This window comes from Geodermatophilus ruber (assembly GCF_900114385.1).
Taxonomy (GTDB): domain Bacteria; phylum Actinomycetota; class Actinomycetes; order Mycobacteriales; family Geodermatophilaceae; genus Geodermatophilus; species Geodermatophilus ruber.
In genome coordinates this window covers 1-57297 of sequence record NZ_FOSW01000019.1, presented here as the reverse complement: position 1 = coordinate 57297, position 57297 = coordinate 1, and the positions used below count along the sequence as shown (strand labels likewise).

Below are 57297 nucleotides of genomic sequence, written 5' to 3'. Positions count from 1 at the left end.
CGTCGTTGCCCACGACCGTGGCGATGAAGGCCAGCACCCGGGCAGCACCGTCGTCCGGGACGAGCAGCAGGACCGCGAACCCCGCCAGCAGCGGGACGTAGAGGGTGACCAGCACCCCCGCGGAGGCGTCGCGCAGGTATCCGGCCGGGCCGGTCCCGAGCCGCCACAGCAGCACGGCGAGGACGGTGAGCAGGAAGCCCACGACGAGCCCCGAGCCGCCCCGGGTCCAGGCCAGGGCGATCATCGCCACCGTGCCGACGAGGACCGGGACCACCGGTGGGCGGGCGCCGCCGGCCTGCAGGGCGCGGACGAGCTCGACCACCGCGACCAGCACGGCCGCGGTCACCACCAGCAGGAACGCCGGGCGGTAGATCAGCAGCGAGGCCAGGATGACCGCGCCCAGCCCCGCGCCCACCCCGATGGCGGCGACCATGTTGCGCCCGGCCCGGCCGGTGGGCTGCCGCGCTCCGGGCACCAGCGTGGGACCGATCTCCTCGGTGGTCGGCGTGGGCGCCTCGGTCACGGCCGCGCGGGGCTCGGGCCCCGGGGCGGGCGGCTCGGCGGCCCGGGCCTCGGCCGGCGACCGCCCGGGGGGCGGGGCCGGGCGGGGACCCAGGATCGGGATCGGGCCGGTGTCGGGGTCGCCGGACCCGCCGGGGTGCACCCGGCGTCCGGCGTCAGGATCGACTGTCATCGGAAGGGTTCGAGCGGCTCAGACCTCGAGGAGCTCGGTCTCCTTGTGCTTGACGGCCTCGTCGATGGCGTGCGTGTGCTTGGCGGTGAGGTCGTCGAGCTCCTTCTCCGCCCGGCGCACGTCGTCCTCCCCCGCCTCGCCGTCCTTGGCGATGCGGTCCAGCTCCTCCTTGGAGCGGCGCCGGACGTTGCGGATGGCGACCTTGGCGTCCTCGCCCTTGGAACGGGCCATCTTGACCAGGTCGCGGCGCCGCTCCTCGGTCAGCTGGGGGAAGACCACGCGGATGATCTGGCCGTCGTTGGTCGGGTTGACGCCCAGGTCGCTGTCCCGGATCGCCTTCTCGATCGCCGAGAGCTGGCTGACGTCGTAGGGCTTGATGACGGCCATGCGCGCCTCGGGCACGGTGATCGAGGTCATCTGCGGCACCGGCGTGGGGGTGCCGTAGTAGTCCACCAGGATCTTGTTGAACATCGCCGGCGCGGCCCGCCCGGTGCGCACCGCGCCGAGGTCCTCCCGCGCGACCGACAGGGCCTTGTCCATCCGCTCCTCGGCGTCGAGCAGGGTGTCGTCGATCACGGGTCTCTCCTCCTGGGGCTGCGGGTCTCACCGCCGCCGGTACGTGCGGGTGTGCGGGCCGATCGGGGCCGGCGGTCAGCTCGGGTCGCTGATCAGCGTCCCGATCTTCTCACCTGCCACGGCTCGGGCGATGTTGCCGTCGCGCAGCAGGTTGAAGACGACGATCGGCATGCGGTTGTCCATGCACAGGCTGATCGCGGTGGCGTCGGCCACCTTCAGCTGCTTGGCCAGCACCGTCGCGTAGTCGAGGTCGTCGTACATGACGGCGGCGGGGTTGGTGCGCGGGTCGTCGTCGTAGACCCCGTCCACCCCGTTCTTGCCCATCAGCAGCACCTGGCACTCGATCTCCAGGGCGCGCTGAGCGGCCACCGTGTCGGTGGAGAAGTACGGCATGCCGGCCCCGGCGCCGAAGATCACCAGCCGCCCCTTCTCCAGGTGGCGGATGGCCTTGCGCGGGATGTAGGGCTCGGCGACCTGGCCCATGGTGATGGCGGTCTGCACGCGGGTCTCGAGCCCGGCCTTCTCGCAGAAGTCCTGCAGGGCCAGGCAGTTCATGACCGTGCCCAGCATGCCCATGTAGTCGGCCTTGGTCCGGTCCATGCCGGCCTGGGAGAGCTCCGCGCCGCGGAAGAAGTTGCCACCGCCCATGACGACGGCGACCTGCGTGCCCTTGGCCACGACCTCGGCGAGCTGCTCGGCGATCCCCTTCACGATGACGGGGTCGACGCCGACCGTGCCGCCGCCGAAGGTCTCCCCGGAGAGTTTGAGCAGGACCCGCGTGTAGCCGCCCCGGTCAGCGGGCTGGAAGGCGGTGGGCGCGGAGAGGGGCGCGGAGAGGGGCACGGATGCCTCCGGCGTGGTGGTGTCGGTCAACGGGTTTTTCCCTCGCTGGAGTCGTTCCTGTGATCCTGCCGCATGCAACTGGGGGCCGCTGCGCGGACAGGGGTGGAGCGGGACGGCCCGCACAGACCACCGGCCCCGTCCCGGGGTGCGGGACGGGGCCGGCGAGGGCGCTCGTGCGGCTCAGGCCTGGCCGACCTCGAAGCGGGCGAACCGCTCCACGGTCATGCCGGCCTCGTCGAGGATCTGCTTCACCGTGCGCTTGGGCTCGGTGATCGAGGGCTGCTCGAGCAGGACGAAGTCCTTGAAGTAGGCGTTGACCCGACCCTCGACGATCTTGGTGATCGCCTGCTCGGGCTTGCCCTCCTCCTTGGCCGTCTGCTCGGCGACCCGGCGCTCGGTCTCGACCGCCTCGGCCGGGACCTCCTCGCGGGTGAGGTAGCGCGGGCGGGCGGCGGCGATGTGCATCGCGATGGCGCGCGCGAGCTCCTCGGTGCCGCCGCTGTACTGCACCGCGACACCGATGGCCGGGGGCAGGTCGGTGGCGCGCTTGTGCAGGTAGGTGGCGACCTGGCCGTCGAAGACGACGAAGCGGGACAGCACCAGCTTCTCGCCGATGCGGGCCGACTCGGCCTCGATCAGCGAGGCGACGGTCTGCCCGTCGAGCTCGAGGGCCAGCGCGGCGTCGACATCGGCCGGGCGGTTCTCGAGGACGAGGTCCAAGAGGCGCTCGGCCAGCTTCACGAAGTCGGCGTTCTTGGCGACGAAGTCGGTCTCGCAGTCGAGCTCGAGCAGGCCGCCGTCCTTGCTGACCACCACGCCGTTGGTGGTGGAGCGCTCGAGGCGCTTGCCGACGTCCTTGGCGCCCTTGACGCGGAGGAACTCGACGGCCTTGTCGTAGTCGCCGTCGGCCTCGGTGAGGGCCTTCTTGCAGTCCATCATGCCGGCGCCGGTGGCGTCGCGGAGACGCTTGACGTCGGCTGCGGTGAAGTCCGCCATGTCTCTTCCTCTTGGTCTGTCGGTGGTGCGAAAAAGGTGGTGCCGGCGTGCCGCGACGCCGTCCCCGCCCGCAACCGGGGCGGGGACGGCGTCGGCGGATCAGGCCTGAGGGGCGGTCTCGCCCTCGGCCGGAGCGGCAGGAGCCTCCGTGGCCGGGGCCTCCGCGGCGGGAGCATCCGCGGCCGGGGCCTCCGCAGCGGGGGCCTCGGCCGGAGCCGCGGCGGCCTGCGCGGCCGCGTCGCCACCGGTCAGGAGCTCGCGCTCCCAGTCGGCCAGTGGCTCGTCGCCACCGATGACCTGCTCGCCCTCGCCGCGGCCGGCGTTGGCCTGCGCGGCGGAGCGGGCCATGAGGCCGTCGGCGACGGCGTCGGCGACCACGCGGGTCAGGACGGCGATGCTGCGGATGGCGTCGTCGTTGCCCGGGATCTTGTAGTCGACCTCGTCGGGGTCGCAGTTGGTGTCGAGGATCGCCACCACGGGGATGTTGAGCTTGCGCGCCTCGCCGACGGCGATGTGCTCCTTCTTGGTGTCCACGATCCAGATGGCGCTGGGCACCTTCTGCATGTCGCGAATACCGCCGAGGCTGCGCTCCAGCTTGGCCTTCTCGCGGGTGAGGCCCAGCTGCTCCTTCTTGGACAGGCCGGCCATGACGCCGGTCTGCTCCATGTCCTCGAGCTCCTTGAGCCGCTGCAGCCGCTTGTGGACCGTCTGGAAGTTGGTGAGCATGCCGCCCAGCCAGCGCTGGTTGACGTAGGGCATCCCGACCCGCTGCGCCTGCTCCGCGATGACCTCCTGCGCCTGGCGCTTGGTGCCGACGAAGAGGATCGAGCCGCCGTGCGCGACCGTCTGCTTGACGAACTCGTAGGCGTTGTCGATGTACCCCAGCGTCTGCTGCAGGTCGATGATGTAGATGCCGTTGCGCTCGGTGAAGATGAAGCGCTTCATCTTCGGGTTCCAGCGACGGGTCTGGTGCCCGAAGTGGACGCCGCTGTCGAGCAGCTGCTTCATGCTGACGACTGCCATGGCCGCAGCCTTCCTGTTCTGCGCGGTCACGGGGACCGCACTCCTCGGTTGTCGCAGGCACCGGGTGGTGCACCGCCCTGGCGTCCGCGGGCGCCACACCACCCCGCGGCGGACCGCGGGGACCGAGGTGGCGACTGCCCCGCCGGCGTGCGGCGGGAGGAGGACGCGCGAAGTCGACCGTCGCGAGACGGGTCGCACCGGACAGCATACGCGCTCGCCCGGGGCGGCTGCCCGCCCGGCCGGCGGCGTCCACAGGTCCGCTCCGCCGGGCCTGCCCGGGCACTCCCGGTCGCAGGCTGGGCCGGTGCGCACGCGGACCGTCCTCGCCCTGCTCCTGACCACCGTGGGGCTGCTCGGCCCGACGTCCGCGGTCGCCGAACCGGCCGCCCCACCGCCGGCGGGGTCGCTGTGGGTGCGGCCCGTGGACGGCGCGGTGACCCGGACCTTCGAGCCCCCGCCCGGCCCCTACGCCGCCGGGCACCGCGGCGCGGACCTCGCCGGCGGCGCCGGCTCCCCGGTGCTCGCTGCCGGCGACGGGGTGGTCGCCTTCGCCGGGATGGTGGCCGGCCGCCCCGTGGTGAGCGTCGACCACGCCGGCGGGCTGCGGACGACGTACGAACCCGTCACGCCCTCCGTGGGGGCCGGCCAGGCGGTCAGGCGCGGCTTCCCCGTCGGCGTGCTGGCTGCCGGGCATGCGGGCTGCCCCGTGGAGGCCTGCCTGCACTGGGGGCTGCGCCGCGGGGAGGTCTACCTGGACCCGCTGGCGCTGCTGCGCCCGCCACAGGTGCGCCTGCTCCCCCTCGGCCCGGCGGCGCCAGGGTGACCGCGGCGGGGCCTTCTCAAGCGATGTCGGCGAGCTTGGTCCGCAGGTGCAGGACGGCCTTGGTGTGCAGTTGGCAGATGCGGCTCTCGGTCACGCCCAGCACCCGGCCGATGTCGGCCAGGGTGAGGCCCTCGAAGTAGTAGAGGCTGACGACCACCTTCTCCCGCTCGGGCAGCTGCTCCACCGCGCGGGCCAGCAGCTGCCGCGCCTCGCCGTGCTCGGCCATGGCCTGCGGGTCGAGGGCGCTGGAGTCCTGCAGCGTGTCGACCAGGCGGGGGGCGCCGCCCTCGTCGTCGGAGAGCAGCTCGTCGAGGGCCACGACGTTGACCAGGGAGAGCTGGCCGAGGAACTTGCGGACGTCCTCGACGTCCATCCCCATCTCGGTGGCCACCTCCTCCTCGGTGGGGCTGCGCTGCAGCGTGCTCTCGAGGGCGGCGACGGTGCGCTCGAACTGGCGGGCCTTCATCCGCACCGACCGCGGGATCCAGTCGGTGCTGCGCAGCTCGTCGATGATCGCGCCGCGGATGCGCGCCATCGCGTAGCTCTCGAACTTGACCTCCCGCGAGGGCTGGTAGCGGGTGATCGCGTCGATGAGCCCGAAGGTCCCGTACGACACCAGGTCCGCCTGCTCCACGTGCGCCGGCAGCCCGCTGCCGACGCGGCCGGCGACGTACTTGACCAGGGGTGCGTAGTGGAGGATCAGGCGGTCGCGGAGCGCCGGGTCGCGGTCGGCGACGTACTGCTCCCACAGGTCGGCCGGTGTCGCGTCGACGTTGTCCTCGGACGTGTGGAGCTGGTGGATGGTCGCCTCAGGCACGGTGTGAGCTCCCGCCTGGTCGTGGTCCGGGCGTCGCCGGACCGTGAGTGGATCGCGGTTGTCGTTTCGGCAGGCGCGCGGCAGTGTCAAGCCCGGGGGTGTGCTTGTGCGTGAACCGCCCGCAGCCGCTCGACCGTCACGTGCGTGTAGATCTGGGTCGTCGCGAGGCTGGCGTGGCCGAGCAGCTCCTGGACCGAACGCAGGTCGGCGCCCCCTTCGAGCACGTGGGTGGCGGCGGAGTGCCGCAGGCCGTGCGGCCCGATGTCGGGGGCGCCCGGCGGGATCGCGGCGTGCACCGTCCGGCGCGCCTCCCGGGCGTCCAGCCGCCGCCCGCGCACCCCGAGCAGCAGGGCCGGTCCCGACTCGCCGGTGGCCAGCGCCGGCCGCCCCCGGGTGAGCCAGGCATCCAGGGCCCGCTCGGCGGGTGCGCCGTAGGGCACGCTGCGCTCCTTGCGGCCCTTGCCGAGGACGCGCAGCAGACGGCGCCCGCGGTCGACGTCGTCGACGTCGAGCCCGACGAGCTCGCTCACCCGGATGCCGCTGGCGTAGAGCAGCTCGAGGACGACGGCGTCGCGCAGCCCGACCGGTTCCTCCGCCCCGGCCGCCGACTCGACCGCCGCCCGCGCCTGGTCGGGGGCCAGGACGTCGGGGAGCGTGCGGTGGGCCTTGGGACTGACCAGCCGCAGGCCGACGTCCTCGGGGATGAGGCCGGCCCGGCGGAGCCAGCCGGTCAACGACCGGGCCGCTGCCGCCCGCCGGGCGGTCGTGGCGCGGCTCGCGCCCCGGGTGCGCCCCTGGGCCAGCCAGCTGCGCAGCGTGGCGAGATCCAGGTCGTCGACCCGGGTGCCGCCGCGCCGGGCCAGGTGGTCCAGGAGCCAGACGGCGTCACCGACGTAGCCGCGGACGGTGTGCGCGGACAGGTCCCGCTGCGCGCGCAGGTGGTCCTCGTACCCGGCCAGCGCCTCGGCCAGCGGCGACGGCAGCGCGGCGCGCGCATCGGCTGTCCGGGCGGTCACGCAGGAACGGTCCGACGGCGCCCGCCGACGGTCAAGCCGCCGCGCCGACCGGAACCGTCCCGCGCCGGAACGGATCGGCTCAGCGCCCGGCCCGCGGGGGTTCCTCCGGCGGCGGGGTCAGCCGCCAGCCGGTGCCGGTCCACTGGACGAGGTCGGCCAGCTCCAGCGCGGGGAGCACCCGGAGCACGTCGAGAACCTCGCACCCGGCGATCGACGCCAGCCGCTCGGGGCTCACCCCGACCCGCACCGGGCAGGCGTCGAGGACCCGGCCGGCGAGGTCGGAGAGCCCGTCCCGGGGCCCCGATGGGCGCTCCGGTACGTCGGCGAGGTCGGCGCCCAGGCGACCGACCTCCTCGAGGACGTGCGCGGCACCGTCGACCAGCACCGCCCCCAGCTCGGCCTCCCGCAGCAGCTCGTGGCAGCCCACCGACAGGGCGGACGTCACCGGACCCGGGACGACCATCACCGGCCGGCTCAGCCGCTTGGCGCGGCGGGCGGTGGCCAGCGCGCCGGAGCGGGCCGCCGCCTCGACCACGACGGTGCCCCGGGTGAGGCCGGCGATCAGCCGGTTCCGCACCAGGAAGCGATGCCTGTGCGGGGCCGCCCCCGGGGGCCACTCGCTGACGAGCAGCCCCTCCTCCGCGATGCGGTGGAGCAGCGCCCCGTGCCCCGCCGGGTAGGGCCGATCCACGCCGCAGGCGAGCACCGCGATCGTCGGGCCCCCGGCGGCGAGAGCACCCCGGTGGGCGGCCGCGTCGATGCCGAATGCTCCACCCGAGATCACCGTCCAGCCTCGCTCCCCCAGCTGGTGTCCCAGCTCGGCGGCGACGTGTTCCCCGTAGGCGGTGGACGCCCGGGAACCGACCACCGCGACCGAGCGGTCGGCCAGTTCGTCGAGCCGGGCCGGGCCGCGCACCCACAATGCGAGCGGCGGCACGGGCGCCCTCGTCCGCTCGGACTGGCGTCGGTGATCGTCGGGCTCGTCGGCCACCGCCACGGTGAGCGCGTGCAGCGGCAGCGCGGGCCACTCGTCGTCCTCGGGGATCACCAGCCGGGCGTCGCACCGCTCGGCGCGCCGCAGGTCCGCCAGGGTCTCGTCCTGCGCGGCGCGGGCGCCGGCGAGCGACCGGATGCGTTCGGGCGCCCTGCCCGAGCGCAGCTGCCGGACGGCGTCCACCGGTCCTACGTCGTCGACGAAGCGCCAGAAGTCGACCGTCCCGGGCTCGGTCACCCGGCTGAGCCAGGCGCGCGCCCGGCGCACCCCCGGATGCACGGTCCCGTCGGTCACGACCGCACCGGCCGCCTCTTCGAGATCCTCGTCCAGCGTCATGCCGCGGCCCGCTGCAGACGCATGCCGAGCGCCTCGGCCACCTCGTCGTCGCCGGGAACGGTGCGCCCCGCGAGGTCGGCCAGGGTCCAGGCCACGCGCAGCACCCGGTCGAACCCCCGCACCGACAGCACCCCCCGCTCCAGGGCCCGCTCGGCCAGCTGCAGCGAGGCCCGGGGCACCGGCCAGCGCTCGCGGAGGAGACGGCCGGGCACCTGGCTGTTCACCGACAGCCCGGTTCCGGCCAGCCGCTGCGCCGCGATGGCCCGGGCGGCCAGGACCCGACCGGCGACGACGGCGGTGGGCTCCGGCGCGCCCATGCCGTCCAGCCACGCCGCCCGGGTGACTGCAGGGAGGTTCACCCGCAGGTCGATGCGGTCCAGCAGCGGCCCCGACAGCCTCGACTGGTAGCGCCGGCGCTCCAGCGGGCTGCACGTGCAGGCCGTGTCGCCGGCCGCGCTCGCGCACGGGCACGGGTTGGCGGCGAGCACCAGCTGCGCCCGGCACGGAAAGGTCGCCGAGCCCGCGGCCCGCTGGATGGTCACCTGGCCGCGCTCCAGCGGCTGGCGGAGCGTGTCGAGCACCGCGCGGGGGAATTCCGGCGCCTCGTCGATGAAGAGCACGCCGCGGTGGGCCCGGCACAGAGCCCCCGGCCGGATCTGGCCGGAGCCGCCACCGATGAGCGCCGCCAGCGTGGCCGAGTGGTGCGGTGACTCGAACGTAGGCCGGGTGACCAGCGGCGCCTCGGGCGGCAGGGTGCCGGCCACGGAATGGATGGCGGTCACCTCCAGCGCCGCCTGCTCGTCCAGCGGCGGCAGCAGCCCGGGCAGCCGCTCGGCCAGCATCGTCTTTCCCGCCCCTGGTGGGCCGGTGAGGAACAGGTGGTGGCCGCCGGCCGCGGCCACCTCGACGGCCCGCCGTCCGGACGCCTGCCCGACGACGTCACCGAGGTCGGGCACCGGAGGGGCCGGAGGCAACGGCCCGCGGACGTGCCGCGCGAGGGGCGCCTTGCCCGTGAGGTGGCCGACCACCTCCCCCAGCGTGCCGGCGGCCAGGACCTCCACACCCTCGACGAGCGCCGCCTCGTCGGCGTTGGCCGCAGGGACGACGACCTGCGCGAAGCCCGCCCGCGCCACGGCCAGGACCGCCGGCAGGACACCGCGGATGCCGCGGAGCGAGCCGTCGAGGCCCAACTCACCCAGGAGCACGAGCCGGTCGACCGACCGGCGGGGCACCGTCCCGACCGCTGCGAGGATCGCGGCAGCCAGCGCGAGGTCGAAGCCACTCCCCTGCTTGGGCATCGACGCAGGCGACAGCCCGATGGTGATCCGGCGCTGCGGGAACGTGGCTCCGGCGTTCACCACGGCGGCGCGCACCCGGTCGACCGACTGGCGCACCACCGCGTCGGGCAGGCCGACCAGCACCACCTGGGGCAGACCGGCGGCCAGGTCGACCTCGACCTCCACCATGGCCCCCTGCACGCCGGCCAGGCCCACCGACCAGGTGCGAGCGAGCGTCACAGGAACGCCGCCCGCAGGTGCGTGACCAGCGCCGGGCGGGACGGCCGAACGAGCACTCCGACCACGTCGAACCGCAGCTCGGGGGCGTGCTCGTCGTGGGCGGCGAGCCACCGCTGCGCCAGCGTGCGCAGGCGACGCTGCTTGGTGTGGGTGACCGCCTCGACCGGGTGGCCGAACCCGACGCCGCGACGGGTCTTGACCTCGCAGAAGACCAGGGCGTCGCCGTCCCGGGCCACGATGTCGAGCTCGCCCTCCCGGCAGCGCCAGTTGCGGTCGAGCACCCGTAGGCCGACGTCGGTCAGATAGGCGACGGCGATGCGCTCGCCGTGGTCGCCGAGTTCCGTGGTCGTGGACACCGGACGACCGTCCCGCCCCACGGCGACGGGAACCAGGGCATCCGCCGATCTGTGGACCGGCGGATGCCCTGTGGACGGCCACCCTTCTTGCGCCCGAACGTCCGGGATGGCGCGCGACATCGGTCCGGCATGTACTGCGACACCCGTGACGGGATGTCCTCAGCGAGCGTCCGTCACGGGGATGCCCGCCTGCGACGAGGGCCGGGCCTCGACGCGCGACTCATTTCATGTAGCTCGGCGCGCGGCCACCGATGCAGGCGGTGAGCTCCGAGCCGTCGCCGAAGCTCTCGCGCTCGGACCCCACCGACCCGGCCTGCCCACCGATGGTGACACCTCCGCTGCCGATCCCGTAACCGGCGCCACCCAGCCTGACTCCGGCGACGAACCGGTCCCCTCCGCCGTACGCCGCCGACGCAGCGTCGGCGGCGTTGACCCCCGCCACGGCGACGTCGCGCAGGGACCGCACGGTGCCGGAGGAGTCGGAGGTGTCCATGAGGCACTCGAGCCCCGCCATGCCGTAGTCGATGGTCTCCTGGGCGTAGCGGAGGTAGTCCTCCCAGGGGCCGGCGTCGACGCCGAGGTGGCCAAGGCCCTCGTTGACGTACTGCAGCGCGGTGATGGCGAGCCGGAGCTTGCCCAGCACCTTGTAGTTGACGTAGCCGGTGACCACGGCGGCCACCGCGCCCACGGCTCGGACCGCGACCTCCTCCAGGACGCCGAGGACCGTCTCCATGAAGCCCTCGGACCGCTCCTGGTAGTGGTAGATCGCCGTCTGCGGGCTGTCCATCGAGATCGTGATGTCGCCGGTTTCCCAGGTCTGCTTGCCGTTGATCTCCCAGCCGACCCTGGTGTGGCCGTCGCGCTCCGGCGCGGACAGCATCACCGCGGTGTTCGGGCGGTAGCGCGGCATGCCGGCGTCGTCGTGACCGCAGTTCGGCGCCGGGTTCACGTAGATGGGGGTGTCGCCGTTGACGGTCAGCGTGTGGCAGACGCGGTCGAAGACAGCGACGACCTGCGGCACCGTCGACGTCGTGCCGCCGGGGACGACCCGCAGGCCGTTGCCCTCCACGTCGGTCCCGCCACCCTTGAGCTCCCAGCGCGCGAAGCTCAGGTAGCCGCCGGACCTCGGCGCCCACAGCAGGGGCTGCGTCGAGTCGTACAGCGCGCTGCTGTACGCGCACTCCCGGTGTGCGGGGTCGCGGAAGTACGCGTCGGCCGCCGGACCGCGGACGGTTTCCACAGTGCCGTCGGAGTCCTCGATCGCGACGACGAGATCGACGGCGTAGCAGCGGTGCGCCACCGGCTGGACGTCCCTGTTCGCCCACGTGAGCGCGGCCTCGTGCCCGCTCGCGGCGAAGGTGCCGCGAGCGTCGGACGGGTGTGCGACCGTCCAGCCGACGAGCCAGTCCGCCGGCGCGGTGGACGAGACGGCCAGCGTCGGCGTCACGGCCGGGTCCACCCCGTTGTCGTTGAACGGCGCCCAGCCACTCGGGCACAGCCCTTGAGGGGTGATGAGCCCGACGCGCAACTCCCCCAGGCCGGGCTCGTGGGCCACCGCCTGCGGCAGCCGGTAGCAGCCCGCGGGCACGAGCACGCCCTCGACGGCGGGCTCGAGGTCGTCGGCGACCACCTCCACGACTTGGCCGAACCGCGCCGAGGCGGGCACGCGACCGTACGGCCACAGCACGGCGCTGAAGCCCTCCAGCGGGACGGTGCCCTGGACGGTGCTGCCGCGTTCGAACCATTCCGGACCGAGCAGCCCGCAGGCGGTGTCCCGCGCGTAATCGCTCCTGATGTCGACCCGGGGCACGGACGGGGTCCGTCCGAGGACGTCGGTGGGGCGGAACGCCCGCACCGTCAGCTCGACCCGGCGACAGTCCGCGAGCAGGACCTCGATGGGGAGGCCGAGCTCCCCGACGGTGTAGGACAGCCGGCGCGCCGGATCCTCTGCGAGGCGTACGGCGCGGTGCGTGGGAAAGCCCCCGACCGAGCGGAAGCCGAGCGCGTAGGGCCCATCGGGCGCGGCGAAGCGCAGCACCGAGCCAGGGCGGAAGCCGGGCTTGCCGAGGATGTCCGTGCAGTCCGGCTCGGTCAGGTTCCGGACCGACAGCCGATCGTCGGCCAGTCCGGCCCGGGCAGTGTCCGTCAGTCCCGTGACCGTGACCTCCGGGTGCGAGCACCGGGAGCTGGCGGCCCGCAGGACCAGCCGGTCGCTCAGGAAGTACCGCGAGCTGGGGGCCAGGCCGATCGCTTCCACCTCCGCGCGATCGGCGCCCGGGCCCCGCACGGCCACGGTGACGAACTCGTAGAGCGGGCGCTGCACCACCAGCCGGTGGCCGCCGCCGGCCGGCAGCGGTGTGCGCTGCGGGGCGGCGGCGCACGACGCGTTCGCGCTCGACGTCACGTCCACCTCGAAGGGGCCGTCGACGACGACCTCCACGGTGCCGCAGAGAACGTCCACCACCGGCCGGGGCAGTCCGGTCGCCTGGACGACCAGGCTGCGCGTGCGCTCGGCCGCGGCGCCGTCGGTCCAGCCGAGCAGCCCCTGGCGCACGCCGTCGACGACGCCGAGCCCGACCTGCAGCTCGACCGTCGAGCCGAGCACCACACCCGGCGGTGTGCCGTGGTCGGGGCCGCCGCACCGCGTGCCGGTGACGAACAGGAACCACCGGCGGTCGGCCGGGTCCTCAGGGATCGGGACGCACCCGGTGACGTCGAGCGGCACAGCGGCCACGGCGTCGGTGAAGGCACCGCCGCTGCGGGTGACGGCGACCGCGAGCCGGCCGGACTCGGCCGCGAGGCGGTCGGGCCCGCCTTCGCCGGGCACGAGCGTGCAGCGGGCGACCTGGCCCCCACCGAGCGTGTCCGAGCCCGGCAGGTCCGCCCACTGCCCGGCGCAGACCTCGCGGGATCGTCCCGACGCATCGGTGAGGGTGACGGCGAGTCTGCCCAGCTGGTTGCGGGCCGCCTGCGCGACACCGATCTCGACGAGGACGGCGCCCCCGCTGACGGCCGAGCCGCCGACGGGGCGCAGCGCGACCTGGAGCGGCCGTTCGCCGGGCAGCAGGCGCAGCACGACCTCCTCGGCGGCGTCGGCGAACCACGGGGTCCCGTCGGCCTGCAGGGTCAGCCGCAGGTCGCCCGGTGGGGCGGAGGCGATGTCGAGCTCGCACCGGCCGGTGGAGACATGGGTGCGGCACAGCTCACGACCGTCCGCGCCGCGGACGACGATCGGCAGGTCCAGCGGATTTCCGGCGTTGTCCGCGGCGGGCTCCGCCGTGAAGGCGAAGGTGGTGCGCAGACCTGTGGAGGCCTGGGTCGTGACTGCGCGCAGCACCGGCTGGGCGCGAGCGACGTCGACGTAGAGGGTGTCGGTCGCGCCGCGGTAGCGCGTCGTGTCGTCCGGGACGAAGGCGCAGGCGATCAGCGCACCGCCGGGGCGCAGCCAGCGCAGGACGCCCTGGGCCCCGTCCGGGCCGGTCCGCAGGACGGCCGGCGTGGCGACACCCGTCCCGGTGCACGTGGCGGTGCCCGGGACCGCCGCGCGGACGGAGAAGGCGGAGTTCCCGGCGCTGGTCTGCGGGCCCGTCGAGGCCACGACGGGACTGCTCTCGGCCGGCAGCACCGTGAGAAGGACCGGCGCCGATGTGCGCGGCGCCGCACCCGGGCCGTCGTCGTAGACGGCGGTGAGCGTGTGCACCCCGGGCTCGAGGTCGGTGAGCAGCGTCGCGACAGCGCGTCCGTCGGCACCGAGGGGGACGGTGGCCGCGAGAGCGCCGTCGACGGAGAAGCCGACGGTCGCGCCGGGCGGGTAGCCGAACGGCTGCGTCGGCACCGACGCCACGAGCCGGACGCCTTCCCCGTACGCCGAGGTCGCCGGTGCGGACAGGGAAACGGGCAGGCGGCCGGCCTCGAGCACGAGCGACGCCGTGCTGCCGGCCACGTCGGCCTGACCCGACCAGGTGACCTCGAGCTCGCTGCGGCCCGGCGCCAGGGCGAGGGCGAGGTAGGCGACGCCGCCCGGCCCCAGCGTCGCGGTACCGCTGGCGTACGCGGTCCCCGGCGTGCTCTCCGAACGGATCAGGCGCCACGATGCGGTGCCGCCGATCGGCAGCGGCGCACGGACCGCGACCCGGACCCGCACCGGGCCCTCGACGGGCGAGGGCTCGGCGGCCAGCTCGACCGTCGACGCGGCCGGCTCGACGACCAGCGTCCCCGTGGCGGTGCTGCGCGCGTTGCCCGCGTCACCGGTGTAGGTCGCCGTGAGGACGTAGTCCCCCACCGGCAGCGACCACGCCTGCGACACCCGGACGACGGCGACGCCGTCCACGAGCGGTGCCGAGCCGAGCGGACGCGGCACCGCGAGCGCCGGGCCCGACGCGGCGAGCTCCACCAGCCCGCCCGGCACATCGCCGGCCACGGTGACCCTGACGTCGACGTCCTGGCCGTACGGCGTCCGCGCGTCGGTGACCTGCACCGAGGCCGGCGTGAGGACACGCACCTGAGCCGCGCCGGCCGACGGCAGATGCAGCCGGTCGCCGAGGTAGCGGACCTGCAGCTGCCGGAGGCCGGGCGCGCCCGCGGGGAACTCGAGGGAGGCCACACCACCGGCCAGCGCAGAGGTGGCCACGACCACCCCGTCGTCGACGACCTGCACCGCACCCGCGACCGCGTCGCCCGTCGCGGACACGACCTGCGCCTGCAGCGACAGCCGCTGTCCGGGCACCACCCCGGTGGTCGGCCCGAAGGACGTGACGCTCAGGGTGGTCGCCGCCGGCGTGACCTCCACGGCCTGATCGGCGACGGTCGCGGCGGCCAGCACGGGACTGACCAACCGCGCCGTGACGGTGTGCCGGCCCACGTCCAGGTCGGTCAGGCTGGCGGTCGCGGTGCCGTCCGAGCCGATGAGCACCGTCCGGTGATCGACGCCGTCCACCACGACGACGGCCTCGGCGGTCCACGAGCCGGCCGGGGTGTCGCCGAGCGCCAGGCCGACCTGCAGGGGCGCGCCGTGCTCGATGCGTGCGGGCACGGACACGGCGAGGGTGACCGGCGCCTTGTCGACGACGTGCCGGATCGTCATCGACGCACGGGAGACGCGGCCGGCCTCGGCCGGCTCGAAGCCCACGGCGTACCGGTGTTCTCCGACGTGCAGCGGTCCACTGACCGGGACCGTCCACCCGCCGTCGGGAGCCACGACGACAGTGGCGTCCGCACCTGGTCCGGTGACGCGCACGGTGCCGCCCAGCGGCACGCCGGCGGACGAGCGCACCGTGCCGCTGACCGCGACCGGCGCGCCGTACGCCGTCCCGCCCTGGCCGGTCGTCGCGGCCTCGAGCACGGGCTCCGTGGACCCGACGACGTAGTCGTAGTAGGACGAGGCGGCGCGCACGGACGCGTTCCCGGAGTACTCGAGAACGAGCCGCTGCGCGCCGGCGTCGACGTCGGCGCCGAGCGGGTGGACGACCGTGCCGTCGGGCCCGACCGGCAGGGTCCGCCCGGCGCTGGAGGTGAGCGTGCCCACGGGCGAGGCGCCGCTGCCGCCGACCACGACGCGCACGCGCAGCTGGTCGCCCTCGCGGGTGAGCTCCAGCCTGCTCGGGTCGAAGGCCGTCGTCGAGGCGCTGCCGGAGCCGCCGGCCGGGTGGACGGCGTCACCGGCCCAGCTCACCTCGACGGTGCGCGGGCCCGGCGTGTCCGCCCGGAGCTGCAGCACGACGGATGCCTTCCCGGCGAAATCGGCGGTCGCCGTGCTGGAGCCGTCACGCGCAGTGACGGGGCCGGTGAGCGCGGCGCCCGAGTCCGCCAGCGACACGGTCACGTCGTAGGGCACCCCGGTGTCGACCGTCTCCGGCACGCTGACGAGGAGGCGGTCGGGCGCGCGGCCGACGACCAGCGTGCCGGTGTCCTGGCTGGACATCAGATCGCCCGAGGGCTCATAGAACGCGTTCAGCGTGTACGTGCCCTCGGGCAGGTCGGGCTGCCACGTCGCGTTCCCGTCGGTCAGCTGCTGGTCCGTCGAGGCAACGACACCCTGGGAGCCGAGCACCTGGAGGGCGACCTTGCCGTCGGCGGCGTACCCGTCGGTCGTCGTCCGCACCGCCACCCCGACCGCCACCGGCGCGCCGGCCGATGAGGACCAGGAGTCCGCGTCCACCCCGCCGACCGTCAGTGTCGTGGCCGTCCCCGGGTCGAACTCCACCGCGCCCGGGTCGATGCGGGCCCCCATGACCCGGACAGCACCGCGGGCGTCCTGGACCGGGAATTCCAGCCAGGGGCGCTCGTCCCGGTTGAAGTCGATCGCGTCGCTGGTCGGCAGCAGGGCGTAGGTCGGGACGGTGCCGCCGTGGTCGCCCAGTGCGGTGAGCCCGAGGTCCTCGCGCTCGACCACCACGTTGGGATTGCCCGCACTGCCCTCGACGGTCCGCAGGGCGAAGGCGGCATTGCTGACGCCCTCGTAGGCGCTGCCGGTCGCCGGGGCGACGATCGAGTACTGCACGGCCCCCATGCCGTCGATGGACTCGAAGGCGGTGGTACCGCGGCCGTCGACGGCCGTGCTGAGCAGAACGTCGAGGGACAGCGCCTGCACGTGTGCCGCGCCGCTGCCGGAGGCGTCGGCCGAGAAGGTCGTGCCGACGGCGACGAGCTTTGACTCGCTCAGGACGGCGCCACCCGGGCCGTCGGCCCGGTTGCCGATGAACGTGCTGTCGACGACGACTCCGGGACGAGAGGCCAGCACAGCGCCGCCGCCGGCCCCGGTGGGGGCACGGCCGCCGCGCAGGACCAGGCCGATGAGCTGCCAGGGGTCCTCGCCCTGCCCGCCGAGCTCGAGCAGCCGACCGCCCGCGCCCTGCAGGACGACCTCGTGGCCGCGGGCGTCGAGCACGAGCGGCACGGAGGCGACGACCGGCTTGGCCAGCTCGATCGTCAGGTCGCGATCGAAGCGCACGGCTCCGCCCCGGGCGGCCTCGGCCACGGCCACGGCCCGGCGCAGCGTGCACGCGCCGGTGGGGCAGCTGCCATCGACGGGCAGGTCGTCCGCGGCGCTGTCGACGACGGCGACCGGCTCGGCGGCGGACGCCCGAGGCGTGCCGCCGATGGGCAGCACGACGCTCGCGGCGACGGCGAGCACGACGACACCGGCCACCGCGGGCCGCGGCCGCCAGGGGCGCCGCGAACCCGGGTGGGACGGCCCGGCCGCGTCGTCAGCGGGAATCGTTCCGAGCAGGAGGAGGCCGGCGACGAGCGCGACGGCGACACCGAGCACGTCCGCGAGCGCCACGGCCCCGGCGGTGCCACCGGCGGCGTCGACCACGGCGGATGCCGTCTCGGACAGGAGCCATCCGCCGGCGACGGCGGCGACGACCGCGGCGACGAGGCGGGCGGCCGCGGTCCGGGGCTCGGCGGTCACGGCCGCCGACGAGCGGCGCAGGGCGGACCTCGGTCCCCCCTTCCCCAGCGCTTCGAGCAGCGCCCGGGACCAGCGCAGGGCCAGCATGACCGCAGGCGCGAACGGGAGGGCGAGCAGCGCGGTGGTGCGCCGGCGCGGCAGCCTGACCAGCGGACCGCGCCGCGGCAGCGCCGTGGCCAGGAGCGCCACGACGACCAGCACCGGCGCCAGCAGCACGAGCGCGAGCACTCCGGCGCCCGCGGCGGCAACCGTCAGCAGGAGGACCGGTGCGCGGCGGACGGTGCGCACCAGCGCACGCAGCAATCCGGACGGCGCCGCGTGGACGACGCCCGCGCCGAGCACCAGACCCGACAGCCCGCCCAGCACGAGCGCGGTGGAGGCCAGTGCCGGCAGTCCCAGCCCGAGCCAGGCGCTGCCGCTCTGCCGGAGCGACGGACTCAGGCCGAGCAGTCCGACGAAGGCCGCCGAGCCGAGCATGGCGCCGACGGCCACCAGCAGGGCGAGCAGGACCGGCAGCACCAGCAGCCGGACGTGCAGGGCCCGGAGCGCGCCACACCACGACCGCCGGACGTCACTCACCCAGGTGCCCCCGCTCAACCCCGACGCATCGCCGCGGCGAGATTAGGGCACGGGAAGCAGAAAACCCAGGTCAAGGGGCATATTCCCCCTCGAGTGGCCTGTGTTGCAGGCGGTACTCGCCAGCCGGGGGCGCATGAGTGTCAGTGGATCAGCATCCGACCTGGCCGGGTCGACCTCGATCTCGACCATCGCACCGTGGACGCCGGCCAGCCCGACCGACCAGGTGCGGGCCAGCGTCACGGGAACGGTGGCCGCGGCGATCCGTTCACCATGGACGCCGAGGGCGGATGTCGTTCGCACCAGGCGACCGACCGCCGGGCGCGGCGGCCCGACCAGCGTCGTGGGCGATCTGTGGGCAACCGGCCGCCTGTGGACGGTGCCGGCACCGGCGGGTCGGGCCCGGGGGATCCTGCGGCCGTGGCGCGCAGGTCAGGAGAGCCGGGGACCGTCCGGGAGCTCGAGGTCGGGCTTGTCGAGCTCCTCGACGTTGACGTCCTTGAAGGTCAGCACCCGCACGTTGCGGACGAACCGGGCCGGCCGGTACATGTCCCAGACCCACGCGTCGGAGAGCTTCAGCTCGAAGTACACCTCGCCGCCGGCCTCCCGGACCTGGAGGTCGACGGAGTTGGCCAGGTAGAAGCGCCGCTCGGTCTCGACCACGTAGGTGAACTGGCGGACGATGTCCCGGTACTCGCGATAGAGCTGCAGCTCCATCTCGGTCTCGTACTTCTCCAGGTCCTCGGTGCTCATCTCGGCTCTCCGGACACAGGGCGCATGGCCCCATCATCGACCATGCCCGCGGAGCCGGTCAGCTGGAGTGTCCGTTCGGCGTGTGCGTCCCGGGCGCGGGCGACGTTGACGAACCGCAGACGGTGCTCGGGACAGGGCCCGTGACGGTCGAGGGCGGCGCTGTGCGCGTCGGTGATGTAGCCCTTGTGCAGCGCGAAGTCGTACTGCGGCCAGCGCTGATGCAGCTCCAGCATGATCCGGTCCCGGGTGACCTTCGCCAGCACCGAGGCCGCGGCGACGCACGCGGCGACCCGGTCCCCCTTCCACACCGCCAGGGTCGGGCGCGCCAGCCCGGGCACCGGGAAGCCGTCGGTGAGGACGTAGTCCGCGCCGGGGTCGAGCACGGACACCGCGCGTCGCAGGGCCTCGATGTTCGTGACGTGCATGCCACGGGCGTCGAGGTCCTCGACCGGGATGACGACGACCGACCAGGAGACCGCCCGGGCCACGATCTCCTCGTAGACCTGCTCGCGGCTCGCCGCGGTCAGCAGTTTGGAGTCGGCCAGGCCCGGCACCCTCCCCCGGCGCCCCTCCGGCAGCACGCACGCGGCCGCCACCAGCGGGCCGGCGCAGGCGCCCCGCCCGGCCTCGTCGGCGCCGGCGATCGCTGCGAACCCGCGGCGCCGGAGCCGGCGCTCCATGTCCCACAGGGCGTCGAGGCGGTCACCGGGCGGCTGGCTCCGGGCGCCCGGCCCGGCGGGAGCGGGACGGGGACGGGGACGGGTGGGACGAGCGGCCATCGCGCTCCGACAGTACGACGGTCCGCGTCCATGCCACGGGCCGGTCCCCGGGGTCAGAGGGGACCGGCCCGTGGACCGGAGCGAGCCTTTAGCGGCCGCTCGACGTCCGGGCGGACCACCGAGGAGGCGGATGGTCCGACCGGGCGTGCCGCGCGCCGGTGCCGGCGGCGTGCCGCCGCACCGGGCCCGGAGTTCCGGGAAGGCTCAGACCTCGGCGGGCGCCGACGCAAGGCTGTGCGCCCCGCAGGTGCAGCCGGGGTTGCGCGAGGACAGCACCAGCGAGACCGCGTGCGCCCGGTCGCGGGCACCCAGCTTGCGCAGGATCGCCTTCACGTGGGACTTGACGGTGTCCTCGCTGATGAACAGGTTGCGGCCGATCTGCCGGTTGGACTGGCCCTGGATCAGCTCGTCCAGCACGTCCGACTCGCGCCGCGTGAGGGGCACCTCGGGGGTGAACGGCTTGCTCGCCGGGACGGCCGACGGCTCGACCCGGCGGATCTGCGGGTCGACGACGGTGCGGCCCGCCCGGGCGGCCAGGATCGCCCAGCCGAGGAGCGTCGGAGAGGTGTTGATCATGAGGTAGCCACGGATGCCCGCGGCGAGGGCCTCGTTGACGACCGCCGGGTCCTCGGAGGTGGCCAGCGCGACGATGGTCACGCGGGGGTAGCGGCGGCGCAGGTCCCGGCACGCGTTGAGGGTGGCGGCGCGTCCGGAGCCCAGCTCGACCACGACGGCGTCGGGGCGGGCGGTCTCGACCAGGGTGAGCGCCCGGCGCAGCTCGCCGGGGGTTCCGACCGACTGCATGCCGGCGGTCTCGTTGATCATGCTCACCAGGCCCCGACGCAGGACCGGGGCGTCGGCGAGGAGGAGCACGCGGGTGACGCCGCGGGCGGTGCTCGCCATGGGTGCAGACACAGCTGACTCCGTTTCACACGATCGGGAACTCTCACCCCATCCATCGGACGGGTGAGACGGTTACTTGAACACTTTCCGAAGATTTCTTCGGATTCCCGAATCGGCGCGGAATGGCGAGCCGAGTCACGCACGAAACACGCCGCCGGTCATGTGACCATTTCTGTCGACATGGCGACGCCATTGTCGCGGGGCGCAGAAACGCCTCGACCCGCACGCCCCGGGGTCGAGGGGTGCGGGTCGAGGTGGGGAGGGGCGGGAGGTCAGGGCGCCCGGCGTCGCCGTCGCCAGACGGTGAGCGGTACCGCCCCGACCAACCCGAGCGCATACGGGGCGGCCACGGCCGCCGCGCCGGAGAGCGGCGCTCCCCCACTGTCCGTGCCGGGCACGGCCGCGGCCTCCGTGCCCTGGATGTCCGGGGAGTCGAGGGTGCCGAACCGGTCCAGCGGCCAGACGATCAGCGCGGCCTTGCCGATGACGTCGTCGACGGCGATGGTGCCGGAGTACTCGTCCCCGATGTGGGCCTTGGAGTCCGCCGAGGCCGACCGGTGGTCACCCATGACCCACAGCCGGCCCTCGGGCACCGTCACCGGACCGAAGGCCCGGCTCTCCAGCGGCGTGTTCTCGAAGATGTAGGGCTCGTCGAGGGGCCGTCCGTCCACGCTCACCCGCCCCTCGGCGTCGCAGCACTGGACCGTCTGCCCCTCGGTCGCGATGACCCGCTTGATGTAGTCGTCCTCGCTGGGCGGGGCGACGCCCACGGCCCGGCCCAGCCACAGGAGGGCACCGGTGAACCAGTTGCTCGGCTCGGCGACGTCGACCTCGGGCGACCAGGTGTCCGGTCCGCGGAAGACGACGATGTCACCGGGCTCGGGCTCGCCGAACCAGTAGGGCACCTTGTTGACCAGCACGCGGTCGCCGGTGCAGCCCGGGCAGCCGTGCAGCGTCTGCTCCATCGACCCGGAGGGGATGAAGAACGCCTGCACGAGGAAGGTCTTCACCAGCAGGGCCAGGACGAAGGCGACCAGGAGCAGCACGGGCAGCTCCTTGAGCAGCGAGCCCTTCTTCTGCTCCTGCGCCCGCTGGCGCCGGCGCTCGCGGCGGGAAGGCTGTGGGAGGGGTCCGGTGTCCTCGCTCGCCGTCCCGGCGGTACGGGGGTCGTCCCCCTCCGGAACGACGTCGGCGGGCCCCCCGGGCCGGTTGCTGTTCATCAGATCCAGCCTACGGCCGCGGGAGACCCGCCGCGGTGAGACCGGCCACACCGGTCTCGAACGCGTCAGCGCGAAACGGTCTCGCGCTTCTCCTTGATCTTGGCGGCCTTGCCACGCAGCTCGCGGAGGTAGTACAGCTTCGCGCGGCGAACGTCACCGCGGGTCATGACCTCGATCTTCTCGACGACCGGGGTGTGCACCGGGAAGGTGCGCTCGACACCGACGCCGAAGCTGACCTTGCGGACGGTGAAGGTCTCGCGGATGCCACCGCCCTGACGGCGGATGACGACGCCCTGGAAGACCTGGATGCGGGAGCGGTTGCCCTCGATGACGCGCACGTGCACCTTGACGGTGTCGCCGGGGCGGAACTCGGGGATGTCGTCGCGCAGCGAATCGGCGTCGAGTACGTCCAGGGTGTTCATCGCGGCAGTCCTGTCCTAGCGGTTACGTCGTTCACGGTGCGGACAGCGAGCGGCCCCGGCTGTCCTATCCGGGGAGCTGCACTCCGGGAGGAGCTCCCGTCGACGGTCCGACGGTCCGCAGCAGCTCTCTACTGTGCCACATCTTCACCCGACGAAGCGCGGCGGCCCTGACCACGGCCCCTCGAGCAGCTGCGGGAGCAGAGCGGACAGCTCGCCCGGGGCGAACGGTACGGCGCTGGCGGCGATCTCCGCCACGCTCCACCACCGGTGCGGCTCCTCGCCCAGCAGCTCCAGCTCGGTGCGCCCCCGGGCATCGACCTCGTGGACGACGTCGCGCAGCACGAAGAACGTCTCGCGCGAGTCGATCTCCAGGCCGGCGAAGGTGCCGACGTGCCGCCGGAACCACACCGGCCCCTCCAGCGCGGCCGGCGCCACGACCAGCCCGATCTCCTCGGCCAGCTCCCGGACGGCGGCGTCCCGGACGCTCTCGCCGTCCTCCACTCCCCCGCCGGGGGTGTACCAGAACCGCACGTCCCCGGGCGGCAGCGCCGGGTCGGTGAGCCGGGCGCCGAGCAGCAGCGCGCGGCCGTCGGGGTCGAGCACCACCACCCGGGCGGTCGGCCTCACCCACGGGCGGGGGTCAGCCACCGGAGAGCTGGTCCCGCTCGGCGTCGGTGAGCGCGCCCTCCGCCAGCGCGGCCAGGAGGTCGGGGCGGCGGGCCGCCGTCCGCCGCAGCGACTCCGCCCGTCGCCACCGGGCGATCGCCGCGTGGTCACCGGAGAGCAGCACCGGCGGCACGTCGTGCCCGCGCCAGGACGCCGGTCGGGTGTAGGACGGCCCCTCGAGCAGCCCGTCGGCGTGCGAGTCGAACTCCACGGACTCGCGGTTGCCCACCACGCCCGGCAGCAGCCGGGTCACCGCCTCCACCATGACCAGGACGGCCGACTCCCCGCCGGCCAGCACGTAGTCACCGATGGAGACCTCCGACACCGGCCCCGCGTCGGCGGCCCAGTCGGCGACGCGCTGGTCGATGCCCTCGTAGCGGCCGCAGGCGAAGACCAGGCCCGGCTCGGTGGCCCACTCGGCAGCCATGGCCTGGGTGAACGGGCGCCCGGCGGGGGTCGGCACCACCAGGCGGGTCCCCGGGGGTCGCACCGCCTCCAGGGCGCGTCCCCACGGCTCGGGCCGCATGACCATTCCGGGGCCCCCGCCGTACGGGGCGTCGTCGACGGTGCGGTGCACGTCGTCGGTCCACTGCCGCAGGTCGTGCACCCCGATGCTGACCAGGCCGCGTTCGGCGGCCTTGCCCAGCAGCGACTGGCGCAGCGGCGCCAGATACTCGGGGAAGATCGTGATGACGTCGATGCGCATGCCGCTCACAGGTCCAGCAGGCCCTCGGGCGGGTCCACGACGACGAAACCCCCGGCGAGGTCCACCGTGGGGACGATCGCCGCGACGAACGGGACGAGCAGCTCCCCACCCTCCCCACGGCGGACGACGAGCAGCTCCGCGCCCTCGTGCCGGACGGCGACGATCTCGCCCAGCGGGGCGCCGTCGGGCAGGCGTGCGGCGAGGCCGACCAGCTGGTGGTCGTAGAACACGTCGGGGTCCTCGAGCGCGGGCAGGTCGGCGACCGGCACGTGCAGCTCGGTGTTGCGCAGTTCCTCGGCGTCCTCGCGACTGCCGGAGCCCTCGAACTGCAGCAGGAGCACCTCGCGGTGCCACCGCCGGCCGACGACGGTCAGCGGACCGCGGGCGGCAGGCTCGGTGAGCAGCACCGCACCCGGGGCGAAGCGGAGGTCCGGGTCGTCGGTGCGGACCTCGATGGTCACCTCACCACGAACACCGTGGGGTCGGCCGATGCGGCCGACCACCACGGTGTCGGTGGCGTTGCGCGGGTCTGTGCTCAACGAGGCGTGCTCAGCGGTGCGAGGGGTTCACGGGCCGGGCGCTCAGCGCCCGTCGGTGTCGACGACGTCGACCCGCAGGCCGCGACCCCCGACGCCGGTCATGACGGTGCGCAGCGCCTTGGCGGTGCGCCCGCCCCGGCCGATGACCTTGCCGAGGTCGTCGGGGTGCACCCGGACCTCGAGGGTCTTGCCGCGCCGACTGTTGAGCAGGTCGACCGTCACGTCCTCGGGGTGGTCGACGATGCCCTTGACCAGGTGCTCGAGCGCCTCTTCGAGCACGTCTTACTCGGCGGGCGTCTCGGCGGCGGCGTCCGCGGCAGCGGCGTCGTCGGCCTTCGGGGCGGCCTTCTTCTTCGGAGTGGTGGCGCCGGCGGCCGGCTCCTCGCCCGCGTTGCGGACGGCCTCCTCGTAGAGGGCCTTCTTGTCGGGCTTGGGAGCGGCGACCTTCATGGGCGGCGGCGCCGGCTCGCCCTTGAACTTCTGCCAGTCACCGGTCACCCGGAAGATGGCGGCGACGGCCTCGGTCGGCTGCGCGCCGACACCCAGCCAGTATTGCGCACGCTCGCTGTTCACCTCGATGAAGGACGGGTCCTCCTTCGGGTGGTACTTGCCGATCGTCTCGATCGAGCGGCCGTCCCGCTTGGTGCGGGCGTCGGCGACGACGATGCGGTAGTACGGCGCGCGCATCTTGCCCAGGCGCATGAGCTTGATCTTGGTGGCCACGGTGGGTGGTGTACTCCTCGAACGCAGTGTCGGTAGCTCGCCGGACGGACGCGTGGGGCACGCCGGGGCGGAGCGAGGGACACGGCCGGCAACGGTGAGAGGGCCGCCCACCGCCGTGTTCGACCGACCATTGTGCCAGAAAGAGGACCCCGTCCTCCTCCCGCCCTCGCAAGCTCGGGCGCGAGCCTCTGAACGGGGCCGACAGGATTACTTCCCGACGACCGCTCTGACTCGAGCCGTGGCGTCGGCGACCGGGACGTCCTCGCGCTCGCCGGTGGCCCGGTCGCGCAGCTCGATCACGCCGTCGGCCAGCCCGCGGCCGACGGTCACGATCGTCGGCATGCCGAGCAGCTCGGCGTCCTTGAACTTCACCCCCGGCGAGACCTTGGGCCGGTCGTCGTAGAGCACCGTCAGCCCGGCGTCGACCAGCTCGCGGGACAGCGCCTCGGCCGTCTCGAACACCGCGGCGTCCTTGCCGGTGGCGACCACGTGCACGTCGGCCGGGGCCACCTCCCGCGGCCAGCGCAGGCCGAGCTCGTCGTGCGTGGACTCCGCGATCGCGGCGACGGCGCGGGAGACACCGATGCCGTAGGAGCCCATGGTGACGGTGACCAGCTTGCCGTTCTCGTCGAGGACCTTGAGGTCGAGCGCCTCGGCGTACTTGCGGCCCAGCTGGAAGATGTGCCCGATCTCCACGCCGCGGGCCAGCTCCAGCGGGCCGGAGCCGTCGGGCGCCGGGTCGCCGGGCCGCACCTCGGCGGCCTCGACGACCCCGTCCCAGGTGAAGTCCCGGCCGGCGACGAGGTCGAACACGTGCCGGCCCGGCTCGTTGGCGCCGGTGATCCAGCGGGTGCCGCGGACCACGCGCGGGTCGACCAGGTAGCGGATGCCCGACGGGCTGTCGGCGCCGAGCACCTGCGGGCCGATGTAGCCCTTGACCAGGGCCGGGTGCTGGTCGAAGCCGGTGAACGGCTCCACCTCGGCCGGCGCGAGCTGCGCCTCCAGCCGCTTGAGGTCGGCCTCCCGGTCACCCGGGAGGCCGATGACCAGCGGCTCCCGCGTGCCGTCGGGGTGCACGAGCTGGACGACGACGTTCTTCAGCGTGTCGGCGGCGGTGTAGCCGGCGTCCGGGAACAGCTGCTGCGCCACCCCGACCAGCGTCTCGATGGTCGGGGTGTCGGGCGTGTCCTCGACGTGCGCCTCGGGCTGGCCCTCGAGCGGGATCTCGTCGGGGACGACGGTGGTGACCGCCTCGACGTTGGCCGCGTAGCCCCCGGGCGAACGGACGAAGGTGTCCTCACCGATCGCGGTGGGGTGCAGGAACTCCTCGCTCTTGGAGCCGCCCATCGCTCCCGACATCGCCGAGACGATCGCGTACTCCAGGCCCAGCCGGTCGAAGATCCGGATGTAGGCGTCGCGGTGCGCCGCGTAGGACTTGTCCAGACCGGCGTCGTCGACGTCGAACGAGTAGCTGTCCTTCATCGTGAACTCGCGGCCGCGCAGCAGGCCGGCGCGGGGCCGCGCCTCGTCCCGGAACTTGGTCTGGATCTGGTACAGCGAGACCGGCAGGTCCTTGTAGGACGAGTACATGTCCTTCACCAGGAGCGTGAACATCTCCTCGTGGGTGGGGCCGAGCAGGTGGTCGACGCCGCGGCGGTCCTGCAGCCGGAACAGGTTGTCGCCGTACTCGGTCCAGCGGCCGGTGGCCTCGTAGGGCTCGCGCGGCAGCAGCGCCGGGAAGTGCACCTCCTGCGCGCCCATCGCGTCCATCTCCTCGCGGACGACGCGCTCGACGTTGCGGAAGACCCGGTAGCCCAGCGGCAACCAGGTGAACCCGCCGGGCGCGGCCCGCCGGATGTAGCCGGCCCGCACGAGCAGGCGGTGGCTGGGGACCTCGGCGTCGGCCGGGTCGTCGCGCAGGGTGCGCAGGAACAGGGTGGACATCCGCAACAGCACGGGGTGCATTGTCGTCCTCCGGACGACGACCGCCGCCACGTGCCCTCCCGGACCCGCGCCGAGCGTGTCCGTGGCGCCGTTCGGGGGGCCGGCGGCCCCGCTCGCGGCACCGCCGGGCTCGGCCCGGGGGGCGAGCCCGGCGGTGGGCCGGGGGGGTGCAGGACAGGAGTCAGTCGTCGTCGCCGACGCGGCCCGCGGAGTCGTCCCCGGGCGGGTCGTCGGAACCGTGCCCACCGCCGACGCGGCCCGCGGAGTCGTCACCGGGCGGGTCGTCGGAACCGTGCCCACCGCCGACGCGGCCCGCGGAGTCGTCACCGGGCGGGTCGTCGGAGCCGTGCCCACCGCCGACGCGGCCGGCGGAGTCGTCGACCGGGGCCGAGCCGGCCGTGGACGCCGGGCCGGAGCTGTGCGACGAGGAGGAGCTGGAGTCCTCCCGCTTGTTGTCGTCCGAGCGCACGCCCTCGTCGACGAACGACGGGACGTCGCCGGCGCAGGCGACGTGCACCTCGACCTTCTGGGTGGGGCTCTCGAACTCGACCTCACCACGCTGGTCCTGGTCGTCGAGCCACCAGCCGGCGGCGGGGGCCGCGGCCACCTGCAGGACACCGCCCGCGCAGGAGGCGTACACCGTGCCGCCGACGGTGGCGTACTCCTCCGGGACCACCACGGCGGCGGGCGGCGGCGCGGGCGTGGCCGTCGGCGCCGCAGCCGATCCGTCCTCGGTCGGGGCGGACGCGGACGTGCTGGCCGCGGCCGGCACGGTGCCGGGTGCGGCGTCGGCGTCGACGAAGGACACGGCGAGGAAGCCGAGCCCGACGGCCGCGGCCGCCGAGGCGGTCCAGAGTGCTCCGAATGCAACGGTTCGCTTCATGGGGCAGACCCTGCTGGCGACGCGGTTAAGACCACACCAAGACGGTGACAAGGGCGGACGCGGATCTCATCCCCCAGGGGTGGGGAGCCCTCGGGATCGGCCCCGACGGCGCTAGCGTCCCGCCGTGGCCCAGCTCCTGGTCGTGGAGGACGACGAGCGCATCCGCACCGCCCTGATCCGGGCGCTGCGCGAGCGCGGTCATGCGGTGAGCTCGGCCGGCACCGCGCTGGCCGGGCTCCGGCAGGCGGTGGAGGAACGCCCCGACCTCGTCGTCCTCGACCTCGGCCTGCCCGACCTCGACGGCAGCGAACTGCTCCGGATGCTGCGGGCGGTGTCGGCCGTGCCGGTCATCGTCGCCACCGCCCGGGACGACGACGGCAGCGTGGTGCAGGCCCTGGACGCCGGTGCGGACGACTACGTGGTCAAACCCTTCTCGGCCGGGCAGCTGGAGGCGCGCATCCGCGCGGTGCTCCGGCGCGCCGCCGGGGTCGACGGGGGCCCCGCACCGGTGACGGTCGGCGAGCTGACCGTCGACCCGCGCAGCCGCCGGGTCACCCTCGCCGGCGCGCCGGTCGAGCTCTCCCCCAAGGAGTTCGACCTGCTGGCCTACCTGGCCGCCCGGGCCGGCGCCGTGGTGTCCAAGCGGGAGCTGCTCGTCGAGGTGTGGCAGCTGCCCTACGGCGGGTCGGACAAGACCGTCGACGTCCACCTGTCGTGGCTGCGCCGCAAGCTCGGCGAGTCCGCCGCCGCACCGGGGCTGCTGCAGACCGTCCGCGGGGTCGGCGTGCGCCTGGCCGAGCCCGAGCCCGAGCCGTGAGGCGCCAGATCACCCTGCTGGTGGCCGCGACCACGTCGATCGTGCTGCTGGCCTTCCTCCTGCCCGCGGCGGCGCTGGTGGCCCGCGTGGCCGAGTCCCGGGCACTGGACGCGGCGCAGGCGCAGCTGCAGGTGTTCATCCCCTCCGTCGGCCTCGACGAGCGTGACGAGGTGGCCGCCGACCTGGTCGGGATCCAGGATGGCCGCACCGTGGCGGTGCGCTGGAGCGACGGGCAGTGGCTCGGTGCTGCGGGCGTGCTGGGCGACGACCCGGCACCCTCCGGCGCGCAGGAGCGCGCGACCGAGGAGGGCAGGTACCTCCTGCAGCCGGTCCGGCGCGGCGAGGAGGGGACCGCGGTCATCGAGGTGTTCGTCCCGCAGTCCGAGCTGCGCGCCGGGGTGACCCGGACCTGGCTGGTGCTCGCCGGGCTCGGCGCCGCCCTGCTGGTCCTCGCGATGCTCATCGCCGACCGGCTGGCCCGCTCCCTCACCCGCCCGGTCACCGACCTGGCCACGACGGCGCACCGGCTCGGCAGCGGCGACCTCTCCGCCCGCGCCACCCCCGCCGGCCCGCCGGAGGTGCGGGAGGTCGGGGCGGCGGTCAACCGGCTGGCGGGGCGCATCGGCGAGCTGCTGGTCGCGGAGCGGGAGGCCGCCGCGGACCTCGCGCACCGCCTGCGCACCCCGCTGACCGCCCTCCGGTTGGACGTCGAGGCGCTGCCACCCACCGAGCGGGAGCGGCTGCTCGGCGACGTCGACGCGCTCAGCCGGGGCGTCGACGAGGTGATCTCCGAGGCGCGGCGCACCGTCCGGGAGGGCCTGGGGGCCGGCTGCGACGCCGTCGCCGTGGTGGATGCGCGGGTCCGCTTCTGGGCGGTGCTGGCCGAGGAGGAGCAGCGGGCGGTCACCGTCGACCTGGCCGCGGGGCCGCTGCCGGTGCGCGTCGCCGCCACGGACCTCGGCGCGGCGGTGGACGCCCTGCTGGGCAACGTCTTCGCCCACACGCCCGAGGGCACCGGCTTGCGGGTTGCCGTCCGGCCCCGCCCCGACGGCGGCGCCGCGGTCACCGTGGCCGACGACGGACCGGGCCTGGACGCCGACGCCGTGGACCGGGGGCACAGCGGCGGCGGTTCGACCGGCCTGGGGCTCGACATCGCCCGCCGCACCGCGGAGGGCTCCGGGGGCGCGCTGCGGCTGTCCTCACCCGGTCAGGGCACCGAGGTCACCCTCGAGCTCGGCGCCCCGGCGAGCTAGCTGACCGCCACCCCGCGGAGCACCGTGCAGCGCGGGCGGGCGAGGGTGTCCAGGTCCTTGCGCGGGTCGGCGTCGTAGACCACGAGGTCGGCCGGCGCGCCCTCCTCGATGCCCGGCAGCCCGAGCCAGCTGCGCGCCGCCCACGAGCCCGCGGCCACGGCCGCCTCGGTCGGGAGGCCGGCCCCGGCCAGCGCGCGCACCTCCTCGGCGATGCGGCCGTGGGCGATCCCGCCGCCGGCGTCGGTGCCGGCGAACACCGGCACTCCGGCCTCGAACGCCGCCCGCACGACCGCCCCCGACGACGCGTACAGCCGCCGCATCGTGCTCGCGTAGGCGGGGAACCTCGCCTCCCCCGCCGTGGCGAAGCCGGGGAAGTTCGCCACGTTGACCAGGGTCGGGACGACCGCCGTGCCCCGGGCGACCATCTCCCCGATGAGTTCCTCGGTCAGGCCGGTGCCGTGCTCGATGCAGTCGATGCCGGCCCGGATCAGGTCGGGCAGCGCATCGGTGCCGAAGGTGTGCGCGGTGACCCGGGCGCCCTCCTCGTGCGCGGCGGCGATGGCGGCGGCGAGCACGTCGGCCGGCCACTCCGGGGCCAGGTCGCCGATCCCGCGGTCGATCCAGTCGCCGACCAGCTTCACCCAGCCGTCGCCGCGACGGGCCTGCACCCGCACCTCCTCGACCAGCTCCGCCGGCTCCCGCTCGACCGCCAGGCCCGGGATGTAGCGGCGGGTGCGGGCGATGTGCCGGCCGGCCCGCACGACGCGCGGCAGGTCCGGCTCGTCGTCGAGCGCGCGGGTGTCGACCGGCGACCCGCAGTCGCGCACGGCGAGCACCCCCGCGGCCCGCTCGGCCAGGAGCTGCTCGCGCAACCCCGGCAGGTCCTCGACGTGGACGCCGCCGAAGCCGATGCCGACGTGGCAGTGCGCGTCGACCAGGCCGGGGACCAGCCAGCCGCCGCGGCTGACCGTCTCGGCGCCGGGGACCGGGTCGAAGGTGATCCGCCCGCCGCGCACCCACAGGTCGCGGTGCTCCCCCTCGGGGAGCACGACGCCGGCGAGGTGCAGCGCCGGCGCGGTCATCGGGCGGGCCGGTCGTCCCCGGGCTGGTCGAACCGCAGCTTGGTGAGATCGGGCAGTTGCTGGCCGGGTGGCAGGGTGGGCATGCCGCCGGGCAGACCGCCGCCGAAGGGGTTGCCTCCCCCGGGCAGGCCGCCGGGGGGCAGGGCCGGGGCGCCCATGGGCCGGCGCGCGGCACCGGCCTTGCCCTTCTTCCCCTTCTTGCCCTTCTTCGACTGGGCCTGCATCTGCCGCCCGCGGGCCTTCTTCGACATCGGGCCCATGCCGGGCAGCCCCATGCTGCCGGCCATCTGGCCCATCATCTTCTGCGCCTGGGCGAAGCGTTCCAGCAGCTGGTTGACCTCGGTGACGGTCACCCCGGAGCCGTTGGCGATGCGCACCCGCCGCGACGCATTGATGATCTTGGAGTTGACCCGCTCCTCCGGCGTCATCGAGCGGATGATCGCCGCGGTGCGGTCCAGGTCGCGGTCGTCGACCTGCTTGAGCTGCTCCTTCATCTGGCCGGCACCGGGCAGCATGCCGAGCAGGTTGGCGATCGGGCCCATCTTGCGGATGGCCATCATCTGCTCGAGGAAGTCCTCGAGGGTGAAGCCCTCGCGCGAGGCGAGCTTGCCGGCCATCTTCTCGGCCTGGTCGGCGTCGAAGGCCTGCTCGGCCTGCTCGATGAGGGTCAGGACGTCGCCCATGCCGAGGATGCGCGAGGCCATGCGCTCGGGGTGGAAGACGTCGAAGTCGGTCAGCTTCTCGCCGGTGGAGGCGAACATGATCGGCTGGCCGGTGACGTACCGCACGGACAGCGCCGCACCGCCGCGGGCGTCACCGTCGAGCTTGGTGAGGACGACGCCGGAGAAGCCCACGCCGTCGCGGAAGGCCTCCGCGGTGGTGACGGCGTCCTGACCGATCATCGCGTCGACGACGAACAGCGTCTCGTCGGGCTGCACGGCGTCGCGGATGCCCGCCGCCTGCGCCATGAGCTCGGCGTCGATGCCCAGCCGGCCGGCGGTGTCGACGACGACCACGTCGTGCATCGAGCGCCGGGCGTGCTCGATCGAGTCCGCCGCCACCCGGATCGGGTCGCCGATGCCGTTGCCCGGCTCCGGCGCGAAGACGTCGACCCCGGCCTGGCCGGCGACGATGGACAGCTGGTTGACCGCGTTGGGGCGCTGCAGGTCGGCGGCGACCAGCAGCGGGGTGTGGCCCTGGGACTTCAGCCAGCGGCCGAGCTTGCCGGCCAGCGTGGTCTTACCGGAGCCCTGCAGGCCGGCCAGCATGATCACCGTCGGCGACTGCTTGGCGTAGCGCAGCCGCCGGGTCTCGCCGCCGAGGATGTCGACGAGCTCCTCGTTGACGATCTTGATGATCTGCTGGGCGGGGTTCAGCGCCTGGGAGACCTCCGCGCCGCGGGCCCGCTCCTTGACCGCGTTGATGAACGCCCGGACCACCGGCAGCGCGACGTCGGCCTCGAGCAGGGCGATGCGGATCTCGCGCGCGGTGGCGTCGATGTCGGCATCGGTGAGCCGACCCTTGCCGCGCAGGCCGGTGAAGACCTTGTCCAGGCGGTCGGAGAGGGTCTCGAACACAACACGTCCTCGGCAGTCTCGCGGGCGCGGCCCGCCGGTCCGTCCGACCGACGACACGGCACCGACACCCGGACCATCCCGGGGCCGTCGCGCCTCCTCCGTCCAGCGTAACGAGGTGGCGGCCGCAGGGGCCGATCCGCGACTCAGGCCGCGCGGCTGGCCGGCACCGCGACCACGGCGACCGGCGCACCGGAGACCACCGCCGTGCCGCAGTCCGCGCACGCCCACTCGGGGCACTCCCCGCCGTCCTCGGTGTGCCCGTCGAGGCACGGGGGCTGCACGAACCCGCGATCGTCCCCGCACGCCGGGCAGGGCCACACCCGGCCCTCGGCCGCTGCGATCTCGAAGGACCGGTCGCTCATGCGTACTCCTCCCACCGTCGGCGTGGGACTCTTCCGTCCCACTCCCGACCGACCGTGGCACGGGGTACCGACAGAACCGGGGACCTCAGCGCGGTGTGTTCCCCGGCGTGGGGTCCGGCACCGCCCCGCGGGTGGCGGCCACCAGGGCGGCCTCGACCCGCGCCCGCTGCTCGGCGTCGATCGGCGTCCCCGAGGGGTCGGAGACGTAGAAGTGGTCGGCGGCGTCGGCGCCGAGGGTCTCGATCCGCGCCGAGGTGACGTCCAGGCCCTCGGCGGCCAGGGCCGCGGTCAGCCGGTACAGCAGCCCGGCGCGGTCGCCGGCCCGGACCTCGACGATGCCGGTCTCCTCGCCGCTGGCCTCGCCGTCGTGCCACGAGATCCGGGGCGGGGCCGCGCGGGAGTCGTCCTGGCGGTAGTCGGCCTCCCGCTGCCGCAGCCGGGCTGCCAGCGGCAGGGTGCCCTCCAGCGCGGCCCGGACGGCGTCGGCCAGGATCGTCGGCACCGGCGCGCGGCCGAACCGAGGGCGGACGGCGAAGACCGCGACCGCCGAACCGCCCGCGACGTTGATCTTCGCCGCGCGGACGTCGAGCTGGTTGAGCGCGAGCACCCCCGCCAGGGCGCTGAACAGGCCGGGACGGTCGGGGGCGCCGATGGTGATCTGCTGGCCGTCGGCGACGTCCTCGATGCCGACCGTCACCCCGCCCGGGGCGCCGGGCAGGTCCATCGGGGCCGTGCTGACCTGCGGCGCGGCCGGGTGCAGCACCGGCCCGGGCTCGTGCGTGGGCACCGCCCCCAGCCTTCCCTGGACCCGGGCGACGAGGGCGGCCACCAGGTGCGCCTTCCACGGCGACCAGGCCGAGGTGCTCGTCGCCGCGCCGTCGGCCTGCGCCAGGGCGTGCAGCAGCTGCAGCAGCGCCGGGTCGTGCCCGATGGTGGCCGCGACCCGGTCGACGGTGGCCGGGTCGTCGATGTCCCGGCGCGTCGCGGTGTCGGGCAGGAGCAGGTGGTGGCGCACCATGGCGGCGACGGTCGCCACGTCCGGCGCGGAGAAGCCCATCCGGGTGGCGATCGCGGCCCCGATCGCCTCCCCCACCTCGCTGTGGTCGCCCGGCCAGCCCTTGCCGATGTCGTGCAGCAGCGCCCCGACCAGCAGCAGGTCGGGCCGGTCGACGTCCCGCGTCAGCTCGGCCGCGGCCGTGGCTGCCTCCACGAGGTGCCGGTCGACCGTGTACCGGTGCCACGGGTGGCGCTGGGGCAGCGAGCGCACCCGGTCCCACTCGGGCAGCAGCCGCGCCAGCAGCCCCTCCTGGTCCAGCTGCTCCAGCACGGGCACGGCCGAGCGGCCGCTGGCCAGCAGCCGGAGGAAGGACCAGCGCACCTCCGAGGGCCAGGGCTCGGGCACCGGCGGGGAGTGCACCGCGAGGACCTTGAGCGTGTACGGGGAGAGCAGCAGGTCGGCCCGGGCGGCGGCCGCGGCGCCGCGCAGCACCAGGCCGGGGTCGGTCGCCGGGGTGGCGTCGCGGGCGAGCACCACCTCCCCGCCCTGCCGCACCACGCCCTCGGCCAGCGGCTCACGGCGCACCCGCCGGTACCGGCCGCGCGGCCGGCGGACCAGCGCGGCCTCCACCCGCCGCCAGGTCTCGTCGGCGACGAAGGCCAGCCGCCGGCCGGCCAGGCTCACCTCACGCAACAGGGTGTCCTCGTCGGCCAGCCCGAGGGTGATCGCCACCGGCCGCTGCTCCTGGCGGACGAACACGTCGGTCGGCCGGCCCGAGCGCCGGCGCAGCTCGTCCCGGACGTCGAGCAGGAGGGTGTAGGCCGCTTCCGCCTCCGCCGGCGGCTCGTCGGCCAGCTGCGCGGCGGCCACCCCGCGCAGCACCTGTCCCTCGCGGAGCCCGCCGTAGGCCTCCTTCAGATCGGGCTCGAGGAGGAACGCGAGCTCGCCGACCTGCCGGGCACGCCCGCGGCGCAGGTCCCGCAGCTGGGGCAGCAGCCGGGACGCCGACTGCCGCCAGCTCCCCCGGGTGGCGGTGCGCAGCGCCGCGGCGAGGCCGGCGTCGCCGGCCACGAAGCGGGCGTCGAGCAGCCCCAGGCCGGCCTTGACGTCGGTCGAGGCGACCCCGACGGCCTCGGGGACGGTGCGCACCGAGTGGTCCAGCCGCAGCCCGGCGTCCCAGATCGGGTACCAGACGGCATCGGCGATCGCCGCGATCTCCGGCCGGCCGTCGTGGACGAGCACCAGGTCCAGGTCCCCGTACGGCGGGAGCTCGCCGCGTCCCAGGCTGCCGACTGCCACCAGCGCGACCCCGTCGGTGCCGGTGCGCGGCGGCTCCGCTCCCCGACGGCTGCGGGGCGGGGGCGTGCCCGCCACCGCGTCGGCCAGCAGGCCGGCGAGCCACTCGTCGAGGACCTCGCCCCGTCGCGCCCGCGACAGCGCAGGCAGCGACTCGGTGTCCAGCACGCATCCCCCTCGAGACGGATCGATCCTCGGAACGGTGTCGGCCGGGGTGGCAGGTCGCCCCACCTCCCCGGCCGACGGTCGTTCGGCCCCCTTGCGGGGTCCCGCCCCGAGCGTGCGAGGGGTGGGGGGCAAGGGGGTTCTTCCGCTACAGGGCGTCGGCGCCGCGCTCCCCGGTGCGGACGCGGACGATCTCGTCGATCGTCGTCACCCACACCTTGCCGTCGCCGATCTGCCCGGTGGAGGCGGCCTCGACGATCGCGTCCACGACCCGGGCGGCGTCGATCTCGCTGACGACGACCTCGATCCGGACCTTGGGGACGAAGTCCACCTGGTACTCCGCGCCGCGGTAGACCTCGGTGTGCCCGCGCTGCCGGCCGAAGCCCTGCACCTCGCTGACGGTGAGCCCGGCGATCCCGATCAGCTCGAGGGCGTTCTTGACGTCCTCCAGCTTGAACGGCTTGACGATGGCGGTGACGAGCTTCATGCCCGGACCCCTTCCGTGTTACGGGCCGTGTCCCTGCGCACCGGATCCTGGGCCTCGGCCCGCGACTGGCCGGTCGGTGACGCGGTGGAACCGCTGCTGCCCAGGGATGCGAAGTCGTATCCCGACTCGGCGTGGACGACCGTGTCGATGCCGGTGATCTCGTCCTCCTCGGGGAGTCGGAAGCCCATGGTCTTCTGGATGATCGTCCCAATGATCCAGGTGGCCACGAAGGAGACCACCAGCACGACCAGGGCGCCGACGACCTGACGCCACAGCTGGTCGACGCCGCCGCCGTAGAAGAGGCCGTCGACGCCCGCGGGCGCCTGGGCCGTGGCCAGGAAGCCGACCGCGATGGTGCCCCACAGGCCGCCGACCAGGTGGACGCCGACGACGTCGAGGGAGTCGTCGTAGCCCAGCCGGTACTTCAGGCCGACGGCGAGGGCGCAGACGGCGCCGGCGACCAGGCCGATGATGATCGCACCGATCGGCGAGACCGACGAGCAGGACGGCGTGATGGCGACCAGGCCGGCCACCACGCCCGAGGCGCCGCCCAGCGAGGTGGCGTGCCCGTCGCGCAGCTTCTCGGTGGCCAGCCAGCCCAGGACGGCGGCACCGGTGGCGACCAGGGTGTTCACCCAGACGACGGCGGCCGTGTTGTTGGCCGCCAGGGCCGAGCCGGAGTTGAAGCCGAACCAGCCGAACCACAGCAGGCCGGCACCGAGCATGACCAGCGGGAGGTTGTGCGGGCGCATCGCCTCCCGGCCGAAGCCGCGCCGCTTGCCGAGCACCAGGGCGAGGGCGAGCGCGGCGGCGCCGGCGTTGATGTGCACGGCCGTGCCACCGGCGAAGTCGATGGCCATCAGGTCGTTGGCGATCCACCCGCCCACGTGGCCGTCGGCGTCGAAGTCGAAGACCCAGTGCGCGATCGGGAAGTACACGACCGTGGCCCAGATCCCGGCGAAGACCATCCAGGCGCCGAACTTGGCGCGATCGGCGATGGCACCGGAGATCAGGGCGACGGTGATGATGGCGAAGACGGCCTGGAAGCCGACGAACGCCATCGTGGGCAGGCCGCCGTCCGCGCTGGTGAGGTCCTCCATCAGGCCGTTCAGGCCGAGGAACTCCGTCGGGCTGCCCAGCAGGCCGGCGCCCACGTCGTTGCCGAAGGCCAGCGAGTAGCCGTAGAGCACCCAGATGACGCTGATCAGCGCCATTGCGCCGAAGCTCATCATCATCATGTTCAGCACGCTCTTCGCGCGGACCATGCCGCCGTAGAAGAGCGCGAGGCCGGGAGTCATCAACAGCACGAGCGCCGCGCTGGTGAGGATCCAGGCGGTGTCGCCGGTGTTGACCACGGCAACCTCCTGAGGTGGGTCGTGGGCCGGTCGGCCGCATCGAGGCGCCCGCGCGCAGGTGCGCCGGGCTGAGCTGGGTGGGTCCGGCGCTCCCCGGCGGACTCTCCGGCGGGCGACGTGCCGTTGACAGTGCCGTCGCCCTGTTTCACCTGGCAGCACGCTGCTGTTTCCGGACGGTGAACTCCGGCCCGCGTGTCCGGCGCCCGTGTTCCATCCGTGTTGCGGAGCCCACGGGGGTGGCCGCCGTCACAGCGGGAGCGGCTTTGTTGCAAGGGATGGGCACCTGCAGGGCGTTTGCAATAAGGTCGCGGGCGAACGTGCCCCCGGCACCGACACGCCTTTCCGAGGAGGCAGCGTGCACGTCCCCGACGGGTTCCTCGACGCCCCGACGTCGCTGGCCACCGGCGCCGCCGCGGCGGGCGCCGTGGCCCTCGCCCTGCGCGGCGCGCGGCGCGAGCTGGACGAGCGCACCGCGCCCATGGCCGGCCTCACCGCGGCCTTCGTCTTCGCCGTGCAGATGGTCAACTTCCCCGTCGGCGCGGGCACCAGCGGGCACCTCATGGGCGGGGTGCTGACCGCGGTCCTCGTCGGGCCCTGGACGGCGGTGCTGTGCATGACCGTCGTCCTGCTCGTGCAGGCCCTGCTGTTCGCCGACGGAGGCCTGACCGCGCTCGGCACCAACGTGACGCTGCTGGGCGTGGTCGCCATCGTCGTCGGTTACGGCGTCTTCCGGCTGCTGAGCGCCGTGCTGCCCCGCACCCGGGGCGGGGTCCTGACCGCCGCCGGGGTCGGCGCGTTCCTGTCGGTGCCGGTGGCCGCGCTGGTGTTCGTCCTGCTGTTCGCCCTCGGCGCGATCGCCGACGTGCCGCTGGGCACGGTCGCCGCGGCGATGGTGGGGGTGCACGTGCTCATCGGGCTCGGCGAGGCGGCGATCACCGTGGCGGTGCTCGGCGCGGTGCTCGCCGTCCGGCCCGACCTGGTGCACGGCGCGGCCCGCCTGCGCCGCCCCGCCGACCTGGCCGGCCGCCCCGCGCCGGCCGAGGCGGTGACCCGATGACCGCCGCCCGCCGCTCGCGGCTGTTCTGGCTGATCGGTCTGGGCGTGACCCTCGTCGTCGCCGGGGTCATCAGCTGGTACGCCAGCTCCTCCCCCGACGGGCTGGAGTCGGCGGCGGAGCAGGCGGGCTTCCTCGGCACCGCCCGGGACAGCGCGGTCGCCGACTCCCCGCTGGCCGACTACGCCGTCGCCGGCGTGGGGTCCGAGCGGCTCTCCGGCGGGCTGGCCGGCGTCGTCGGGGTCGTGGTGACCCTGCTGCTCGCGGGCGGCCTCGCCCTGCTCCTCCGCCGTCGCGGCCGGGCACGCGCCGGTACCGGGGACTGAGGTGGGGGCCGGTCACGGCGGTGTCCTCGGTGCCGCCTACGTCGTCGGGTCCAGCCCGGTGCACCGGCTGGAGCCGCACCTGAAGCTGGTCGCCGTGCTGGGCTTCGCCCTCGTGGTGGTGGCCACCCCGGTGGCCGCCCCGTGGGCGTGGGGCGCCTATGCCGCATACCTGGCCCTCGTGCTCGGCGTCGCCGCGCTGGCGGGGGTCGGCCACCGGCGGCTGGCCCGGGGACTGGTCGTGGAGGTGCCCTTCGTCGCCTTCGCGCTGCTGCTGCCGGTCGTCTCGCAGGGGCCGCGGGTCGACGTCGCGGGGCTGTCCCTGTCGGTCAGCGGGCTGACCGCCGCGGGCGGGCTGCTGGCCAAGGCCACGCTGTCGGTCCTCGCCGCCACCGTGCTGGCCGCCACGACCGAGCCCCGGGCGCTGCTGCGCGGGCTGGAGCGGCTGCGGCTGCCCTCGCCCCTCGTCCAGATCCTGATGTTCATGTTCCGGTACGCCGACGTGGTGGGGGGCGAGCTGCGGCGCATGCGGGTGGCGCGCGAGTCCCGGGGCTTCCGGGGCCGCCACCTCGGGGCGCTGAAGGTGCTCGGCCCCGCCGCCGGCTCGCTGTTCATCCGCTCCTACGAGCGCGGCGAGCGGGTCCACCTGGCGATGCTGTCCCGCGGGTACGGCGGGCGGATGCCCGCCGGTCCGGCCGTCGCCGCGCCCGCGCAGGCGTGGCTGGCCGCCCTCGCGCTGCCGCTGGCCGCGGCGGCCGTGCTGGCATCTGGTCTGCTGCTCGGGTGACCGCACCGCCCTCCCTGCTCGTCGAGGACCTCGCCTTCGCCTATCCCGACGGGCACCAGGCCCTCTTCGGCGTCGATCTGCGCATCGAGCGCGGCGAGCGGGTCGCGCTGCTCGGGCCCAACGGCGCCGGCAAGACCACGCTCGTGCTGCACCTCAACGGCATCCTCCGCGGCGGCCGCGGGCAGGTCACGGTGGCCGGGCTGCCGGTCGGCCGGGACCACCTGCAGGAGATCCGGCGCCGGGTCGGCATCGTCTTCCAGGACCCCGACGACCAGCTGTTCATGCCGACCGTCGGCGAGGACGTCGCCTTCGGCCCGCGCAACCTCGGTCTGCCCGAGGAGGAGGTCGCCGCCCGGGTGGCCGAGGCGCTGGACCAGGTGGGGATGGCCGGCGTCGCGGACCGCCCGCCGCACCACCTGTCCTTCGGGCAGCGCCGCCGGGTCGCGGTGGCGACGGTGCTGTCGATGCACCCGGAGATCCTGGTGCTCGACGAACCGTCCTCCAACCTCGACCCGGCGGGGCGCCGGGAGCTGGCCGAGGTGCTCGAGTCGCTCCCGGTGACCGTGCTGATGGTCACCCACGACCTGCCCTACGCCCTGCAGCTGTGCCCCCGGTCGGTCGTCCTGGACGGCGGGGTGGTGGTGGCCGACGGGCCGACCCGCCGGCTGCTCGCCGACGCCGACCTGCTCGCCCGCCACCGGCTGGAGCTGCCCTACGGGTTCGCCCCCGACCGGGTCTGAGGCCCGGCCCCGTCCCGGGCACCGCCCCGAGCTCGCGAGGGGTGGGGAGGACGGGGTCCGCTTTCAGTTCGCGCTGCCGACCAGCCCCTCGGCGAACTCCTCTGCCTCGAAGGGCGCCAGGTCGTCGGCGCCCTCGCCGAGGCCGATGAGCTTCACCGGGATGCCCAGCTCGCGCTGCACCGAGATGACGATCCCGCCCTTGGCGGTGCCGTCGAGCTTGGTGAGGACGATGCCGGTCACGTCTACGGCCTCGGTGAACACCCGCGCCTGGATGACGCCGTTCTGCCCGGTGGTGGCGTCCAGGACGAGCAGCACCTCGGTGACCGGGGACTGCTTCTCCACGACCCGCTTGATCTTGCCCAGCTCGTCCATCAGGCCGCTCTTGGTGTGCAGGCGGCCGGCGGTGTCGACGACCACGGTGTCGACCTCGGCCTCGACCCCGGTGCGCGCGGCCTCGAAGGCCACCGACGCGGGGTCGGCCCCCTCCCGGCCGCGGACGGTGAGGACGCCGACCCGCTCGCCCCACGTCTCGAGCTGGTCGGCGGCGGCGGCCCGGAAGGTGTCGGCGGCGCCGAGCACGACGCTGCGGCCGTCCCCGACGAGCACGCGGGCGATCTTGCCGACCGTCGTCGTCTTGCCCGCGCCGTTGACGCCGACCACGAGCACGACGCCGGGCCGGCCGTCGTGCCGGTCGACGGCGAGGCTGCGGTCGAGGTCGGGGCCCAGGACGGCGGTCAGCTCACGGACCAGCAGCGCGCGGAGCTCCTCGCCCGACGCGGTGGCCAGCACCATCGCCTGGGTGCGCAGCCGCTCGACGATCTCGGTGGTGGCGGCGACGCCGACGTCGGCGGCCAGGAGCGTCTCCTCGATCTCCTCCCAGTCGTCCTCGGTGAGCCGCTCGCGGGCGAGCACGGTGAGCAGGCCGCGGCCCAGGGAGGACTGGGAGCGGGCGAGGCGGGAACGCAGCCGCACCAGCCGGCCCGCCGACGGCGGCGGGGTCTCGATGACCAGGCCGGGCTCCGGCTCGGCCGGCGGCAACGGGGCGGTCGGCTCGGGCGGCGCCTCGGGCTGCACGGTGTCGGGCTGCGCCTGCTCCGCCGGCGGGGCCCGCTCGGCGGGCGGGGCCGGCGCCGGGGGCGCGGATGGCTGGGGCGGGCGCGGCCGGGTCAGTGTGGTGCCGGCGGCGGCGTCCTCGTCCAGCCGGGTGGTGCGTCGGCCGCGGCCGACCAGCAGGCCGATCCCGAGGATCAGCCCGACGACGAGGATCGCGACTGCGATCAGCACGAACTCCATGCCGTCAGTCTCCCAGCAGCCGCATCACCGGGTCTGGGCGCAACACAGGTTCGTGGGCCAGGCTGGGCGGCATGCCGCTGCCCGGCCGGGACACCCCGGCGCTCCTTCTCGGTCCGCTGTTGCGGCACGTCGATCCCGTGTCGGCCACCCTCTGGGTGCAGACCGACCGGCCGTGCGAGGTCGAGGTGCTCGGCCGCCGCGCGCGCACGTTCTCCGTCGCCGGGCACTGCTACGCCCTGGTCCTCGTCGAGGGGCTGGAGCCGGGGAGCACCACCCCGTACGAGGTGCGGCTCGACGGTGAGCGGGTGTGGCCGGAGGCCGGGTCGCCGTTCCCGCCCAGCCGCATCCGCACACCGGGGCGGCCGGGCTCCTTCCGGATCGCCTTCGGCTCCTGCCGCTATGCCACCCCGAGCACCGTGAGCCCGGCCGACGGCATCCCCCCGGACGCGCTGGACACCTACGCCCTGGCGCTGGCCGCCCGCCCCGAGCAGGAGTGGCCCGACGCGCTCGTGCTGCTCGGCGACCAGATCTACGCCGACGAGCTGACCCCCGCGACCCGCCGGTGGCTGGCGCTGCGCCGGGGCGCCCCGGTGCCCGCGGATGGCGCGGTCGCGGACTTCGAGGAGTACACCCGCCTCTACACCGAGTCCTGGAGCGATCCCCAGGTGCGGTGGCTGCTGTCGACGATCCCGTCCTCGATGATCTTCGACGACCACGAGATCGTCGACGACTGGAACACCTCGGCGGCCTGGCGCCGGAAGGTGACCGCCCAGCGCTGGTGGCCGGGGCGGATCAGCGCCGGCCTGGTCAGCTACTGGGTCTACCAGCACCTGGGCAACCTCAGCCCGCAGGAGCTGGCCGCGAGCAAGACCTGGCGGGAGGTCCAGGAGAGCCCGGAGGACGCCGAGCCGGTGCTGCAGGCGATGGCGCGAGCCGCCGACACCGACCCCCGCTCGGTCCGGTGGAGCTACGTGCGGCACTGGGGAGCGGCCCGCCTGATCATGGTCGACAGCCGGGCCGGGCGGGTCCTGGACGAGCACGGACGGCGGATGCTCGACGACGAGGAGTTCGCCTGGGTCGAGGCCGCGATGCGCCGCGCCGTCGACGAGGGCGTGGAGCACCTGATCCTGGGCACCTCGCTGCCGTGGTTGCTGCCGCACGCCATCCACGAGCTCGAGCGGTGGAACGCGACGCTGTGCGCCCGCCATCTCGGCGGGCCGGTCGGCTGGCTGTCCGAGCAGGTGCGCGAGGCCGCCGACCTCGAGCACTGGGCGGCGTTCGAGGACTCCTTCGAGCGGCTGGGGCGGGCCCTGGTGGCCGTGGCCCGCGGGGAGCACGGCCGGGCGCCGGCGACCGCGCTGATCCTCTCCGGCGACGTCCACCACGCCTACGCCGCCGAGCTCGTGCGCCCCGGCGGGCTCGGCACCCGGGTCCACCAGCTGACGGTCTCCCCGCTGCACAACCAGGCACCGCACCCCATCCGGGTCGGCTTCCGGATCGGGTGGAGCCGCTGGGCCCGGCGGCTGACCACCGGCCTCGCCCGGCTGGCGCGGGTGCGGCGCAGCGAGCTGGACTGGGCGAAGGCCGCAGGCCCCTTCTTCGGGAACCAGCTCGGCGAGCTGGTCCTCGACGAGCGGCAGGCGCGGTACCGCCTGTACGTGTCCGAGCGCGACGGGACGGGACGGGAGCGGCTGCGCCAGGTCCTGGACTCCCCTCTCTCCGCGGCGGCCCCGACGGGGGTGGGAAGCTGAGGGGGTGACTGATGAACCGGGGAGAAGGCCGGCTCCCGGTCCCGACCAGCCACCCATCCCGGTCCGGCTGGTCACCTTCAACATCCACCACGGAGTCGGGGACGACGGCCGGCACGACCTCCCCCGGCTGGCCAAGCTGCTGGCGGCGGTGGACGCCGACCTGATCTGCCTGCAGGAGGTCGACCGGTACTTCGGCGGCCGCAGCGAGGACGTCGACCAGGCCCTGCTGCTGTCCCGGGCACTGGACCTGCAGCTGGCCTGGGGCCCGGCGATCGACGACGCCCGCGCGGACGAGCGGCTGCGCCGCCAGTACGGCAACGCCCTGCTGTCCCGGTTGCCGATCCTGGTCAGCGACGTCCACCAGCTGCCCGGGAGCGGCGAGCCGCGCAGCGCGCTGCGGACGATGGTGGAGCTCGACGGCGGTGCGCTCTGGGTGACCAACACGCACCTGACCACCGGCTCGGCCGGGGAGCGGGCGCTGCAGGCCGAGGCGGTCGCCGCGCTGCACACCGGGCCGATGGAGACCGGCGTCCTCGTCGGTGACTTCAACGCCGAGCCCGGCGCCTCGGAGCTCGGCGCCCTGCACGAGCGGTTCACCGACGCCTGGGAGCTGGCCCAGGACCGCGAGGACCAGTCGGGCTGGCGGTTCTGGCAGCACGCCGAGGGGCGGACCCACCCCGCGCGGCACCCGCACACGCGGATCGACCAGGTCTGGGTGTCCGAGGGCGTCACCGTGGCCGGCGCGCACGTCCTCGACGGCGCGGGCGCCTCCGACCACCTGCCCCTGGTCGTCGACCTCGAGGTCCGCTCCGGGGTCTGAACGATCAGGCGGAGGCGGGCTCGGCCTCCCGCAGCCGCTGGCTGATGACGCCGGTGATGCCGTCGCCGCGCATGCTCACCCCGTAGAGGGCGTCGGCGATCTCCATCGTCCGCTTCTGGTGGGTGATGATGATCAGCTGCGAGGTGGAGCGCAGCTGTTCGACGAGGGTGAGCAGCCGGCCGAGGTTGACGTCGTCGAGGGCCGCCTCGACCTCGTCGAGCACGTAGAACGGCGAGGGCCGGGCGCGGAAGATCGCCACCAGCAGCGCGACGGCGGTCAGCGAGCGTTCCCCGCCGGAGAGCAGCGAGAGCCGCTTGACCTTCTTGCCCGGCGGGCGGGCCTCGACCTCGACACCGGTGGTGAGCATGTTCTCCGGGTCGGTGAGGGTCAGCCGGCCGTGCCCGCCCGGGAAGAGGACGGCGAAGACCTGCTCGAACTCCCGCTGCACGTCGGCGAAGGCCGCGGCGAACACGTCGTGGATCCGCTCGTCGACCTCCCGGACGACGGTGAGCAGGTCCCGGCGGGTGGCCCGGAGGTCCTCCAGCTGGGTGGCCAGGAAGCCGTGCCGCTCCTCCAGCGCCGCGAACTCCTCCAGCGCCAGCGGGTTGACCTTCCCGAGCGTGGCCAGGTCGCGCTCGGCCTTCGCCGCCCGGCGCTCCTGCGCGGCGCGCTGGTAGGGCGCCGGCTCCGGCTCGGGCTCCCCCGCAGCCTCCGCGGCCGCCAGCTGGGCCGGGGTGGGCGGCACCGCCGCGGCCGGGCCGTACTCGGCGACCAGCGTCGGCAGGTCGACGCCGTACTCCTCGGCGGCCCGGGCCTCCAGCGTCTCGATCCGGTAGCGCTGCTCGGCGCGGGCGACCTCGTCCCGGTGCACCTCGTCGGTGAGCCGCTCCAGCTCGGCGGTGGCCGCGCGGACCCGGGTGCGCACCTCGAGCAGCTCGGCCTCCCGCGCGGTGCGCACCCGGGCCAGCTCGTCGCGCTCCGCGGCCGCGCGGGACAGGGAGTCGGCCAGGGCGGTGAGCGCGGCCTCGGCCCCGGCCCGGACGCGGGCGGCCACCTGCGCGCCCCGCTCCCGGGCGACGCGCGCGGCGGCGGCGCGCTCGCGCGCGGCCCGCTCCTGGCGGGCCTGCCGGCGCAGCGACTCGGCGCGGCCGGACAGCGCGCGGGCGCGCTCCTCGGCGGTGCGGACCGCCAGGCGCGCCTCGGTCTCGGCCTGCCGGGCAGCGGCGACCTCGGCGCGCAGCCGGTCCCGAGCGGCCGGGTCGGGTTCCTCCTCCACCGGCGCGGCCTCGGCCTCGGCCAGCCGCACCTCGAGCCCGGCGAGCGCGACCTGGGCCTGCTCGAGGGCCTGCTCGGCCCGCACCCGCGCGGCCGCGGAGCGCTCGGCCTCGGCGGCGGCCGAGCGCGCGGCCGCCCCCAGCTCGGCCAGCTGCGCGGCAGCCGCCGACCGGGTGCGGTCGGCGGCCTGCCGGGCGGCGAGGGCCGTGTCGACGTCTTCGGAGCGCGCGCGGGCGGTCTCGCGGGCGGCGGCGAGCCGGTCGGCCAGCTCCGCGGCGCCGGCGACCGCGGCGGCCAGTTCCCGCTCGGCCTCCTCGACCCGCGCGCGGACCTCCAGCCCGGACGGCGTGTTGGCCGAGCCGCCGGCCGACCAGTCGGCGCCGATCAGGTCGCCGTCAGCGGTGACCGCGCGGACGCGGGGATGGGCGCCGACCACGGCGACGGCGGCGGCGAGGTCCGGCACGACGGCGACCCGGTCCAGCGCGCGGGCCAGCGCCGGGCGCAACTCCTCGGGGGCGGTCACCAGGTCCAGGGCCCAGTGCGCCCCCTCGGGCAGCCCCGGCCACCCGTCGCGGGGCAGCGCGGGCAGACCGCCGGTGACCAGCAGGCCGGCCCGGCCGTGGTCGCCCTCCCGCAGGTGGGCCAGCGCGGCCGCCGCGGTGGCCGTCGTGTCGACGACGAGGGCGTCGGCCATCCCGGCGAGCGCGGCGGCGAGTGGCACCTCCGCGCCCGGCGCGACGGTGATCCGTTCCGTCACCGGGCCGAGCACCCCGGGCAGGGCGGCGGCCAGCACCGCCGCCGCGCCGTCGGCGGGCGCCAGTCCGAGCGCCAGCGCGTCCCGGCGGGCCTGCCAGGACGCGCGGTCGCGCTCGGCGGCACGCTCGGCCGCGGCCAGCTCCGTCACGGCCTTCGCGGCCTCGGCGTGCGCGGCGACCGCGTCCTGGTGCGCGGTGACCAGCGCGACGTCGGTGTCCTCCTGCCCGGCGACCGCCTCGCGCCGCTCGGCCAGCCGCTCGGCGGCGACGTCGGCGCGGTCGGCGGCCTCCCCGGCGGCAAGTGCCAGCCGTTCGATCTCGGCCTCCCCCGCCGCGACCCGGGAGCGGGCGGCGGCGACCTGCCCGGACAGCCGGGCCAGGCCCTCGCGGCGGTCGGCGAGCGCCCGCGCGGCGGCGACCCAGGCGCGCTCGGCCTCGGCGAGGGCCTTCTCCAGCTCGGCGCGGCCGGAGACCGCCGCGGCCAGCCGGCCGCGCTCGGCCTCCAGCCCGGCGGCGAGCTCGGCCTCGGTGGCGGCGACCCGGTCGGCCTCGGCCTCCAGCTGGTCGGGGTCGCGGCCCCCGGACGGGGCCGGCGGCGCGGCGGAGAGGTGCCGGTGCCGCTCGGCGGCCAGCTGGGCGATGCTGCGGAACCGCTCGGTGAGGGCGGAGAGCCGGTACCAGGTGTCCTGCGCCGCACCGAGCAGCGGCGCGTTGGCGGCGAGCTCGGCCTCCAGGGCCGACTCGCGGCGGGCCGCCTGCCCGAGCCGGCCCTCGACGACCGCGCGCTGCTGGCGGGCGGCGGTCTCGTCGGCGACGTCCTTGTCCAGGGCATCGCGCAGCTGCACCAGGTCGTCGGCGAGCAGCCGCAGCCGGGCGTCGCGCAGGTCGGCCTGCACACCGGCGGCCCGGCGGGCCACCTCGGCCTGCCGGCCCAGCGGCTTGAGCTGGCGGCGTAGCTCGGCGGTGAGGTCGGCCAGCCGGTCCAGGTTGGCCTGCATCGCGTCGAGCTTGCGGAGCGCCTTCTCCTTGCGCTTGCGGTGCTTCAGGACGCCGGCGGCCTCCTCGACGAAGGCCCGGCGGTCCTCGGGGCGGCCGGAGAGGACGGCGTCGAGTTGGCCCTGGCCCACGATGACGTGCATCTCACGGCCGATGCCGGAGTCGCTGAGCAGCTCCTGGACGTCGAGCAGCCGCACCTTGTCGCCGTTGATCTCGTACTCGCTCTCCCCGGAGCGGTACATGCGGCGGGTGATCGAGACCTCGGTGTACTCGATCGGGAGCGCGCCATCGGCGTTGTCGATGGTGAGCGTGACCTCGGCCCGGCCGAGCGCGGGGCGGCCGGCGGTGCCGGCGAAGATGACGTCCTCCATCTTGCCGCCGCGCAGGCTCTTGGCGCCCTGCTCGCCCAGGACCCAGGAGATCGCGTCGACGACGTTGGACTTGCCCGAACCGTTGGGGCCGACGACCGCGGTGATCCCCGGCTCGAGGCGGAGGGTCGTCGCGGACGCGAAGGACTTGAAGCCCTTGAGCGTCAGGCTCGACAGGTGCACGGGATGGGGACTCTAGCCCGGCGGGTGGCCCGCGCCCGGGACGTCAGGGGCGAGCGGGAGCGGTGGTGCCGGTGGTACGGAGAACGCCTCAGGCGAGCGCCGGCTCGGCGTTGTCGCCGGCGAGGCTGAGCAGCTCGTGCGCGATGGCGGCATCACGCTGAGCGCGGAGCTCGACCAGTTCCTGTTCCAGTCGGCGCACCTTCGCCCGCAGGACGGCGTTCTCCTCGGCTACTCGGAGCTCCGCGGGGGCGACGACGTAACCGAACAGGGCCTTCGCCATGGCAACAACGGCCTTTCGACTGCGTGATCTGATGACCTGCGCCCCGCGTGGCGGTCGGCGCGGTCTGGGTATCCCCAGGGTGACAGGCCCGCAGACGCAGGTCAACGCCCACTCTGCACACCCACCGTGTCGAGCATGTGTCGTGTTCGTCACTCTGTGGTGAACCCGGTACTCCCCCGTGCCGGTTCGTCACGAACCTGCACGTCACGGACCCCCCCGGGCGCGCCGGCGCCCCCGAGATCGGCGAGCACCGCGGCGACGGCGTCCGCCGGACCCTCGAGGACGACCTCGACCCGCCCGTCCGGCAGGTTGCGCGCGGACCCGGCCAGCCCGCCGGCCGCGGCCTGCTGCTGGACGAACCACCGGTAGCCCACGCCCTGCACGTGCCCGGAGACGAGGGCGACGGCGCGGCGGGTGCTCATGCCGCCGTTCTACAGCGTGGACCTCAGGAACGCCGCGCTCTCGGGCGCGGCTGGCAGGTCGGGCAGCTGTAGCTGGAGCGGTTCATGAACGACTCCCGGGTGATCGCCGTCCCGCACCGGGGGCAGGGCCGGTCGGCCTGCCCGTAGACGGCGAGGAACCGGGAGAAGTAGCCGCTCTGGCCGTTGACGTCGACGTAGAGGGAATCGAAGGATGTGCCCCCCTGCGCGAGCGCCTCGCCCAGCACGTCGCGGACGCCGTCGAGCAGGGCGTGGACCTGTACCCGGGTCAGCCGGTCGGTCGGGCGGGCGCCGTGCAGCCGGGCCCGCCACAGCGCCTCGTCGGCGTAGATGTTGCCGACGCCGCCGATGAGCGTCTGGTCCAGCAGCGCCCGCTTGACCTCGGTGCGCCGGCGGCGCAGGGCCGCGCTGAACCCGGCCTCGTCGAAGGTGTCGTCCAGGGGGTCGATGGCGATGTGCGCCAGGCGGGTCGGCAGCCCGCCGTCCTCCCCTGTCTCCTCCACGGCGAGCCCGCCGAAGGTGCGCTGGTCGACGAACCGCAGCTCGCGGCCGCCGTCGGTGAAGACGAACCGAGCGCGCAGGTGGGTCTCGTCGGGCTGGCTGGGCTTCTCCACCAGCAGCTGGCCGCTCATGCCCAGGTGCGCGACGAGAGCCTGACCGGAGGGGGCGCCGTCGGGTTCGGCCAGCGGCAGCCAGAGGTACTTGCCCCGGCGCCGGGCGGCGGTCAGGGTGCGGCCGGTCAGCGCGGCGATGAAATGGTCGGTGCCCTCCAGGTGCCGGCGCACCGCGCGCGGGTGGTGCACCTCGACGGCGGCGACCGTGCGGCCGGCGACCCAGCGCTCCAGGCCGCGCCGGACCACCTCGACCTCGGGCAGCTCGGGCACGGCAGATCAGCTCCCGGCGGCGGGATCGGCGTCGCTGGACACCGCGCGGCCGTCGGCGCCGTCGCCGGCCGACAACGCGTGCCAGGCGGCCTCGGCGGCCTCCTGCTCGGCGGCCTTCTTGGTGCGACCGGCGCCCCGGCCGCGCACGGCGTCACCGAGGACGACGGAAGCGGTGAAGGTCTTGGCGTGGTCGGGACCGTCGTCCTCGACCACGTACATGGGGGCGCCCAGGCCGAGTGCGGCGCCGAGCTCCTGGAGGCTGGTCTTCCAGTCGAGTCCGGCGCCGCGGGTGGCGGCCTGGTCCAGGAGCGGGTCGAAGAGCCGGTGCACGATCCCGGCGGCGGCGTCCAGGCCGATGCCGATGTGGACCGCGCCGATGAGCGCCTCCAGCGCGTCGGCGAGGATGGAGTCCTTCTCCCGCCCGCCGGTGGTCTCCTCACCGCGGCCGAGCAGCAGGTGCGGGCCCAGCCCGCCGGCGCCGAGCCGGCGCGCCACGCCCGCCAGCGAGGTCATGTTGACCACGGAGGCGCGCAGCTTGGCCAGCCGGCCCTCGGGCAGCTCGGGGTGACGGCGGTAGAGCTCGTCGGTCACCACCAGGCCGAGCACCGAGTCGCCGAGGAACTCCAGGCGCTCGTTGGTGGGCAGGCCCCCGTGCTCGTAGGCGTAGGAGCGGTGGGTCAGGGCCAACGCGAGCAGGCCGCCCGGCAGCACGACGCCCAGGGCGTCGTGCAGCCAGGCGGCCGCGCGGTCGGCGTGGGCCGCCCCGGCCGGGGAACGATCGGTGGGCCCGCCCTGCACGGGCCGGGCGCCGCTGGCCGGGGTCCCCACGGCGAGTCGACTCAGGAGATCAGACCGAGAGGACCTGACGGCCCTCGTACTGGCCGCAGTTCGGGCACGCCTGGTGCGGCGGCTTGAGCTCGCCGCAGGCCCGGTTCGGGCACGGCGCCAGCGTGGGGGCGCTCGCCTTCCACTGCGAGCGGCGCGAGCGGGTGTTGGCGCGGGACATCTTCCGCTTCGGGACAGCCACGGTCAGTTCTCCTCTGGGTTGTCCGCATCGGGGGTGCCCGGTGCGGAAGCGAATCGGCCGGTGAGCCCGGCCCAGCGCGGGTCGACCACCTCGTGGGCGTGGTCGGGCGGGAGGTCGTCGAGGCGCTGGCCGCAGTCGACGCACAGGCCCGCGCAGTCCTCGGTGCAGGTCGGCGTCAGTGGCAGGCCGAGGACGACGAGGTCGCGGACCATCGGCTCGAGGTCGAGGTGGTCGCCCTCGACCCGCCGGACCTCGTCCTCCTCACTGGTGGCCTCGGTGGTGCTGCCCTCGTAGGCGAACAGCTCCTGGACGTCGAGGGTGAAGCTGTCCTCGATCGGCTCCAGGCACCGCGCGCACGAGCCGACGACGGGGACCTCGACCTCCCCCGACACCAGCACGCCCTCCATCACCGACTCCAGCCGCAACCGCAGGTGCAGCGGGGCGCCCTCGGCGACGGCCATGAGTTCCACCCGCCAGTCCGCGGGCGCCGGCAGCGTCCGGTCCAGCTCCTTGAGCGAGCCGGCCCGTCGGCCGAGCTCGCGCAGTTCCACGCGCCAGGGGTTGGCGGCGGGACGCCGGGCGTCGGAGGACGCGGCGTTCGGGCGGGGCGGCGGAGCGGCAGACATGTCAGTACTCGCGGTAGGCAGTGGGAGGGCGGCCGGCCGGGGCGAACCCCAGGCATTCGGACCGACCCGTCGAGACTACCCGATCCGTCCACGGCACCGTCCGGCCCGGCGGTGGCCCCCTCAGGGTCCCGCCGTGAGCCTGTGAACGGCGGGGGACGGGGGTCCTTTCACTCGCGCAGGGCGGAGCGGGCCTTCTCGACCGAGCGGAGCATCCGCTCGAGGGTGGTGCCGAAGTCGGCCAGCCGGGTGTCGACGTAGTCGTCGACCTCGGTGCGCATCCGGGCCACGTCGGTGGCGGTCTGTGCGCCGAGCTCGTCGGCCCGGGCCACCGCACCGCGGTAGACCTCGGTCTCGGTGATCAGCCGCTCGTGCTCGGCCTGCGCCGCGGCGAGCAGCTCGGCCTGCTGCGCCTGGGCGTCGGCGATCAGCGCCTCGTGGCGCTGGCGGGCCTCCTCGACGATCCGCTCGGCCTCCTCCTCGGCCTGCGCGAGCAGGTCCTCGGCCTGGGCCTGGGCCCGGGCGAGCAGCTCGTCGCGCTGCCGGCGCGCGGTACCCAGGATCTCCTCCCGCTGCCGCCGGGCCTGCCCGACGACCTGCTCGCTCTCGCTGCGGATGCGCCCGGTGAGCCGCTCGGCCTCGGCCTGCGCCTGCTGGAGGATCTCGGTGCGCTGCTCGACGATCGCGCCGGCCTTGTGCACCTCCTCGGGGAGGTTCTCCCGGAGGTCGTCGAGCAGGTCCAGCAGGTGGTCGCGCGGGACCATGCAGGAGCCGGACATCGGCACGCTGCGGGCGTTCTCGATGACGGTGCTGAGCTCGTCGACGGTCTCGTAGAGCCGGTAGACCACCTCGGTCATGCGGTGTCCCCCCTCGCGGTCTGCTCCCGGTGGGCCAGCAGCCGCGCGTGGACGGCCTTGGGCACCAGGCTGGAGACGTCACCTCCGAAGGTGGCGATCTGCTTGACCAGGCTCGAGGAGAGGTGACCCACCTGCGGTGCGGTGGGGACGAACAGCGTCTCGATCCCGGCGAGCTCCCGGTTCATCTGCGCCATCTGCAGCTCGTACTCGAAGTCACTGACCGCCCGCAGGCCCTTGACGATCACCGGGATGTCGTGGGCGCGGCAGTAGTCGACCAGGAGCCCCTGGAAGCTGTCGACGGTCACGTTGGGCAGGTGCGCGACGGCGTCGCGCAGCAGCTCCATGCGCTCCTCGACGGAGAACAGCCCGGCCTTGCCCGGGTTGACGAGGACGGCGACGACGAGCTCGTCGTACAGCGACGCCGCACGGTTGATCACGTCGACGTGACCGTTGGTGACCGGGTCGAAGGAACCGGGGCAGACCGCACGCCTCACGGACAGCGACCGTACCGGAGGACCGCCTCGCCGTAGCGCCGATCGCGAAGCCCGACGAGGGGTGTCGGCCACGCCCAGGGCTCCTCCCGGCTGGACCGCTCGACCACCACGACGGCGTCCTCGGCCAGCCACCCGCCGGCGACCAGGGCCTCCAGCACGGCCAGCACCTCGCTGACGGGCGTGGCGTAGGGCGGGTCGGCGAGCACCAGGTCGAACCGCGCCGGCGGGGGGCCGGCCACCACGCCGGGCACCGAACCGGCGAGCACCCGCCCGCCCGGCAGCCCGACCGCGGCCAGGTTGTCCCGGAGGACCGGCAGCACCCGGGGCCCGGACTCGACGAACAGCACGCTCTCCGCCCCGCGGCTGAGCGCCTCCAGGCCCAGGGCGCCGGACCCGGCGTAGAGGTCCAGCACGGTGGCGCCGTCCAGGTCGAGCAGCGTGGAGAGGCTGTTGAACAGCCCCTCCCGCGCCCGGTCGCCGGTGGGCCGGACACCCGACGGGGGGACCTTGAGCCGGCGTCCGCCCGCGACCCCGGAGATCAATCTGGTCATGCCCTCGGCACCGTCCGCAGGCTCGCCCCGAGCCTGCGAGGGGTGAGGAGGACGGGGTCCTTCCTCACGCCTTCTCCAGGTACTGGGCGCGCTCGTCGGTCGCCAGCGCGGCGACCTCCGCGGCCAGCCCGGGGTGGTCGGCCAGGCCGCGCTCGGTGGCCAGCAGCGCGGTGGCCTCCGCGCGCGCCTCGGCGATGAGCTGCTCGTCCTCCAGCAGGGACAGCAGCTTGATGCCCGAGCGGCGGCCGGACTGGGCCGCGCCCAGCACGTCACCCTCGCGGCGGGTCTCGAGGTCGAGCCGGGCGAGCTCGAAGCCGTCGGAGGTGCCGGCGACCGCGGCCAGGCGCTGGCCGGTGGCCGAGGCGGTGGGCGCCTCGGAGACCAGCAGGCAGAGCCCCTCGTGCCTGCCGCGGGCGACCCGCCCGCGCAGCTGGTGCAGCTGGCTGACGCCGAACCGGTCGGCGTCCATGACCACCATCACGGTGGCGTTGGGCACGTCGACCCCGACCTCGACGACGGTGGTGGCCACCAGGACGTCGATCTCGCCGCCGGCGAACGCCCGCATCCGGGCCTCCTTGTCCTCCGGCGTCAGCCGGCCGTGCAGCACCTCGATGCGCAGCCCGGCCAGCGGCCCCTCCCGCAGGCCCTCGGCGACGTCGAGCACCGCCAGCGGCGGGCGGCGGTCCGAGGTCTCCTCCCCCGGTGCGCCGTCGGCGTCCTCCGGCTCCTCCTCGCCCCCGGCGTCCTCACCGATGCGGGGGCAGACGACGTAGGCCTGCCGCCCGGCCGCGACCTCCTCACGCAGCCGGGTCCAGGCGCGGTCGAGCCAGGTCGGCTTCTCCCGCGCCGGGACCACCGAGCTCTTCACGCCGCCGCGGCCGCTGGGCAGCTGGCGCAGCGTGGAGGTCTCCAGGTCGCCGTAGACGGTCATCGCCACGGTGCGCGGGATGGGGGTGGCGGTCATGACGAGCACGTGCGGCGGCCGGCTCCCCTTGGCACGGAGGGCGTCGCGCTGCTCCACGCCGAAGCGGTGCTGCTCGTCGACGACGACCAGGCCGAGGTCGGCGAACTCCACGCCCTCCTGCAGCAGCGCGTGGGTGCCGATGACGATGCCCGCGCTGCCGTCGGCCACCGCGGCGCGGGCCTCCCGGCGGGCGGCGGCCTTGAGCGAGCCGGTGAGCAGCACCACCCGGGTGCCGGCCGGATCGCCGTCGAGCTCACCGGCGCGCCCCAGCGGGCCGAGCATCGCGGAGATGCCCCGCGCGTGCTGGGCGGCGAGCACCTCGGTGGGCGCCAGCAGCGCCGCCTGCCCCCCGGCGTCGACGACCTGGGCCATGGCCCGCAGCGCGACGACGGTCTTGCCGGAGCCGACCTCGCCCTGCAGCAGCCGGTGCATGGGCAGCTCGCGGGCCAGCTCGGCCGACAGCTCCTCCCCCACCGCCCGCTGGCCGTCGGTCAGGTCGAAGGGCAGGGCAGCGTCGACGGCGTCCAGCAGCCCGCCGCTCCTCCCCGGCCGGGCGATCCCCGGCTCCAGCGCGGCGGCGCGACGGCGGGCGGCGAGGGTCAGCTGCAGGATGAGCGCCTCGTCCCACTTGAGCCGGTGCTCGGCGTGCTCGACGTCCTCGGCGGTGGTCGGGCGGTGGATGTCGAGCAGGGCGGCCGGGAGGCTGGGCAGGCCGTACCGGGCCCGGAGCTCGGCCGGCAGCGGGTCCTCGACGAAGCCGAAGCCCCCCGAGGCGTCGAGCAGCAGCTTGACCGACCGCTGGATGACCCAGCTGGACACGTCCTTGCTCGCCGGGTAGATCGGGATGAGCGCGCGCGCCCAGTCCTCGTCGTCGTCCCCGGTCATCAGGTGGCAGTCGGGGTGGGCGAACTGCAGCCTGTTGCGGTACTCGCCGACGGTGCCGGCGAACAGCCCCCACGCGCCCGGGACCAGCCGGGCGTGGCGGTGGTTGAAGAAGACCAGCTTCATCGTGCCGGCGCCGTCCCCGACGGTCACCTCGGTCAGCGTGCCGGGCCGGTTGCGCATCTTGCGGCTGTCCACGGAGCGGACCTGGGCGAGGACGGTGACCCGGTCGCCGACCTGGAGGTCCTCCAGCCGGGTCACCTCGCCGCGGCGGGCGTAGCGCCGGGGGTAGTGGCGCAGCAGGTCCCGGACGGTGTGCAGGGACAGCTGCTCGGCCATCGCCTTGGCGGTCTTGGCCCCGAGCACCCGGTCGAGCCGGGTCGACATGTCGACGGCCATCACTCCACCCCGACCTGGAGCGGGAGGCCGCCCGGGCCCCCGTCGTAGCGGGTGACCTCCACCGTGGGGTGGGCGGACCCGAGGTGCGCGCAGACGGCGTCGCCGAGGGCGGTGTCGGTGCCGACGACCAGCGTGACCAGCTCGCCGCCGGCCGAGAGCATCCGGTCGAGCAGCTCGCAGGCGACCGCGGCCGGCTCCCCCCCGATCAGCAGCACGTCACCCTCGGCCGAGCCCAGGACGTCACCGGGCCGGCAGAGCCCGGCGCTGGTCAGTGCCTCCTGCTCGGCCCTGGTCACCTCGGCCCACCGGGTCGCCGCGGCCGCCTCGGCCATCGCGATGACGTCGTCGTCGAACCGCCGGGACGGGTCGGCGACCGCGATCGCGGCCAGCCCCTGCACCGGGGAGCGGGTGGGCACGACGAAGACGTCGCGGCCCTCCTCCCGGGCCCGCTCGGCGGCGCGGGAGGCCGCCGCGGTCAGGGCCGGGTCGTTGGGGAGGACGACGACGCCGGCGGCCGCCGAGCCGATGATCTCCGCCAGGACGTCGTCCTCGGTGACGCCGTCCTCGCCGCAGGTGACCACCCGGACGCCCTCGCCGGTGAACAGCTGTGCCACCCCGGCGCTGGGGACGACCGCCACGATCGCCCGCGCGTCGGGGACCGGGGCGGGCGGCCGGACGGGCGCGAGCGGCGTCACCGAGATCCGGTGGGGCCGGCCGGCCTCGATGCCGGCCTCGATGGCCGCACCGACGTCGAGGGTGTGCACGTGCACGTTCCACTCCCGGCCGGCGGGGGTGTCCACGCCCACGATCACGAGGCTGTCGCCGAGGCGGGCGAGCCGTTCCTGGAGCCGCGCGACGGCGGCCTCGTCGCTGTCGGCCAGCAGGTACTGCACCTCGCTGCCGGGGCCCGGCGGCGGCTGGTGCGGGAGGTCCCCACCGTGCTGGTGGTGGCCGTGGTGGTGGTGAGGGCCGGCCGGCCGGTGCACCAGCGGCGGCCGGGCCGGCTCGGTGCCGGTCACGGTGGTCACCAGCGCGTCGAGGACCAGGCACAGCCCCGCGCCACCGGCGTCGACCACTCCTGCGTCGCGGAGGGCGGCGAGCTGCCCGGGCGTCGCCTCGAGGGCCGCCCGGGCACCGTCGGCCGCCGCGCGGACGACGGCGGCGAGCTCGGTACCGCCCGCGGCCACCGCGGCGGCCGCGGCCTCCCCGCCGGCCCGGGCGACGGTGAGGAACGTCCCCTCCTCGGGGTCGGCGACGGCCGCGTAGGCGGCGTCGGCGGCCTTCTGCAGCGCGGCCGCGAACGCGGGGCCGTCGGCCGGGCCGGCGTCGGCGAGCTGGTCGGCGAGGCCGCGCAGGAGCTGGGCGATGATCGTCCCGGAGTTGCCGCGGGCACCGAGCACCGCGCCCCGGGCCAGCACCGTCCACGCCGACTCGGCCGCCTCGTCCAGCGCGGCCTCGTCCAGCGCGGCCTCGTCCAGCGCGGCCTGGGCGGCCTGGACGGTGAGCAGCAGGTTGGTCCCGGTGTCCCCGTCGGGCACCGGGAAGACGTTCAGGTCGTCGAGCCGGCCCCGGGACTCGGACAGCGCCGAGACCGCGGCCCGGCACCACTGACCGACCGCGGCGTCGTCGAGCGCCGGCAGCACGGCCGGAGGGTACCCAGGCGCGGTGACATCGCCGGGACCGCGGCCGGGCGATCGGGGGTCGAGGAACCGGATCCGGCGACCTCCGCGACGGCGACGACGAGAAGCGGTTAGACTGCTCAACGGTCTGTATGCGGTCGCGTTCCGTGCACCGCCGTCTGTGAACGATTCTTCTGGGAGTGATCCGCCGTGGCTGCCGTGTGCGATGTCTGTGGCAAGGGGCCCGGTTTCGGTATGTCGGTGTCGCACTCGCACCGCCGCACGCCGCGCCGTTGGAACCCGAACATCCAGTCCGTGCGGGCGTTGATCGCCCCCGGTAACCGTCGCCGGATCAACGCGTGCACCTCGTGCATCCGCGCCGGCAAGGTCGTCCGCGGCTGACACCCGGGGCTGATCGGCCCCACCTCACCTCCCGGCTCCGGCCGGGCGCAACCCCGGAGGTCCCCGGACCTCCGGGGTTCTTCGCGTTGCCCGGAGTCCCTGCGGTCTTCCCGGCCGGCACCGCGGCCGCGTGCCGTTCCGGCTCCGCCACCGGGCCTCGGACGAGCGGCCCGGCAGCTAGACGAGTAAGAAGACGTTTCGTAAGTAGGTCGTCGGGCTCTGTCGGCCCGTAAAGAACCGGCGCAGGCTGCGGGTCGTGTCGTCGCCGGTGTCTTCCCCGCCACCACGGTTGATCAGTGACGAGCTGTGGTCGCTGGTCGAACCGCTGATCCCACCGCAGAAGCCGGCGATCCACGGGCGCGCCGGCCGGCCGCGCACCGGCGACCGGGAGGTGCTGGAGGGGATCGCCTTCGTGCTCTCCACCGGCATCGGCTGGACCAAGCTGCCCACCGAACTCGGCTACGGCTCGGGGGTGACGTGCTGGCGGCGGATGCGCGAGTGGGCCCAGGCCGATGTCTTCGACCGACTCCACCAGGCCGTGTTGGACCGGCTGGGTGAGCAGGGCCGGCTGGACTGGTCGCGGGCCAGCCTGGACTCGGTCAGCGTCCGGGCCAAAAGGGGGG

Annotated in this window: 53 protein-coding genes (1 of these 53 only partly in view); 11 read left to right on the top strand and 42 right to left on the bottom strand. The window is 74.9% G+C overall.

Going from position 1 to position 57297, the window contains the following annotated elements:
- From BMZ50_RS22025 to rpsB, 5 genes are all read right to left on the bottom strand, one after another.
- Nucleotides 1–694: the 5' portion of a phosphatidate cytidylyltransferase gene (locus BMZ50_RS22025; protein ID WP_091329543.1), read on the bottom strand. Its footprint begins 356 nt before the window's first position; 694 of the gene's 1050 nt are visible here — the first part of the coding sequence; its start codon is at nucleotides 692–694; the stop codon falls past the left edge of the window.
- Nucleotides 695–712: 18 nt separating this feature from the next.
- A complete protein-coding gene (gene frr, locus BMZ50_RS22020; protein WP_091329541.1) occupies nucleotides 713–1270 on the bottom strand; it encodes a ribosome recycling factor in 558 nt (185 codons plus the stop codon).
- Nucleotides 1271–1345: 75 nt separating this feature from the next.
- The gene (pyrH, locus tag BMZ50_RS22015) at nucleotides 1346–2143 is read right to left on the bottom strand and encodes a UMP kinase (protein ID WP_425432023.1); all 798 of its coding nucleotides are present in this window, start codon (nucleotides 2141–2143) and stop codon (nucleotides 1346–1348) included.
- A gap of 150 nt (nucleotides 2144–2293) precedes the next feature.
- A complete protein-coding gene (gene tsf / locus BMZ50_RS22010) occupies nucleotides 2294–3109 on the bottom strand; it encodes a translation elongation factor Ts (protein ID WP_091329540.1) in 816 nt (271 codons plus the stop codon).
- 99 nt (nucleotides 3110–3208) lie between these two features.
- The gene (rpsB, locus tag BMZ50_RS22005) at nucleotides 3209–4132 is read right to left on the bottom strand and encodes a 30S ribosomal protein S2 (RefSeq protein ID WP_091329538.1); all 924 of its coding nucleotides are present in this window, start codon (nucleotides 4130–4132) and stop codon (nucleotides 3209–3211) included.
- A gap of 304 nt (nucleotides 4133–4436) precedes the next feature.
- On the opposite strand from rpsB, the gene BMZ50_RS24885 reads away from it, so the two are divergent.
- Nucleotides 4437–4955, top strand: coding sequence for a M23 family metallopeptidase (locus BMZ50_RS24885; protein ID WP_245753802.1), 519 nt, complete (start codon nucleotides 4437–4439; stop codon nucleotides 4953–4955).
- Nucleotides 4956–4971: 16 nt separating this feature from the next.
- On the opposite strand, the gene whiG is transcribed toward BMZ50_RS24885, so the two are convergent.
- From whiG to BMZ50_RS21905, 18 genes are all read right to left on the bottom strand, one after another.
- Nucleotides 4972–5772 carry an RNA polymerase sigma factor WhiG gene (gene whiG, locus BMZ50_RS21995; RefSeq protein ID WP_091329534.1) on the bottom strand — a complete coding sequence of 267 codons (801 nt, stop codon included), beginning with the start codon at nucleotides 5770–5772 and terminating at the stop codon, nucleotides 4972–4974.
- 86 nt (nucleotides 5773–5858) lie between these two features.
- Complete coding sequence (locus BMZ50_RS21990; protein WP_091329532.1) at nucleotides 5859–6788, bottom strand: tyrosine recombinase XerC; 930 nt, start codon at nucleotides 6786–6788, stop codon at nucleotides 5859–5861.
- 79 nt (nucleotides 6789–6867) lie between these two features.
- Nucleotides 6868–8118 (bottom strand): DNA-processing protein DprA, encoded by a 1251-nt coding sequence (dprA, locus tag BMZ50_RS21985; RefSeq protein WP_091329529.1) that lies wholly within the window; start codon nucleotides 8116–8118, stop codon nucleotides 6868–6870.
- Nucleotides 8115–9635, bottom strand: a complete 1521-nt coding sequence (locus BMZ50_RS21980) for a YifB family Mg chelatase-like AAA ATPase (protein ID WP_091329527.1) — start codon at nucleotides 9633–9635, stop codon at nucleotides 8115–8117. The genes dprA and BMZ50_RS21980 overlap by 4 nt, the downstream gene beginning before the upstream one ends.
- Nucleotides 9632–9991: a YraN family protein gene (locus BMZ50_RS21975; RefSeq protein WP_245753801.1), complete on the bottom strand. Its 360-nt coding sequence runs from the start codon at nucleotides 9989–9991 to the stop codon at nucleotides 9632–9634. Before BMZ50_RS21975 ends, BMZ50_RS21980 begins: the two co-directional genes overlap by 4 nt.
- A gap of 220 nt (nucleotides 9992–10211) precedes the next feature.
- On the bottom strand, nucleotides 10212–17981 hold the full coding sequence (locus tag BMZ50_RS21970) for an Ig-like domain-containing protein (RefSeq protein ID WP_091329523.1): 7770 nt from the start codon (nucleotides 17979–17981) through the stop codon (nucleotides 10212–10214).
- A gap of 429 nt (nucleotides 17982–18410) precedes the next feature.
- The gene (locus tag BMZ50_RS21960; protein WP_091329519.1) at nucleotides 18411–18731 is read right to left on the bottom strand and encodes a DUF2469 domain-containing protein; all 321 of its coding nucleotides are present in this window, start codon (nucleotides 18729–18731) and stop codon (nucleotides 18411–18413) included.
- Nucleotides 18728–19411, bottom strand: a complete 684-nt coding sequence (locus BMZ50_RS21955; RefSeq protein ID WP_245753800.1) for a ribonuclease HII — start codon at nucleotides 19409–19411, stop codon at nucleotides 18728–18730. Before BMZ50_RS21955 ends, BMZ50_RS21960 begins: the two co-directional genes overlap by 4 nt.
- Nucleotides 19412–19714: 303 nt before the next feature.
- On the bottom strand, nucleotides 19715–20425 hold the full coding sequence (locus BMZ50_RS21950) for a LuxR C-terminal-related transcriptional regulator (protein WP_177212936.1): 711 nt from the start codon (nucleotides 20423–20425) through the stop codon (nucleotides 19715–19717).
- Nucleotides 20426–20685: 260 nt separating this feature from the next.
- On the bottom strand, nucleotides 20686–21633 hold the full coding sequence (lepB, locus tag BMZ50_RS21945; RefSeq protein ID WP_091329513.1) for a signal peptidase I: 948 nt from the start codon (nucleotides 21631–21633) through the stop codon (nucleotides 20686–20688).
- A gap of 65 nt (nucleotides 21634–21698) precedes the next feature.
- Entirely contained in the window at nucleotides 21699–22055 is a 357-nt protein-coding gene (rplS, locus tag BMZ50_RS21940; RefSeq protein WP_091329511.1) for a 50S ribosomal protein L19, read from the bottom strand.
- A gap of 144 nt (nucleotides 22056–22199) precedes the next feature.
- Complete coding sequence (locus BMZ50_RS21935) at nucleotides 22200–22703, bottom strand: NUDIX hydrolase (RefSeq protein WP_091329508.1); 504 nt, start codon at nucleotides 22701–22703, stop codon at nucleotides 22200–22202.
- Entirely contained in the window at nucleotides 22696–23427 is a 732-nt protein-coding gene (gene trmD / locus BMZ50_RS21930) for a tRNA (guanosine(37)-N1)-methyltransferase TrmD (protein WP_091329609.1), read from the bottom strand. Before trmD ends, BMZ50_RS21935 begins: the two co-directional genes overlap by 8 nt.
- A 5-nt stretch (nucleotides 23428–23432) precedes the next feature.
- Complete coding sequence (gene rimM / locus BMZ50_RS21925; RefSeq protein ID WP_091329506.1) at nucleotides 23433–23966, bottom strand: ribosome maturation factor RimM; 534 nt, start codon at nucleotides 23964–23966, stop codon at nucleotides 23433–23435.
- 42 nt (nucleotides 23967–24008) lie between these two features.
- On the bottom strand, nucleotides 24009–24245 hold the full coding sequence (locus BMZ50_RS21920; protein ID WP_091329504.1) for an RNA-binding protein: 237 nt from the start codon (nucleotides 24243–24245) through the stop codon (nucleotides 24009–24011).
- Nucleotides 24246–24248: 3 nt separating this feature from the next.
- A complete protein-coding gene (gene rpsP, locus BMZ50_RS21915) occupies nucleotides 24249–24689 on the bottom strand; it encodes a 30S ribosomal protein S16 (protein WP_091329502.1) in 441 nt (146 codons plus the stop codon).
- 207 nt (nucleotides 24690–24896) lie between these two features.
- Complete coding sequence (locus tag BMZ50_RS21910) at nucleotides 24897–26645, bottom strand: proline--tRNA ligase (RefSeq protein ID WP_091329608.1); 1749 nt, start codon at nucleotides 26643–26645, stop codon at nucleotides 24897–24899.
- Nucleotides 26646–26814: 169 nt separating this feature from the next.
- The gene (locus BMZ50_RS21905; RefSeq protein WP_091329501.1) at nucleotides 26815–27516 is read right to left on the bottom strand and encodes a hypothetical protein; all 702 of its coding nucleotides are present in this window, start codon (nucleotides 27514–27516) and stop codon (nucleotides 26815–26817) included.
- Nucleotides 27517–27640: 124 nt separating this feature from the next.
- Here BMZ50_RS21905 and BMZ50_RS21900 point away from each other — a divergent pair, with 124 nt between their 5' ends.
- Both BMZ50_RS21900 and BMZ50_RS21895 read left to right on the top strand, forming a co-directional pair.
- Nucleotides 27641–28333 (top strand): response regulator transcription factor, encoded by a 693-nt coding sequence (locus tag BMZ50_RS21900; protein WP_091329499.1) that lies wholly within the window; start codon nucleotides 27641–27643, stop codon nucleotides 28331–28333.
- Nucleotides 28330–29586 (top strand): sensor histidine kinase, encoded by a 1257-nt coding sequence (locus tag BMZ50_RS21895; protein WP_091329497.1) that lies wholly within the window; start codon nucleotides 28330–28332, stop codon nucleotides 29584–29586. The genes BMZ50_RS21900 and BMZ50_RS21895 overlap by 4 nt, the downstream gene beginning before the upstream one ends.
- Here the strand turns inward: BMZ50_RS21895 and BMZ50_RS21890 are convergent.
- From BMZ50_RS21890 to BMZ50_RS21865, 6 genes are all read right to left on the bottom strand, one after another.
- The gene (locus BMZ50_RS21890) at nucleotides 29583–30668 is read right to left on the bottom strand and encodes an amidohydrolase family protein (protein ID WP_091329496.1); all 1086 of its coding nucleotides are present in this window, start codon (nucleotides 30666–30668) and stop codon (nucleotides 29583–29585) included. The two genes, BMZ50_RS21895 and BMZ50_RS21890, sit on opposite strands and share 4 nt — an antisense overlap.
- The gene (gene ffh, locus BMZ50_RS21885; RefSeq protein ID WP_091329495.1) at nucleotides 30665–32245 is read right to left on the bottom strand and encodes a signal recognition particle protein; all 1581 of its coding nucleotides are present in this window, start codon (nucleotides 32243–32245) and stop codon (nucleotides 30665–30667) included. Before ffh ends, BMZ50_RS21890 begins: the two co-directional genes overlap by 4 nt.
- Nucleotides 32246–32388: 143 nt before the next feature.
- Nucleotides 32389–32607 carry a hypothetical protein gene (locus BMZ50_RS21880; RefSeq protein WP_091329493.1) on the bottom strand — a complete coding sequence of 73 codons (219 nt, stop codon included), beginning with the start codon at nucleotides 32605–32607 and terminating at the stop codon, nucleotides 32389–32391.
- Nucleotides 32608–32692: 85 nt separating this feature from the next.
- Entirely contained in the window at nucleotides 32693–35068 is a 2376-nt protein-coding gene (locus tag BMZ50_RS21875) for a [protein-PII] uridylyltransferase (protein ID WP_091329491.1), read from the bottom strand.
- A 145-nt stretch (nucleotides 35069–35213) separates the two neighbouring features.
- Nucleotides 35214–35552: a P-II family nitrogen regulator gene (locus BMZ50_RS21870; RefSeq protein WP_091329489.1), complete on the bottom strand. Its 339-nt coding sequence runs from the start codon at nucleotides 35550–35552 to the stop codon at nucleotides 35214–35216.
- Entirely contained in the window at nucleotides 35549–36907 is a 1359-nt protein-coding gene (locus BMZ50_RS21865; protein ID WP_091329487.1) for an ammonium transporter, read from the bottom strand. Before BMZ50_RS21865 ends, BMZ50_RS21870 begins: the two co-directional genes overlap by 4 nt.
- Nucleotides 36908–37262: 355 nt before the next feature.
- Between BMZ50_RS21865 and BMZ50_RS21860 the strand changes: the two genes are divergently transcribed.
- The 4 genes from BMZ50_RS21860 to BMZ50_RS21850 are packed head-to-tail and all read left to right on the top strand — an operon-like array spanning nucleotide 37263 to nucleotide 39811.
- On the top strand, nucleotides 37263–37964 hold the full coding sequence (locus tag BMZ50_RS21860; RefSeq protein ID WP_177212935.1) for an energy-coupling factor ABC transporter permease: 702 nt from the start codon (nucleotides 37263–37265) through the stop codon (nucleotides 37962–37964).
- Entirely contained in the window at nucleotides 37961–38287 is a 327-nt protein-coding gene (locus BMZ50_RS24430; protein ID WP_177212934.1) for a PDGLE domain-containing protein, read from the top strand. The genes BMZ50_RS21860 and BMZ50_RS24430 overlap by 4 nt, the downstream gene beginning before the upstream one ends.
- Before the next feature lies 1 nt (nucleotide 38288).
- Complete coding sequence (cbiQ, locus tag BMZ50_RS21855) at nucleotides 38289–39071, top strand: cobalt ECF transporter T component CbiQ (protein ID WP_091329486.1); 783 nt, start codon at nucleotides 38289–38291, stop codon at nucleotides 39069–39071.
- A complete protein-coding gene (locus tag BMZ50_RS21850) occupies nucleotides 39068–39811 on the top strand; it encodes an energy-coupling factor ABC transporter ATP-binding protein (protein WP_091329484.1) in 744 nt (247 codons plus the stop codon). Before cbiQ ends, BMZ50_RS21850 begins: the two co-directional genes overlap by 4 nt.
- Before the next feature lie 63 nt (nucleotides 39812–39874).
- On the opposite strand, the gene ftsY is transcribed toward BMZ50_RS21850, so the two are convergent.
- Nucleotides 39875–41104, bottom strand: coding sequence for a signal recognition particle-docking protein FtsY (ftsY, locus tag BMZ50_RS21845; protein ID WP_091329483.1), 1230 nt, complete (start codon nucleotides 41102–41104; stop codon nucleotides 39875–39877).
- A 71-nt stretch (nucleotides 41105–41175) separates the two neighbouring features.
- On the opposite strand from ftsY, the gene BMZ50_RS21840 reads away from it, so the two are divergent.
- Nucleotides 41176–42855: an alkaline phosphatase D family protein gene (locus BMZ50_RS21840; RefSeq protein ID WP_091329481.1), complete on the top strand. Its 1680-nt coding sequence runs from the start codon at nucleotides 41176–41178 to the stop codon at nucleotides 42853–42855.
- A 4-nt stretch (nucleotides 42856–42859) separates the two neighbouring features.
- Nucleotides 42860–43675 carry an endonuclease/exonuclease/phosphatase family protein gene (locus BMZ50_RS21835; protein ID WP_091329479.1) on the top strand — a complete coding sequence of 272 codons (816 nt, stop codon included), beginning with the start codon at nucleotides 42860–42862 and terminating at the stop codon, nucleotides 43673–43675.
- Nucleotides 43676–43679: 4 nt separating this feature from the next.
- Here BMZ50_RS21835 and smc read toward each other — a convergent pair whose 3' ends face one another.
- The 12 genes from smc to BMZ50_RS21775 all read right to left on the bottom strand — a co-directional run bounded on the left by smc (nucleotide 43680) and on the right by BMZ50_RS21775 (nucleotide 56296).
- Nucleotides 43680–47252: a chromosome segregation protein SMC gene (gene smc, locus BMZ50_RS21830; RefSeq protein WP_091329477.1), complete on the bottom strand. Its 3573-nt coding sequence runs from the start codon at nucleotides 47250–47252 to the stop codon at nucleotides 43680–43682.
- 88 nt (nucleotides 47253–47340) lie between these two features.
- On the bottom strand, nucleotides 47341–47532 hold the full coding sequence (locus BMZ50_RS21825) for a hypothetical protein (RefSeq protein WP_091329475.1): 192 nt from the start codon (nucleotides 47530–47532) through the stop codon (nucleotides 47341–47343).
- A gap of 149 nt (nucleotides 47533–47681) precedes the next feature.
- Nucleotides 47682–47954, bottom strand: a complete 273-nt coding sequence (locus tag BMZ50_RS21820) for an acylphosphatase (protein WP_091329473.1) — start codon at nucleotides 47952–47954, stop codon at nucleotides 47682–47684.
- Nucleotides 47955–47977: 23 nt separating this feature from the next.
- Nucleotides 47978–48856, bottom strand: coding sequence for a bifunctional DNA-formamidopyrimidine glycosylase/DNA-(apurinic or apyrimidinic site) lyase (gene mutM / locus BMZ50_RS21815; protein ID WP_091329471.1), 879 nt, complete (start codon nucleotides 48854–48856; stop codon nucleotides 47978–47980).
- A 6-nt stretch (nucleotides 48857–48862) separates the two neighbouring features.
- Entirely contained in the window at nucleotides 48863–49684 is an 822-nt protein-coding gene (gene rnc, locus BMZ50_RS21810) for a ribonuclease III (protein ID WP_091329469.1), read from the bottom strand.
- A gap of 19 nt (nucleotides 49685–49703) precedes the next feature.
- A complete protein-coding gene (gene rpmF, locus BMZ50_RS21805) occupies nucleotides 49704–49883 on the bottom strand; it encodes a 50S ribosomal protein L32 (protein ID WP_091329466.1) in 180 nt (59 codons plus the stop codon).
- A 2-nt stretch (nucleotides 49884–49885) separates the two neighbouring features.
- The gene (locus BMZ50_RS21800; RefSeq protein ID WP_091329464.1) at nucleotides 49886–50509 is read right to left on the bottom strand and encodes a YceD family protein; all 624 of its coding nucleotides are present in this window, start codon (nucleotides 50507–50509) and stop codon (nucleotides 49886–49888) included.
- Between the two features lie 167 nt (nucleotides 50510–50676).
- Nucleotides 50677–51363, bottom strand: coding sequence for a hypothetical protein (locus BMZ50_RS21795; RefSeq protein ID WP_091329462.1), 687 nt, complete (start codon nucleotides 51361–51363; stop codon nucleotides 50677–50679).
- A complete protein-coding gene (coaD, locus tag BMZ50_RS21790; RefSeq protein WP_091329460.1) occupies nucleotides 51360–51857 on the bottom strand; it encodes a pantetheine-phosphate adenylyltransferase in 498 nt (165 codons plus the stop codon). The genes BMZ50_RS21795 and coaD overlap by 4 nt, the downstream gene beginning before the upstream one ends.
- The gene (gene rsmD, locus BMZ50_RS21785; protein WP_091329459.1) at nucleotides 51854–52408 is read right to left on the bottom strand and encodes a 16S rRNA (guanine(966)-N(2))-methyltransferase RsmD; all 555 of its coding nucleotides are present in this window, start codon (nucleotides 52406–52408) and stop codon (nucleotides 51854–51856) included. The genes coaD and rsmD overlap by 4 nt, the downstream gene beginning before the upstream one ends.
- 64 nt (nucleotides 52409–52472) lie before the next feature.
- Nucleotides 52473–54653 carry an ATP-dependent DNA helicase RecG gene (gene recG, locus BMZ50_RS21780; RefSeq protein ID WP_091329606.1) on the bottom strand — a complete coding sequence of 727 codons (2181 nt, stop codon included), beginning with the start codon at nucleotides 54651–54653 and terminating at the stop codon, nucleotides 52473–52475.
- Nucleotides 54653–56296, bottom strand: coding sequence for a DAK2 domain-containing protein (locus BMZ50_RS21775; RefSeq protein ID WP_091329457.1), 1644 nt, complete (start codon nucleotides 56294–56296; stop codon nucleotides 54653–54655). Before BMZ50_RS21775 ends, recG begins: the two co-directional genes overlap by 1 nt.
- 186 nt (nucleotides 56297–56482) lie before the next feature.
- On the opposite strand from BMZ50_RS21775, the gene rpmB reads away from it, so the two are divergent.
- Both rpmB and BMZ50_RS21765 read left to right on the top strand, forming a co-directional pair.
- Nucleotides 56483–56674 (top strand): 50S ribosomal protein L28, encoded by a 192-nt coding sequence (gene rpmB / locus BMZ50_RS21770; RefSeq protein WP_091329455.1) that lies wholly within the window; start codon nucleotides 56483–56485, stop codon nucleotides 56672–56674.
- 256 nt (nucleotides 56675–56930) lie between these two features.
- The coding region (locus BMZ50_RS21765; protein WP_143087254.1) for a transposase at nucleotides 56931–57297 on the top strand (367 nt) is incomplete at its 3' end.

Bases quoted from the DNA above. Each gene is read 5' to 3' on its own strand.
- rplS (WP_091329511.1), bottom strand. From the start codon at position 22,055: ATGAACACCCTGGACGTACTCGACGCCGATTCGCTGCGCGACGACATC.
- BMZ50_RS21905 (WP_091329501.1), bottom strand. From the start codon at position 27,516: ATGAAGCGAACCGTTGCATTCGGAGCACTCTGGACCGCCTCGGCGGCC.
- recG (WP_091329606.1), bottom strand. From the start codon at position 54,653: ATGGCCGTCGACATGTCGACCCGGCTCGACCGGGTGCTCGGGGCCAAG.
- rpsB (WP_091329538.1), bottom strand. From the start codon at position 4,132: ATGGCAGTCGTCAGCATGAAGCAGCTGCTCGACAGCGGCGTCCACTTC.
- lepB (WP_091329513.1), bottom strand. From the start codon at position 21,633: ATGAACAGCAACCGGCCCGGGGGGCCCGCCGACGTCGTTCCGGAGGGG.
- BMZ50_RS21870 (WP_091329489.1), bottom strand. From the start codon at position 35,552: ATGAAGCTCGTCACCGCCATCGTCAAGCCGTTCAAGCTGGAGGACGTC.
- BMZ50_RS24430 (WP_177212934.1), top strand. From the start codon at position 37,961: ATGACCGCCGCCCGCCGCTCGCGGCTGTTCTGGCTGATCGGTCTGGGC.
- BMZ50_RS21795 (WP_091329462.1), bottom strand. From the start codon at position 51,363: ATGACCGAGGTGGTCTACCGGCTCTACGAGACCGTCGACGAGCTCAGC.
- BMZ50_RS21880 (WP_091329493.1), bottom strand. From the start codon at position 32,607: ATGAGCGACCGGTCCTTCGAGATCGCAGCGGCCGAGGGCCGGGTGTGG.
- BMZ50_RS21890 (WP_091329496.1), bottom strand. From the start codon at position 30,668: ATGACCGCGCCGGCGCTGCACCTCGCCGGCGTCGTGCTCCCCGAGGGG.
- dprA (WP_091329529.1), bottom strand. From the start codon at position 8,118: ATGACGCTGGACGAGGATCTCGAAGAGGCGGCCGGTGCGGTCGTGACC.
- BMZ50_RS21960 (WP_091329519.1), bottom strand. From the start codon at position 18,731: ATGAGCACCGAGGACCTGGAGAAGTACGAGACCGAGATGGAGCTGCAG.
- BMZ50_RS21840 (WP_091329481.1), top strand. From the start codon at position 41,176: ATGCCGCTGCCCGGCCGGGACACCCCGGCGCTCCTTCTCGGTCCGCTG.
- BMZ50_RS21955 (WP_245753800.1), bottom strand. From the start codon at position 19,411: ATGGAGCGCCGGCTCCGGCGCCGCGGGTTCGCAGCGATCGCCGGCGCC.
- tsf (WP_091329540.1), bottom strand. From the start codon at position 3,109: ATGGCGGACTTCACCGCAGCCGACGTCAAGCGTCTCCGCGACGCCACC.
- trmD (WP_091329609.1), bottom strand. From the start codon at position 23,427: ATGCGCATCGACGTCATCACGATCTTCCCCGAGTATCTGGCGCCGCTG.
- BMZ50_RS21820 (WP_091329473.1), bottom strand. From the start codon at position 47,954: ATGAGCACCCGCCGCGCCGTCGCCCTCGTCTCCGGGCACGTGCAGGGC.
- rsmD (WP_091329459.1), bottom strand. From the start codon at position 52,408: ATGACCAGATTGATCTCCGGGGTCGCGGGCGGACGCCGGCTCAAGGTC.
- ftsY (WP_091329483.1), bottom strand. From the start codon at position 41,104: ATGGAGTTCGTGCTGATCGCAGTCGCGATCCTCGTCGTCGGGCTGATC.
- BMZ50_RS21825 (WP_091329475.1), bottom strand. From the start codon at position 47,532: ATGGCGAAGGCCCTGTTCGGTTACGTCGTCGCCCCCGCGGAGCTCCGA.
- BMZ50_RS21800 (WP_091329464.1), bottom strand. From the start codon at position 50,509: ATGTCTGCCGCTCCGCCGCCCCGCCCGAACGCCGCGTCCTCCGACGCC.